Source organism: Pseudomonadota bacterium (assembly GCA_018823135.1).
In the GTDB taxonomy this organism is placed as follows: Bacteria; Desulfobacterota; Desulfobulbia; order Desulfobulbales; family CALZHT01; genus JAHJJF01.
This window is the reverse complement of the sequence record JAHJJF010000059.1, coordinates 1-57,671: the sequence shown is the minus strand read 5'-3', so window position 1 is coordinate 57,671 and position 57,671 is coordinate 1. Positions and strand designations below refer to the sequence as shown.

48 protein-coding genes, 4 tRNA genes and 1 other RNA gene (1 of these 53 running past the window's edge) are annotated in these 57,671 nt (G+C 47.1%); 41 read left to right on the top strand and 12 right to left on the bottom strand.

What is annotated here, in order from left to right; genetic code table 11:
- Nucleotides 1-1,114: the 5' portion of a radical SAM protein gene (locus KKE17_05700; GenBank protein MBU1709481.1), read on the bottom strand. Its footprint begins 182 nt before the window's first position; 1,114 of the gene's 1,296 nt are visible here — the first part of the coding sequence; it begins with the start codon at nt 1,112-1,114; its stop codon lies beyond the left edge, outside the window.
- 202 nt (nt 1,115-1,316) lie between these two features.
- Between KKE17_05700 and speA the strand changes: the two genes are divergently transcribed.
- The gene (speA, locus tag KKE17_05695) at nt 1,317-3,233 is read left to right on the top strand and encodes a biosynthetic arginine decarboxylase (protein ID MBU1709480.1); all 1,917 of its coding nucleotides are present in this window, start codon (nt 1,317-1,319) and stop codon (nt 3,231-3,233) included.
- A 118-nt stretch (nt 3,234-3,351) separates the two neighbouring features.
- On the opposite strand, the gene KKE17_05690 is transcribed toward speA, so the two are convergent.
- The gene (locus KKE17_05690; GenBank protein MBU1709479.1) at nt 3,352-3,777 is read right to left on the bottom strand and encodes a hypothetical protein; all 426 of its coding nucleotides are present in this window, start codon (nt 3,775-3,777) and stop codon (nt 3,352-3,354) included.
- 172 nt (nt 3,778-3,949) lie between these two features.
- Between KKE17_05690 and KKE17_05685 the strand changes: the two genes are divergently transcribed.
- A complete protein-coding gene (locus KKE17_05685; protein ID MBU1709478.1) occupies nt 3,950-4,573 on the top strand; it encodes a nitrite reductase in 624 nt (207 codons plus the stop codon).
- A gap of 59 nt (nt 4,574-4,632) precedes the next feature.
- On the opposite strand, the gene KKE17_05680 is transcribed toward KKE17_05685, so the two are convergent.
- Together KKE17_05680 and KKE17_05675 are read right to left on the bottom strand one after the other, a co-directional pair.
- Nucleotides 4,633-5,130 carry a thioredoxin family protein gene (locus tag KKE17_05680; protein ID MBU1709477.1) on the bottom strand — a complete coding sequence of 166 codons (498 nt, stop codon included), beginning with the start codon at nt 5,128-5,130 and terminating at the stop codon, nt 4,633-4,635.
- Between the two features lie 263 nt (nt 5,131-5,393).
- Entirely contained in the window at nt 5,394-8,636 is a 3,243-nt protein-coding gene (locus KKE17_05675; protein MBU1709476.1) for a UvrD-helicase domain-containing protein, read from the bottom strand.
- Between the two features lie 255 nt (nt 8,637-8,891).
- On the opposite strand from KKE17_05675, the gene KKE17_05670 reads away from it, so the two are divergent.
- From KKE17_05670 to KKE17_05575, 20 genes are all read left to right on the top strand, one after another.
- The gene (locus KKE17_05670) at nt 8,892-10,553 is read left to right on the top strand and encodes an SUMF1/EgtB/PvdO family nonheme iron enzyme (protein ID MBU1709475.1); all 1,662 of its coding nucleotides are present in this window, start codon (nt 8,892-8,894) and stop codon (nt 10,551-10,553) included.
- Nucleotides 10,554-10,910: 357 nt separating this feature from the next.
- On the top strand, nt 10,911-11,831 hold the full coding sequence (locus tag KKE17_05665) for an FAD-dependent oxidoreductase (protein MBU1709474.1): 921 nt from the start codon (nt 10,911-10,913) through the stop codon (nt 11,829-11,831).
- Nucleotides 11,832-11,907: 76 nt separating this feature from the next.
- On the top strand, nt 11,908-12,363 hold the full coding sequence (gene tadA / locus KKE17_05660) for a tRNA adenosine(34) deaminase TadA (protein ID MBU1709473.1): 456 nt from the start codon (nt 11,908-11,910) through the stop codon (nt 12,361-12,363).
- A 31-nt stretch (nt 12,364-12,394) separates the two neighbouring features.
- A tRNA-Ser gene (locus KKE17_05655) sits at nt 12,395-12,487 on the top strand.
- A gap of 127 nt (nt 12,488-12,614) precedes the next feature.
- Nucleotides 12,615-12,702, top strand: a tRNA-Ser gene (locus KKE17_05650).
- 247 nt (nt 12,703-12,949) lie between these two features.
- Nucleotides 12,950-13,048: signal recognition particle sRNA small type (gene ffs / locus KKE17_05645), an RNA gene on the top strand.
- 228 nt (nt 13,049-13,276) lie between these two features.
- Nucleotides 13,277-15,052: a DNA polymerase III subunit gamma/tau gene (gene dnaX, locus KKE17_05640; protein MBU1709472.1), complete on the top strand. Its 1,776-nt coding sequence runs from the start codon at nt 13,277-13,279 to the stop codon at nt 15,050-15,052.
- 228 nt (nt 15,053-15,280) lie between these two features.
- Entirely contained in the window at nt 15,281-15,589 is a 309-nt protein-coding gene (locus tag KKE17_05635) for a YbaB/EbfC family nucleoid-associated protein (GenBank protein MBU1709471.1), read from the top strand.
- 22 nt (nt 15,590-15,611) lie between these two features.
- A complete protein-coding gene (recR, locus tag KKE17_05630; protein ID MBU1709470.1) occupies nt 15,612-16,217 on the top strand; it encodes a recombination mediator RecR in 606 nt (201 codons plus the stop codon).
- Nucleotides 16,218-16,342: 125 nt separating this feature from the next.
- A tRNA-Val gene (locus KKE17_05625) sits at nt 16,343-16,419 on the top strand.
- Nucleotides 16,420-16,526: 107 nt separating this feature from the next.
- Nucleotides 16,527-18,446 (top strand): threonine--tRNA ligase, encoded by a 1,920-nt coding sequence (gene thrS / locus KKE17_05620; GenBank protein MBU1709469.1) that lies wholly within the window; start codon nt 16,527-16,529, stop codon nt 18,444-18,446.
- 207 nt (nt 18,447-18,653) lie between these two features.
- Nucleotides 18,654-19,196, top strand: coding sequence for a translation initiation factor IF-3 (infC, locus tag KKE17_05615; protein ID MBU1709468.1), 543 nt, complete (start codon nt 18,654-18,656; stop codon nt 19,194-19,196).
- Nucleotides 19,197-19,394: 198 nt separating this feature from the next.
- The gene (gene rpmI, locus KKE17_05610; GenBank protein ID MBU1709467.1) at nt 19,395-19,592 is read left to right on the top strand and encodes a 50S ribosomal protein L35; all 198 of its coding nucleotides are present in this window, start codon (nt 19,395-19,397) and stop codon (nt 19,590-19,592) included.
- 54 nt (nt 19,593-19,646) lie between these two features.
- Nucleotides 19,647-19,994 (top strand): 50S ribosomal protein L20, encoded by a 348-nt coding sequence (gene rplT / locus KKE17_05605; protein MBU1709466.1) that lies wholly within the window; start codon nt 19,647-19,649, stop codon nt 19,992-19,994.
- A 258-nt stretch (nt 19,995-20,252) separates the two neighbouring features.
- Entirely contained in the window at nt 20,253-21,278 is a 1,026-nt protein-coding gene (gene pheS / locus KKE17_05600; protein ID MBU1709465.1) for a phenylalanine--tRNA ligase subunit alpha, read from the top strand.
- A 53-nt stretch (nt 21,279-21,331) separates the two neighbouring features.
- Nucleotides 21,332-23,752: a phenylalanine--tRNA ligase subunit beta gene (pheT, locus tag KKE17_05595; GenBank protein ID MBU1709464.1), complete on the top strand. Its 2,421-nt coding sequence runs from the start codon at nt 21,332-21,334 to the stop codon at nt 23,750-23,752.
- Nucleotides 23,753-23,759: 7 nt separating this feature from the next.
- Nucleotides 23,760-24,062 carry an integration host factor subunit alpha gene (locus KKE17_05590; protein MBU1709463.1) on the top strand — a complete coding sequence of 101 codons (303 nt, stop codon included), beginning with the start codon at nt 23,760-23,762 and terminating at the stop codon, nt 24,060-24,062.
- Nucleotides 24,063-24,309: 247 nt separating this feature from the next.
- Nucleotides 24,310-24,687 (top strand): MerR family transcriptional regulator, encoded by a 378-nt coding sequence (locus KKE17_05585; protein MBU1709462.1) that lies wholly within the window; start codon nt 24,310-24,312, stop codon nt 24,685-24,687.
- 126 nt (nt 24,688-24,813) lie between these two features.
- A tRNA-Pro gene (locus KKE17_05580) sits at nt 24,814-24,890 on the top strand.
- Between the two features lie 159 nt (nt 24,891-25,049).
- Nucleotides 25,050-26,063, top strand: a complete 1,014-nt coding sequence (locus KKE17_05575; protein MBU1709461.1) for a hypothetical protein — start codon at nt 25,050-25,052, stop codon at nt 26,061-26,063.
- A gap of 265 nt (nt 26,064-26,328) precedes the next feature.
- Here the strand turns inward: KKE17_05575 and KKE17_05570 are convergent, their stop codons facing one another.
- From KKE17_05570 to KKE17_05560, 3 genes are read right to left on the bottom strand one after another with little or no spacing between them, the layout of a single operon-like run.
- On the bottom strand, nt 26,329-27,414 hold the full coding sequence (locus KKE17_05570) for a hypothetical protein (GenBank protein MBU1709460.1): 1,086 nt from the start codon (nt 27,412-27,414) through the stop codon (nt 26,329-26,331).
- A complete protein-coding gene (locus tag KKE17_05565; protein MBU1709459.1) occupies nt 27,350-27,520 on the bottom strand; it encodes a hypothetical protein in 171 nt (56 codons plus the stop codon). Before KKE17_05565 ends, KKE17_05570 begins: the two co-directional genes overlap by 65 nt.
- A gap of 44 nt (nt 27,521-27,564) precedes the next feature.
- Entirely contained in the window at nt 27,565-28,773 is a 1,209-nt protein-coding gene (locus KKE17_05560) for a hypothetical protein (GenBank protein MBU1709458.1), read from the bottom strand.
- A 198-nt stretch (nt 28,774-28,971) separates the two neighbouring features.
- Between KKE17_05560 and KKE17_05555 the strand changes: the two genes are divergently transcribed.
- The 5 genes from KKE17_05555 (at nt 28,972) to KKE17_05535 (ending at nt 34,997) form a co-directional block, all read left to right on the top strand.
- The gene (locus tag KKE17_05555) at nt 28,972-29,370 is read left to right on the top strand and encodes a helix-turn-helix domain-containing protein (GenBank protein ID MBU1709457.1); all 399 of its coding nucleotides are present in this window, start codon (nt 28,972-28,974) and stop codon (nt 29,368-29,370) included.
- Nucleotides 29,371-29,957: 587 nt separating this feature from the next.
- Nucleotides 29,958-31,403 carry an RES family NAD+ phosphorylase gene (locus KKE17_05550; GenBank protein ID MBU1709456.1) on the top strand — a complete coding sequence of 482 codons (1,446 nt, stop codon included), beginning with the start codon at nt 29,958-29,960 and terminating at the stop codon, nt 31,401-31,403.
- 204 nt (nt 31,404-31,607) lie between these two features.
- Nucleotides 31,608-32,273, top strand: a complete 666-nt coding sequence (locus tag KKE17_05545; protein ID MBU1709455.1) for a hypothetical protein — start codon at nt 31,608-31,610, stop codon at nt 32,271-32,273.
- A gap of 101 nt (nt 32,274-32,374) precedes the next feature.
- The gene (locus KKE17_05540) at nt 32,375-34,210 is read left to right on the top strand and encodes a tetratricopeptide repeat protein (GenBank protein ID MBU1709454.1); all 1,836 of its coding nucleotides are present in this window, start codon (nt 32,375-32,377) and stop codon (nt 34,208-34,210) included.
- Nucleotides 34,211-34,367: 157 nt separating this feature from the next.
- Nucleotides 34,368-34,997: a hypothetical protein gene (locus KKE17_05535; protein ID MBU1709453.1), complete on the top strand. Its 630-nt coding sequence runs from the start codon at nt 34,368-34,370 to the stop codon at nt 34,995-34,997.
- Between the two features lie 565 nt (nt 34,998-35,562).
- On the opposite strand, the gene KKE17_05530 is transcribed toward KKE17_05535, so the two are convergent.
- Both KKE17_05530 and KKE17_05525 read right to left on the bottom strand, forming a co-directional pair.
- Complete coding sequence (locus KKE17_05530) at nt 35,563-35,937, bottom strand: type II toxin-antitoxin system VapC family toxin (protein MBU1709452.1); 375 nt, start codon at nt 35,935-35,937, stop codon at nt 35,563-35,565.
- Nucleotides 35,934-36,140, bottom strand: coding sequence for an AbrB/MazE/SpoVT family DNA-binding domain-containing protein (locus tag KKE17_05525; protein ID MBU1709451.1), 207 nt, complete (start codon nt 36,138-36,140; stop codon nt 35,934-35,936). Before KKE17_05525 ends, KKE17_05530 begins: the two co-directional genes overlap by 4 nt.
- Nucleotides 36,141-36,743: 603 nt before the next feature.
- Between KKE17_05525 and KKE17_05520 the strand changes: the two genes are divergently transcribed.
- The 8 genes from KKE17_05520 to KKE17_05485 all read left to right on the top strand — a co-directional run bounded on the left by KKE17_05520 (nt 36,744) and on the right by KKE17_05485 (nt 44,880).
- The gene (locus tag KKE17_05520) at nt 36,744-39,074 is read left to right on the top strand and encodes a TonB-dependent receptor (protein MBU1709450.1); all 2,331 of its coding nucleotides are present in this window, start codon (nt 36,744-36,746) and stop codon (nt 39,072-39,074) included.
- A gap of 57 nt (nt 39,075-39,131) precedes the next feature.
- The gene (locus KKE17_05515; protein ID MBU1709449.1) at nt 39,132-39,734 is read left to right on the top strand and encodes a MotA/TolQ/ExbB proton channel family protein; all 603 of its coding nucleotides are present in this window, start codon (nt 39,132-39,134) and stop codon (nt 39,732-39,734) included.
- A 56-nt stretch (nt 39,735-39,790) separates the two neighbouring features.
- The gene (locus KKE17_05510) at nt 39,791-40,159 is read left to right on the top strand and encodes a biopolymer transporter ExbD (GenBank protein ID MBU1709448.1); all 369 of its coding nucleotides are present in this window, start codon (nt 39,791-39,793) and stop codon (nt 40,157-40,159) included.
- Nucleotides 40,137-40,844 carry a TonB family protein gene (locus KKE17_05505; protein ID MBU1709447.1) on the top strand — a complete coding sequence of 236 codons (708 nt, stop codon included), beginning with the start codon at nt 40,137-40,139 and terminating at the stop codon, nt 40,842-40,844. The genes KKE17_05510 and KKE17_05505 overlap by 23 nt, the downstream gene beginning before the upstream one ends.
- Before the next feature lie 290 nt (nt 40,845-41,134).
- Nucleotides 41,135-41,992, top strand: coding sequence for a TRAP transporter TatT component family protein (locus KKE17_05500; GenBank protein ID MBU1709446.1), 858 nt, complete (start codon nt 41,135-41,137; stop codon nt 41,990-41,992).
- 9 nt (nt 41,993-42,001) lie between these two features.
- Nucleotides 42,002-43,021 (top strand): TRAP transporter substrate-binding protein DctP, encoded by a 1,020-nt coding sequence (gene dctP, locus KKE17_05495; GenBank protein MBU1709445.1) that lies wholly within the window; start codon nt 42,002-42,004, stop codon nt 43,019-43,021.
- 49 nt (nt 43,022-43,070) lie between these two features.
- The gene (locus KKE17_05490) at nt 43,071-43,604 is read left to right on the top strand and encodes a TRAP transporter small permease subunit (GenBank protein MBU1709444.1); all 534 of its coding nucleotides are present in this window, start codon (nt 43,071-43,073) and stop codon (nt 43,602-43,604) included.
- 10 nt (nt 43,605-43,614) lie between these two features.
- Nucleotides 43,615-44,880 carry a TRAP transporter large permease subunit gene (locus KKE17_05485; GenBank protein ID MBU1709443.1) on the top strand — a complete coding sequence of 422 codons (1,266 nt, stop codon included), beginning with the start codon at nt 43,615-43,617 and terminating at the stop codon, nt 44,878-44,880.
- Between the two features lie 76 nt (nt 44,881-44,956).
- On the opposite strand, the gene KKE17_05480 is transcribed toward KKE17_05485, so the two are convergent.
- Complete coding sequence (locus KKE17_05480; GenBank protein MBU1709442.1) at nt 44,957-45,493, bottom strand: TPM domain-containing protein; 537 nt, start codon at nt 45,491-45,493, stop codon at nt 44,957-44,959.
- A gap of 268 nt (nt 45,494-45,761) precedes the next feature.
- Entirely contained in the window at nt 45,762-47,036 is a 1,275-nt protein-coding gene (locus KKE17_05475; protein ID MBU1709441.1) for a cytochrome C, read from the bottom strand.
- Nucleotides 47,037-47,320: 284 nt separating this feature from the next.
- On the opposite strand from KKE17_05475, the gene KKE17_05470 reads away from it, so the two are divergent.
- The 6 genes from KKE17_05470 to KKE17_05445 all read left to right on the top strand — a co-directional run bounded on the left by KKE17_05470 (nt 47,321) and on the right by KKE17_05445 (nt 56,654).
- Nucleotides 47,321-47,641 (top strand): hypothetical protein, encoded by a 321-nt coding sequence (locus tag KKE17_05470; GenBank protein MBU1709440.1) that lies wholly within the window; start codon nt 47,321-47,323, stop codon nt 47,639-47,641.
- Between the two features lie 423 nt (nt 47,642-48,064).
- Nucleotides 48,065-49,828, top strand: coding sequence for a protein kinase (locus tag KKE17_05465; GenBank protein MBU1709439.1), 1,764 nt, complete (start codon nt 48,065-48,067; stop codon nt 49,826-49,828).
- A 151-nt stretch (nt 49,829-49,979) separates the two neighbouring features.
- Nucleotides 49,980-51,920 carry an adenylate/guanylate cyclase domain-containing protein gene (locus tag KKE17_05460; protein MBU1709438.1) on the top strand — a complete coding sequence of 647 codons (1,941 nt, stop codon included), beginning with the start codon at nt 49,980-49,982 and terminating at the stop codon, nt 51,918-51,920.
- A gap of 177 nt (nt 51,921-52,097) precedes the next feature.
- On the top strand, nt 52,098-53,402 hold the full coding sequence (locus KKE17_05455) for a tetratricopeptide repeat protein (GenBank protein ID MBU1709437.1): 1,305 nt from the start codon (nt 52,098-52,100) through the stop codon (nt 53,400-53,402).
- A complete protein-coding gene (locus KKE17_05450) occupies nt 53,399-54,256 on the top strand; it encodes a FecR family protein (GenBank protein MBU1709436.1) in 858 nt (285 codons plus the stop codon). Before KKE17_05455 ends, KKE17_05450 begins: the two co-directional genes overlap by 4 nt.
- Nucleotides 54,257-54,278: 22 nt before the next feature.
- Complete coding sequence (locus KKE17_05445; GenBank protein MBU1709435.1) at nt 54,279-56,654, top strand: Ig-like domain-containing protein; 2,376 nt, start codon at nt 54,279-54,281, stop codon at nt 56,652-56,654.
- Between the two features lie 72 nt (nt 56,655-56,726).
- Here the strand turns inward: KKE17_05445 and KKE17_05440 are convergent.
- Nucleotides 56,727-57,671: hypothetical protein (locus KKE17_05440; protein MBU1709434.1), on the bottom strand; the 945-nt coding region annotated here is incomplete at its 5' end.

Below are 57,671 nucleotides of genomic sequence, written 5' to 3'. Positions count from 1 at the left end.
GAAGATCGCACAGGGCCTTGAATTCATCTGGATCATCGGTAAATCCGGGCAGGATGAAATAATTGAGGGAAACGAATTTATTGTTGTCCTTCATGACTCGAATGGATTCTCTGACATCATCGAAACTGAATCCACTGGGCCTGTAATATTTCTGATGCATTTCCTTACGGGCGCTGTTTATACTCACCCGTAAGCTGTCAAGGCCACAATGAATTAAATGCGCGACGGCTTCCGGCAGACTTGAATTGCTGTTTATATTGATTGTTCCGGCGTCTGTCTGTTTGCGGATCAGCGATATCGCGCGGCCGATGGTTTTCCATTGCAGTAACGGTTCGCCTTCGCATCCCTGTCCGAAACTGACCACTGCTTTCTTGACTTTGCTGATATGGGACAGGGCAAGTTCAGCTATTTCTCCGGGAGTCGGCACAAAGGTTATTCGGTCTTGAGTTGACGGGCAGCATTCCGAGGGTTGCAGGGAAATGCAGCCGATGCAATTGGCGTTGCATACAGGGGAAGTGGGCAGCGGCGCTTCAAAGCGTTCCAGGAAGAAATTTTTTGCAGCCGGGCAACTGTATGTCAGACAGCATTTGCCCAGATGCTGGACAAGGCGGTTGTTTTTATATGTGTTAAGCTTCCGGTTGGTTTTTTTGCGGATTTTCCGATAGTCAAATCCTTCTGCTTCCTGGCGGATATCCGGGTCACTCCTGAAAGCGCTGACCCAGAACCGGCCCTTGTGCCAGCCGATGGCGGTATAGGCAAAAAGCGGCAGAGGCGGGACATCCGGGTTGTTTTTCTCGTAGGCTGTGGAGTGGAACGCCGTGTGCGCAGGGGCCATGAATGCTGCCACCGCCTGAATAGCTTCATGGGGGGCATCAGGGTTTGCATCGAATAACGTTGCCTCGCCGGTGTGTTTATCGATGCCTATGGGTTTGCGCCCGGGAAGGACAAAAAATTCGCTGCCCTCAGGCAGGGGTATCAGGTCTTCGAGGTCCGGCCGGGACAGAAAGCGACCGCTTCTCCCTGCCATGTATAGGTCCGGGAAATCCTGTATTTGACCTTTACTGTTCGCAAAGACCAGGGTAGGAGGGGAATCGGGGTGTTCGTTTTGTTCCATTGCAGGATAATACCAAGGAGGTGGTTTTTTCCAAATATTTAATCGAAATAGAGGAAGTTAATTTTCTGGAAGAAAAGTGAAGGCTTCCCTTATAATGATATTCATTGTAAAGAAGCAACGGTTTTTGTAAGGTAGCGGGACTTTATAGGCAGTTGCAAGCGACGCGCACCAGTAGGTGCTATTTAAGTGAGGATGATACGCGATGAGCTGGACCATTGATGACGCCCGAGATCTTTATGGGATATCCAGATGGGGTTTACGATATTTCGATATTAACTCCATGGGAAAAGTGACCGCTTCTCCTTTGAAGGAATGTGGCGCAAGTATCTGCATACTTGATGTTATCGACGAAGCCCTTGGACAGGGACTTCATTTCCCGCTGTTGATCAGGTTTCAGGATTTATTGAGAAACAGGGTGGAAAGGATAAACCACGCCTTTGAAAATGCGATCAGCGAACACGGCTATAAGTCGGTTTATCGCGGTGTGTATCCGATAAAAGTTAATCAGCTCCGGGAGGTTGTAGAGGAAATAGTTGATGCGGGAAAACCGTTTCATTACGGGCTGGAAGTCGGTTCCAAACCGGAACTCTTTGCGGCGCTCGCCTTTCATCAGGATCCGGAAAGTTTGATTATCTGTAACGGTTATAAGGACCATCAATATATCCGCATGGCGCTTCTTGGCGTCAAGCTTGGAAAGCGCATCATTCTGGTTGTGGAAAAAGTCGATGAAGTTGAAAAAATCATCAATCTGTCTACTGAGATGAAAGTGGAACCCATAGTCGGAATCAGGTTGCGTCTTGCGGTGGCGGGGCAGGGGAAATGGGAAAAAAGCGGTGGCGAAGATGCGAAATTCGGCCTCAGTACCGGGGAGATTCTCACGGCTTCTGATTCTTTGAAAAAAGCCGGCATGGGGCATTGCCTCAAACTTGTCCATTTTCATATCGGCTCGCAGATACCGGATATTCATGCCGTGAAACGGGCGGTCAGAGAAGGGGCGATGTTTTATGCCAAGCTTCAACAAAGCGGCCATGATCTTGAGTATATTGATGTCGGCGGCGGCCTCGGCGTCGATTATGACGGCAGCAGAACGACATTCCATTCTTCGGTGAACTATTCATTAAACGAATATGCCAGGGATATTGTTTATAATGTCATGGATATCTGCGATGCGGAAAAGGTCGCGCATCCGATACTCATCAGTGAAAGCGGTCGGGCCATTGTGGCGCATCATTCGGTTCTGGTTATTGAAATATTCAGCAGCATCAAAAAAGGATCGCCGGAACTGCCTGTTGAAAAACCGACGATTGACCACAAACTGGTCAACGATGCATGGGACATCTACAAGAGTATCTCTTCAGGCAATCTTCTGGAGGTGTATCACGATGCCCAGCATCTTTTCCAGGAAATCCAGACGCATTTCGGCCTGGGACTCATTGATCTGCCGATCAAGGCCGAGGTGGAAAAACTTTTCTGGCAGATAAGCAGCGAGGTGCTTCGCAGATTTCAAGGAGAGGAATACATCCCCGACGAAATTACCGAACTTGAAAGCCGTTTCAGTGATCAGTATCTCTGTAATTTCAGTGTGTTTCAGTCCTTGCTGGACCATTGGGGATTCGGGCAATTGTTCCCGATAATGCCGCTTCACAGGCTTGACGAAAAACCGCTGCGAAAAGGCAAACTGGCGGATATTACCTGTGATTCCGATGGGCAGATCTCAAGATTCATCAATCTTTACGAAGAGGGTGTCGACACCCTGCCGCTGCATAATTTCACCGGCGAGCCTTATTTTCTCGGGATATTTCTCACCGGTGCCTACCAGGATATCATGGGTGATCTTCATAACCTTTTCGGCCGGGTCAATGAGGCGCATGTGTTTCTCGATGAGGATGAGGATGAAGGCTACTATATTGAAGAAATCATTGCAGGAACAACGATGGGTAAGGTTCTGGGGCTTGTACAGTATTCGGAAAGTGACCTTACCCGGCGCATGAAAAAACAGATTGACCGGGCGATCAAGGAAGACCGGCTGCGGCCAAACGAGGGCATGCGCCTCTTGAATATGTATCAGAAGGGTTTGAAAGGCTATACGTATCTTGATCTGAAAAAAGAAAGCGAGTAACTGAACAGGAACAGCCAGTTTTTATCTCCCCAAAGACTGAAATCAATGCCCTTTTGGGATGCTTCGGCGTCGCTCGAAGTCTTGCGCTTATCTGCCTGTGGGGAGCTGAAATGAGTATTTATTCTGGTCTTGTGAGGCTCATTACTGAATCCACTGCATTATAAATATCCAGATCATCCCCGAAAATATCCTGGATTTTGTCGTGATTGATCAGGTCTTCAATGATATATTGGGTGAGATACAAGCTGAGTAGATTCGGGTCATTTACCAGGGTCCGGAGCGGAGCAATTTTAAAATTCATTTCAAATTCCTCCATGTCGGATAATTTCTTCAGTAATTTCGTGAACAATTCCCTGATTGCACTGTCTGATGTCGTTTCAATGATGTTCTTGTCAAGGAGCCTTTGAACGAGCTTGGTGGAAAGTTCTTCAGCATTCTTAAAGGCAATCTGCAGCATTACTTCCCGTTCTCTTTCGCGTTTGCGGTCGATTGCTCTGCTTGCCCTGTCGTCTGCACCGTATGGATTGTGAGCATGATGGCCCATGAAATGTCTCCTGGAAAATCTCCCGGCCTGCGGGAGGAGTTTAGATTGTGTTTGTGATTATATTCAGGATACATACATGAATTTTTTTTAAAGGGAAAGATAAAAAATAATAAACTTTTCATGGAATAAAACAGGTTCGACCAGGAGTAATAAAAGGATGACCACTACGGATATGAAAAAGAACAGTAAAAGCATTACCATAGCATTAACGGCCGGGCGACTGCCTTTGAATCAGCTTGAATTGATATTTGAACTTGCGCGGCAACATGGTCTCGGTATTTATCTTACTACCCTGCAGAATGTCAGGCTGACCGGCATCAGCGAGGAAAGTTTTGATGCTATCAAGGCGCGGCTTGTTGCACTGGGCGCTGTCGTAAAACGGCCGGGTCTCTTCCCTGTGCCACGGGTCTGTGTCGGAAGCCCGCATTGCAAGCTTGCGCTCATTGATACCGAGGTAATTTCGCAAAGGATCCTTGATTATTTTTCCAGTATGGATGCTGTTAAGCCGAAATTGAAAATCGCGGTTTCAGCATGTCCCGCCTCGTGTTCAGGAACGGTTTTGTCAGATATCGGCATCATGGCCACCAGAAGCGGCTATGATGTATATGCCGGAGGCATGGGCGGACCGATGCCGAGAAACGGTCGCCGTGTTTTGCGAAGAGCCGATGAGGCCGGGATGCTTGCGGCGGTCCAAAAGCTCATTGATTTCCATCAGGCGAGCCCTGGTAAGAAAAAGAGAATGCGGAAACTGATTGATGCTCCGGATTTTCCTTTTAAAGTGGAAAGTGACAAGTGACAAGTGTTGATTGGTGTTTGTTTTTAACTCGTAACTCGTCACTATTTACGATTCACTATTCACTCTAACGCTTCTTTGATCCAGTCCTCAACTTCCACCGGCATGGGCAGTCTTCCGGCGCTTTTGAGTTGATTGTTGATAATCAGCGCCGGGGTTGTGGTGACCCCGTAGCGCCAGATCTCATCCAGTTCGTGGATGTTTTCAACATCAGCGGCAATGTTCAGTTTCTGCAGGGCTTCAATGACCATGATGCCGATCTTGTTGCAGCTGACGCATGCCGGGCCGAGTATCCGGATGACCATGGTGCTGTCAGGGCTTGCTGTTTGGTTTTTATGGCGCAGATATTCTTTTCTGAGCGCCTCTCTGTAGGCAGCTTCCGAGCCTGCCGGGATATAATTTTTTCCCCGGATTGCATCATAAAGAAAGGATGCGGCGTCTTGTTCTGATATATCCTTTGTCAGGACAGTATTAATGGCAATGTCAAGGCCGATGAGGCCGACACTGGCGGAGCCTATTTTTATTTTCTGTTGAATCGGTTGGTCATCTATTGTTTTCATATCATTTCTAGTCCGCATTTCTCACAAGTCGAGACAGTTGCAGGTCCGCAGGGCAGGGAGTTTGGCAATATATGAATATGCCGAACTTCCTGCGCTAAAGGAGATGCGGCGGTATCGGCTTGCCTTTGGCGAACTTTTCAGCAGTTTATTTAATTGAGATATCTTTTACACGCTGTTCATAGCAATTACCTGCCTACTTTCTTGTAACCCATTATTTTCAGGCCATTTACAGTTAATGCTGAAATGTTCCTGAGAAATGCGGATTAGAACAGTTTCATCTGTGGATTTTCTTTTGCCTTTTTCGGCCTTGTATCTGTTTTCAGAACAGTCAACAATGAAGACGGAATTTCTCCGATAAATCGCGATGGGGCTTCAATCATGTTTTTGCCGAACAGCATTCTGGTTGCTGAAGATGTCAGTATCAGCCCGTTTTTTGCCCGGGTGCAGCCGACGTAAAAAAGGCGGCGCTCCTCTTCAATATCACAGATCCGGTCCCCATAATTATACGGCAGGAGTCCTTCTTCGAGCCCGGCAATAAAGACGTACGGGAATTCAAGGCCTTTAGCGGCGTGAGTGGTCATGAGTGCCACCGCTTCAGCGCGTTCATCATAAACAGTTGCCCGGGCATTCTGTTCGAGATGCCTTGCCAGAGCGTGCAGGTCTTTGCCGAAGACGCCGGCAAGTTCCAGGAGTCTTTTTGTTTCATGGCTGCCCGCAGGGATTTCAAGATAGTGTAATGCATTTATTAATGCTTCCGGCATTGACATGCCTGAGGTCTTTAATTGTTTCAAAGCGGACTCAAGGCACAGGAAAAGGGCTTTGGCTTCCCGGGGGATATCAAGAGACGCGGCTTCGGCAAAAAAATCATCACAGCGCAGCGGCAGTTTTTCCAGTTCTTTTATTGTGACATTGCCGACCCCTTTTCGGGATTTAAGAAGGGCGGTAAAGTCCGCAGAAAAAGCCGATCCCGCGGCTGCCTGGATGAAATAATACAATGGCCTGATTTCCGGTTTCATGAAAAACGGCGTGCCGCCGATGAGCTGGAAAGGGATTCCCCGACGTTCAAGGGCTTCTGCCAGATCATCGGCGAGCCTGGTGAGCCGGTAAAGGACCGCGATATCGCCGAAACTTGTTTCAGGCGTCTTGCCATCGCCGCCGCGTCCCGACTCCATGGAGAAATGGCTGATTCCTCCCATGAGTTGTTCGATTCTTTTGACTACGAATTCCGCTTCCGCCCTGGCGGTGGGGGCTTGAAAATATTCTATAAATCCCTGGTCGCAGCTTTCGGGGTGCAGCCTGGAATCTTCCTTGCGGGTATTATGGCTGATGAGTGTTGATGCCGCTTCAATCAGGCCGGCAGCGGACCGGTAATTACGGCATAGTTTCAGTTTCTCCGTTTCAGGAAGGTTCGAAAACCGGAAGAAGAATTCAAGGTCACTGCCGCGGAATCCGTAGATTGCCTGGTCCGGATCCCCAATGACAAAAACTTCTGCATGGCCAGCCAGGAGCAGCACGAGTTCGTATTGGGTTTTATTCATATCCTGGAATTCATCCACATACAGATTGCCGACGCATTCGCTCACCGCTGTCCGCAACGCCGGATTACTCTTCAGGCGGTTGACAAAGAACGGAATTACTGCATCAAGGTCGATTGCCCCCTGGCGCTCAAGTTCGTCAAGATAACAAATGATCGCCGCTTCTGCTTTTGGTGCGGCATTTTCCGTTGCGGTAAAGTCCTCAAAAAAGGTCTGCAATGTACTGATAAATTCCGTTTGGCGCTGTTTGTTCCAATCAGGAAAGATTCGTCGGATAAAAAGGTTCCGGGTCTCATCTCCGACGATGGTCAGCTCAGGAGAATCTTTCCGGAGATGGTCAAGGCAGAATCGGTGAAAGGTGCCGATAAATATTTTTTGACAATCCGTGCCGATCTCTTTTTCGAGACGTTCTTTCATCTCGCTGGCGGCGCGGTTTGTAAAGGTGATGGCGCAGGTTTTATGGATTGAAGACGGCCTGTCTGCGATCTGTTTTTTTATCCGCTCAACCAGGGTGAAGGTTTTGCCGGTCCCAGGTCCAGCGGTAACCACAATCTTTCTTGATTTGCTGGTGATCGCCTTGCGTTGCTCAGGATTGATCGATTTTTCCAGATCTTTGGCAGCGCAGTTTTTTTTGAGTGCTGGAAGCGGGGTGGTTTTAGTTTTACCGGAGGTTTTTTGAGCGGGCTTTTTCCCGGTAAAAAGGGCGATCTGCCCGGCCAGGGAATCAAGCTCGCCTTCCTCAAAAACCTTGATCACCCCGAATTCCCCGTCAAATCCCGGTTTTCTGATCACCTTGTTTTCCCTGATTCGCTGGATCGCCTCGGCCAGCACCGGCGTGAATTGTTTCAGGTCTTCCACCGGGGTTTTGAAGAAGATATTGAATTCGGATCCGAAGCGCGATATCACCTTGGCATACTGGGTCATCACCCCCTTGGTCGCCGGGCCGCAGCCCAGTATTTCACCCAGCACCTCGGCAAGGGGAATGAGGCTCTTGAACCCGGGAGTATCCGGTGCGTAATAGGGTTTGTCCCGATCAGCGAGCTCCATGACCCGGTGGGCAACCCCCACGGTAAGCGGTTTGCCGCACACCGGGCAGACGGCATTTATTTTTCTGGTTTCAAGAGGCTCCAGGCAGACCTGGCATTTCCGGTGCCCATCCATATGGTATTTGCCTTCTTCAGGATAGAACTCTATTGTTTCCTTAAAGCCTTTTTGGGGATCTTTGAGTGCCTCGCGCATGTGGAAAAAATCAAAGGAGGTGGTGAATATATTTGCCTCGCGGCCAAGTTTGGAAGGCGAATGGCAGTCGGAATTTGAGATCAATGAAAACCGGTCAAGGGCCGAGATCATCCGGTTCATGTCCGGATCAGAGGAAAGTCCGGTTTCAAGGGCAAAGATATGCCCGGTGAGATCGCCGAAACAATCTTCAATTGCGTCAAACCCGGATTTTGATCCGAAAAGGGAAAACCACGGCGTCCAGATATGGGCCGGAACCAGAAAGCCTTCCGGTGCTTTTTCAAGGACAATTTCAAGGAGATTTCGCGAATCAAGCCCGAGGATCGGCCGGCCGTCGGATTCGATATTGCCGATGGAGGCAAGTTTTGCATTGATCCGTTCCGCCGACTCAAGATCCGGTGCAAAGATGATATTATGGACCTTTCGCACCTTGTCATGCCTCTTGTAAATACTGCTTATCTCAGCTGAAAGCACGAAGCGCACCGGGATCGGTTCAGGAGCGGTTCCGGGAATCGCCTGCGGGACGTTTTCGTCTTTGAGTTTGAAGAATCCGGGTTCTGCCGGCTCGAGAAGATCCTTGATGCGGCTGAACCAGCCCGGATGGGTGAAGTCGCCGGTACCGATAAGATTGATGCCTTTTATCTGCGCCCAGGAATACAGCCCCGGCAGGTCGCTCAGTTTACTGGTGGCGCGCGAGAAGGGAGAGTGGATATGAAGATCGGCGATGTATTCCATTGTTTCCCAAATCAGGTTCAAACAGCTAAAAGCGTTCAAATGGTTTACGGAAACAGTATAGTAAAAGGTTTGAGGCGGTCTGTCCACGGCATATTTCAGGAAGTTCTTTGGGGGATATTACCTGAGAAAACAGAGGCACATGTTGTGATTATTCCATAAATTTTGTAAAATGAATGAAGTGTGATTATCTTTTCCCTGTTGCCGTTTCGACTCATCAAGAAATACGGCGCTGTTCATCTATAACGAGGAGTATGTATGATGCGAGCATTCAATCTCAAATCCTTTTCCGCTTGTATTCTGATTGTCCTGACGACGTTTTTTCTCTATGCCTGCAGTGGCGGTGGAGATGATCCGGCACCGGTTGTAGCCGTTCCATCGACGCCCACCGGTCTGCAGATCACCTGGGTCGACGACCAGATCACCGTCAGCTGGGATGCAGTCACCGGCGCGACTTCGTATAATCTGTATCAGGCCACGACAACCGGGGTCACCAAGGATAATTATGCATCAAAAGCCGGAGGCACAAAGGTCTCCGGGGTAACGAGTCCCATTGCCAGAACTGGACTCGTCGCCGGAACTACCTATTACTTTGTTGTCACCGCAGTTAACAGCGGCGGTGAAAGCCTAAGCTCAAGCGAGGTTTTAACGACCCCTTTAGCTGTGCCGTCAAATGTGCAGATATCCTGGGCTGACGGCCAGGTCACCGTCAGTTGGAATGCGGTTTCCGGTGCCACCTCGTATAATCTGTACCAGGCCACCGAAGCCGGGGTCACCAGGGATAATTTTGCATCAAAGGCCAGTGGTACTATGGTTTCCGGGGTAACGAGTCCGACTACAAGGACTGGACTTACCAACGGGACCCCCTATTATTTTGTTGTTACCGCAGTTAACAGCGGTGGTGAAAGTCTCAGTTCAAGCCAAGTGTCCGCCGCTCCTCTTTCCGCGCCCACCGGATTTACCCGGGCGGCCGGTAATTTCCAGGTTGCTCTTCTATGGACTGCGGTGACCGGCGCTACTTCATATAATGTTTATTACGACACAACTGCCGGCGTCTCCAAATCCACACTTAACTCAGTTAACGTTGTGACAAGTCCGTATATATTGAGCAGTCTGACTAATGGCACGCCTTATTATCTCGTGGTGACCGCGGTTAACTCTGCCGGTGAAAGCGATGAGTCAACTGAGATTGTTGCCATCCCTAATCCGTATGGTTTCGAGTTTGTACTGGTCCCCGCAGGAGTCTATACCATGGGTAGTCCTGTTGGTGAGCTTGGACATGATTCTTTTGATGAGTATGAGCATCAGGTGACTTTGACCACACCATTTTTTATTACAGCCACAGAGGTGACACAAAAACAATGGCAGGATATAGCGATGACGGCCCCTTCACTTGATAATGCGGGGGATGGTTTTCCTGTGGAAAATATTACATGGGATGAGGCTGCCGGTTTATTGACAACATTAAATATACAAGGTTGGGGGATATTCAGGTTGCCTACGGAAGCTGAGTGGGAGTATGCAGCCCGTGCTGGTTCAACTACTGCATTTGCCAATGGTGAGATTACAGTCACAGGGTCTGGTGCCCCTGATCCTGTTTTGGTTCAAATTGGTTGGTACGGTTACAATTCCGGCAATGTGAAAAAAACTGTTGCAAGCGCAGGTGTTTCCAATGCATGGGGTATCTACGACATGCATGGAAACCTTGCTGAATTAACTAATGACTGGTTTGTGTCTAATCTCGGAACAGATCCGGTTCTTAACCCGACCGGTCCTGGCTCTGGATCTTTCAAGGCTATACGGGGTGGCAATTTTGGAGATGAATCACAGGAATGTCGTTCAGCACACAGGGGAGGGATAGTTGCCCCATCCACAACCAAGAATGGCGCGACCGGTTTCCGGATCGTTCGTGATTTATAATGATCATTACTTGATTTTCTGAATTCATAGAACTATTTTGAAAAGAACGGTTTGGTGGAAGCGCCAGCCGTTCTTTTTTATTTTCAGACATAATTATACAGAGCGTCATAAAAAATTGTGCTTAGACTTATTTTCAATATCGAATATCGAATAAGGAACCGCAGAATTATGAAGGTGTTACTTCGACATTCGACATTGTCCTCAAACAAGACATCGGACGATTGACACCTTGTTCGATATGCTGCGGTTCGCCAACGATTGGCAAACTTATGTCGTTGTGTATAACTATTAATCAGTTGCTAATGAAACCATATCTGGTGGACTCCACCATAACTATTCCCTATACGAGAACAAACCATGACTAATGAAATTATCGACGTCGTAATAGTCGGTGCAGGTCCTGCCGGGCTCCAGGCAGCGCTGCACTCCACCCGCAAAAAAGCAGCCACTATCGTCCTCGGCAAACCACAGAAAAGCAGTATCTATCGGGCGCATGTGGAAAATTACCTCTGTGTCGACGGGGTCACCGAAGGCAGTGAAATGCTCCGGGTCGGCAGAGAACAGGCCCTGCGGTTCGGCGCTGAAACCGTTGAAGAGGACGTGCTGCATATCGTCCAGAAAGATTCTCTGTTTCATATAACCATTGAAAGTGGCCGCGAAATTACCGCAAGAACGATTATTATCGCCACCGGAACTGCCAGGAAAACATTGAAGGTGAAAGGCGAAAAAGAATTGCTTGGCCGGGGTGTGAGTTATTGTGTTGATTGTGACGCCAACTTTTTCCGGAACGCCAAAGTCGCGGTGGTGGGTAACGAGAGCGCCGCTGCAGACGGGGCCCTGACCCTTACCAAGTATGCCTCCGCGGTGACCCTGGTTGCCAAGAGTCTGAACGTATCCGAGGAACTTGCAAAGAAGCTTGCGGAAAGCAGTGTAATTATCCAGCAAGGAACCTGGGTAAAAGAAATTCTTGGTGAAAATGCTGTGCAAGGCCTGCTTCTTGCCGATGACACGACCCTTGAGGTGGAAGGGGTGTTCATCGAACTCGGTGCCAAGGGCGCTGTTGAACTTGCCAATAATCTCGGGGTGCTCCTCGATACCGAGACCTTCACTCACATTCAAACCAACAAGCAGCAGGAAACCAACCTCCCGGGTATTTATGCCGCCGGTGATATCACCGGACATCCCTACCAGATGGCAAAGGCGGTTGGCGAAGGCTGTGTTGCCGGGATGGAGGCTGCGAAATTTGCCAATAAACAGAAAAGGGGAGCGGAAGAATAAAGAAGTTTGTTGTGGGTTCGGGGCGGGATGTTAAACGATTGTCAGGCTCATTGAATGGATTTCCTTGGTTGCCATCATGGATTCAGATTCTAAATATATGGAGATGGCCCTGGAGGAGGCGGCAATGGCTGCGGAACGGGGCGAGGTGCCGGTGGGGGCGGTCATTGTCGATCAGGACGGAGTAATCCTGGCTCAGGACGGCAACCGGAGTATTGAGCTGAGTGACCCCGCAGGTCACGCCGAGATACTGGTCATGCGCGCGGCAGGGGAAAAAACAGGCAATTACCGTCTCGCCGGGCTAAGTCTCTATGTTACGCTTGAACCATGCGTAATGTGTGCCGGGGCTATGGTGCACGCCCGCATCAGCCGACTTATATATGGCGCAAGCGATCCCAAGGCCGGGGCGGTTGAATCGTTATATGGCATTGGCCGTGACGGCAAACTGAATCATGCTCTGGAGGTTACCGGAGGGGTTTGGGCTGATCAGGCATCGAGCATGCTGAAGGATTTTTTTAAGAAACGGCGAGGATGATTCCTGTTTATCGGGTGATTATCCTCAATGGGGAGAGGTGCCGGAGTGGTCATAACGGGGTCGACTCGAAATCGTCTGTCCTGGGAGACCGGGACCGTGGGTTCGAATCCCACCCTCTCCGCCAGGAATTTTTTAATGTTTTTTGGAATATCCTTTGAATTTTCTGGTTAATCGTTTAGAATCCCGGATTCTTATTATCAGGACAGTAATTTTTTTGATGCTGCCCGGTTTTTAATAAGATTGCAGTAAAAGGAGAGGTGACCGAGAGGCCGAAGGTGCACGATTGGAAATCGTGTGTGCGGCAACGTACCGTGGGTTCGAATCCCACCTTCTCCGCCATGAAATACCTGAGTTGGGCGATTTTTGTGTTTGCCGAAGATGCGCGAAAGAATACATGCTGCTATAGTAAACTATGCGGGATGTATTCTGACAGGAAAGCGTAGACTCCGAAGTAGATTCGGTAAAAACGTAAATCCCGGTAGGGTTTTAAATTTTGAAAACTGAAAAGAGATTCTTACCTTTCAACAATAAATTGGTTTTCAAAATTTAAAACGCACACTTCAGTAAATTGGATTACGGTTATGATAGCCGGGTCCTGCGCAACAAAGGCTCGCAAACTCCGCCAGGTCCGGGAGGAAGCAACGGTAGCGAACCCCTTTGTGTGTTGCAGGGGTGCCTGGCTATCATTTTTTTGAATACCGGCAGATGTTATCAATCTGCCTTGTCCTCGCTATTTCAGCGGATTTAACTACAGCTGAAAAAAGTTCTTCCGTGCATCATTATCAACCTCTGCTCGTATTCAGGATTAACGTGTGGTAATTTATTCTTGCCAATTACCGGCGGATAGGTTGGAATAATAATCAGGCCAGCTGTAGTTTAGCTTCGAGTAAAAAAAATCACTTAGGTTGAAGATGTGTCCTATTTAGTTCTTGCCAGGAAATGGCGCCCCCAGATTTTTGAAGATGTAGTCGGGCAGACCCCTGTTGTCAGGACGCTCAAAAATGCCCTTGCCCGAAACCGGGTGGCCCATGCGATGATTTTCAGTGGCGTCAGGGGGGTAGGGAAAACCACCCTTGCGCGGATCATGGCCAAGGCGATGAATTGCACCGGAGAGGGGCCCCCGCCATGCAATAGCTGTGAATCCTGCCTGGAAATTACCAGGGGCTCGGCAATTGACCTGCATGAGATCGACGGCGCATCCAACCGCGGCATTCAGGAAATTCGCGAACTTAAAGAGAATATCCGTTTTTTTCCGGTCAAGGGCCGCTATAAAATCATCATTATTGATGAAGTGCATATGCTCACAGCCGAAGCCTTCAATGCTCTGCTCAAGACCTTGGAGGAGCCTCCTGAACATGTTTTTTTCATGTTTGCCACAACCGAACTCCATAAAATTCCCATCACGATTCTTTCGCGCTGTCAGCGCTACGAACTGAAGCGCATCCCCTTTGTTGAACTTGTTTCGTTTTTTGAAAAAATCTCTGAGCAGGAGAAGGTGAAGATCTCGCAGACCGCTCTTGAGATGATTGCAAAAGAGGCGGAAGGGAGTGTGCGAGACGGCTTGAGTCTCCTTGACCAGGTTTTTTCATTCGGCGGCAATGAAGTAAAGGATGAAGATGTGACTCAGGTTCTGGGGCTTGTTGACCGCAGCATCTTTGGAGCTATCGCCAGGGCCATTCTTGAAAGCGATCTCGGCACGGCGCTTAAATTCCTTGATGACAGCTTTACGGCAGGGATTGATCTCAAACGCTTTATGAATGATTTGCTGCTTTATTTCCGGGCGTTGCTGATCATCAAGACCAGTGCCAATCCTGAAGAACTGCTTGATCTGGCCGATTTGGAGTTCAGGGCGATGAAGGATCTGGCCGCAAACCACGAAGCTGAAACCCTGTACCAGCATTTTTATCTGCTCTTGAAAGGGGTTGAGGAAATGCATTATTCGCAGCATCCTAGAATGGTGCTCGAAATGACATTTATCAAAGCAACCAGGGCGGGGCAGATTGTGCCGGTTTCCACATTGCTCGAAAAAGTGGATGCACTGCTCTCTGGACGCGGTATCAGCGCTGAGGAACCCGAAGCGGCCGCGGCCCCGGTACCTGAAAAAAAAACAGCAGTGATCCAGTCAGAGCGGCAAGGGTCTCCTCCTGAACCGATAGTCGAGCCGCTGAAAACAATTGTAAGCCATGAAGATGTCAGCCTCAGCCCTGATGATGTTCCTGAAGAAAATTCTGAAGACGAAGACGACCTGCAGGAATTTGAAGAGATAACGCCTGAACAAATCACTCCTGTGGCAGTTCATGTTCAGAAAAAGGATATTCGAGCGAATTGGGACGGGTTCATTGATTATGTCATGGATCGGAAAAAATGGATGGCGCATGTCCTCAGGCTGTGTTCTAGCGCCCGGGAAGAAGGATCTGACCTTATCCTGAAATATGATGAGAGAACCGACTGCAAGGTCCTTCAGGAACCGGAAAATTTTAAATTGCTCACGGAGTTTGCTCAGGATTTTTTTCAAAATGAGTTTTCCGTGAAAATAAATGTCCGCGGCAATAGTCTTGATGCCGAAAAGGAAACCGACGGCCCTCAGGAAGGCAGACGCGCCCTTGCCAATGACCCCATGGTTCAGATGACCACGGAAATATTCGGCGGCCAGGTTGTGGGCATTCGCACCGGACCCCGCAGCAGATAGTAAACGGTCCCATGGCGGCGCATTTGCAGTGTCATCAACCTGTTTGCATACTGAAATGTATAGCAAACAGGTCTCTTCCTTGCAACTACACCACCCTGTGACCGTTTACAGCATAGGATCCAAGCGTGTTTGTGGTGGTTTCACTCCGTGAGCTGTTGCTGGAAAATAAGTTTTTGCTAACAGTCTACAGTCTAAACAGCTTACCAACCTAATTAAAAGGTGTAACTTATGGATATGAGTCAGATAATGAAGCAGGCCCAGGAATTCCAGAAAAATCTGGCAAAATCCCAGGAGGAGCTTGCGGGCAAGAAGGTTTCTTCCTCAGTGGGTGGCGGCATGGTCACCGCAACAGTAAATGGCAGGCACGAGCTGATTTCCCTGGTCATCGAAAAAGAGGTCATTGACCCGTCTGACCCGGTGATGTTGCAGGATCTGGTGATGTCAGCAGTAAACGATGCAATGCGAAAAGCGGGAGAGCTTGCTAAATCCGAATTGGGCAAACTGACCGGCGGAATGAATATCCCCGGTCTGTTTTAATGCGTTCACCGATCCTGCTATGATGAATATTCTTCCTGCAGCCCTGGACAGACTTATTGCCGATCTCAGTCGTCTTCCCGGAATCGGTAAAAAATCCGCGACACGCCTGGCGCTTTACATTCTCAGGAGGCCCGCCGATGAAGCCCGGAATCTGGCCCGGGACCTGGCCGAGCTCCATGAAACTATCCGGTTATGCGCCAATTGTTTTGCCTTCTCGGAATCGGAACCATGTGCTATCTGCAGTGATACCCGGCGCGATTCGAAAATCGTCTGCGTCGTGGAGGAATCTGCCGATCTTATTGCCATAGAAAAAACCGGCGCCTTCCGCGGGCAATATCATATTCTGCACGGCGCGCTTTCGCCAATGGATGGAATCGGCCCTGAAGAGATAAAAATCAATGCGTTGCTTGCAAGGGTCAGACGTCATAAAATAGAGGAGGTGCTGATCGCAACCAGTTCCACTGTGCCCGGTGAGGCGACTGCCGCCTATCTTGTGCACAGACTTTCAGCGGTTCCGGTGAAAATTACCAGGCTGGCCTTTGGGATTCCCATGGGAATGGATATTAAATATGCCGACGAACTTACCCTCTCAAAGGCAATAGAAAGCAGGAAGGCAGCTGAAATATAACCGAAGGATCTTGCATCGTAAAATTCCGGAATTCCCTTGACATGGCATGCAATAGTTGGTATTTGAATTCCCTTTGGTTAGCTTGATTGTTACGTTGAAGCATCTCTTTGAAGAAGACGATATATAGGCGCGTAGCTCAGTTGGTTAGAGCGCTTGCTCGACACGCAAGAGGTCGGCGGTTCGAATCCGCCCGCGCCTACCATTTTTTTATGTAAGTCTGGAGCTTCGCAATGGTAAGACCACTGCGAAGTTTCCTGTTTCAGGATAGGGGTTTTTGTTGAACCCGAATAAAGAAAACAGGTGTTGTGCATGAGTGAGATTACACTCTCGATACCGGATGGAGATTCAAGGACTTTTCCGGCAGGAATTACCGCTGAAGAAGCTCTAAGGGATTTGCTTTCCAAAAAGCAGCGCAAGAAGACCGTTGCCGTTAAAATCAACCAAGAAATCTGCGATCTTTCCCGGGCTTTGAGTGCCGATACAGAACTTGTGCCGGTTTTTGATGACACCGATGAGGGTCTTGCGATCATTCGGCACAGCGCTGCCCATGTCATGGCCCAGGCGGTTATCGATTTGTATGGATCGGATGTAAAGGTTGCAATCGGTCCTTCGATTTCGGACGGCTTTTATTACGATTTTGATAACGTCACCTTTACCCCGGACGATTTTGAAAAGATCGAAGAAAGAATGCTGTCGATCATCGGCTCGGCCAATGCATTTGTGCGGAAAGAAATTTCCTTAGCCGATGCAATACAGATGTTTGAGCAGGCGGGTCAGGGCTTTAAGGTGGAACTCCTTAAAGAGATGGAACTGGAGACGGTTTCCACTTATCAGCAGGGTGGATTTGTCGATCTCTGCCGCGGCCCCCATGTGCCGCATACCGGCTGGATAAAGGCCTTCAAGCTGATCAAGGTTGCCGGCGCTTACTGGCGCGGCGATGAAAAGAATCAGATGCTGCAGCGTTTATACGGAACAGCCTTTGCTGATCCAAAGGCATTAAAGAAATATCTCGATAATCTTGAGGAAGCCAAAAACCGCGATCACCGGAAACTCGGCCGCGAGCTTGAGCTTTTCACCATTCAGGACCAGATTGGACCGGGCCTGATCCTCTGGATGCCAAAAGGGGCGATGCTCAGGAAAATTATCGAAGACTTCTGGAAGGACGAGCATTATCGCAACGGCTATGAATTACTCTATACACCGCATATAGCCAAGCGCGACCTCTGGCAGACCAGCGGCCATCTTGATTTCTACGGTGAAAACATGTACGCGGCCATGGATATTGATGGAGTGAGCTATCAGATCAAGCCGATGAACTGTCCTTTTCATATAGCAATTTATAAGGCGGCCAAAAGAAGTTATCGGGAATTCCCGATCCGCTGGTGTGAACTGGGCACCGTGTATCGTTACGAGCGCACCGGAACTCTGCATGGTTTGATGCGGGTCAGGGGATTTACCCAGGACGACGCCCATATTTTCTGCAGGGTGGATCAGCTTGAAGGGGAGATTTTCAACATTCTTGATCTGAACTTGAGCGTCCTCAAGACCTTTGGTTTTGATCAGTACGATATTTATCTCTCCACGCGGCCTGAAAAATATGTCGGAAACGATGAGCATTGGGAGAAAGCCACTGAGGCGCTCAAGCTTGCCCTTGAAAAAAAGGGCCTGGCGTATGAGATAGATCCCGGCGAGGGTGTTTTTTACGGACCCAAGATTGATATCAAAATCAAGGATGTTCTGGGGCGTTCCTGGCAGTGCTCGACAATTCAGGTTGATTTTAATCTTCCTGAACGTTTTGAAATCGGTTATACCGGCGAGGATGGCAAAGAACATCAGCCGATCATGATTCATCGGGCTTTGATGGGTTCGCTGGAACGTTTTTTTGGCGTGATGATCGAGCATTATGCCGGCGCATTTCCAGTATGGATGGCTCCTGCTCAGGCGAGGGTTCTTAATATTACTGATTCTCAGCTGGGATATGTTGACGAGGTCTATAATGAACTCCGTCAAGCAGGGGTTCGGGTTGAAAAGGATATCCGAAACGAGAAGTTGAATTATAAAATTCGAGAGGCGCAGCTTAAAAAAATACCCTTCATGTTGATTGTCGGCGACAAGGAAATGGAGTCCCGCACTGTTACGGTCCGTTTACGGGATGGCAAGAATCTTCCGGCAATGACAATTGATGAGTTTGCAGGGATGATTCGTCAAGAGGTTTCGGGTAAGATTTAAGTTACCTGTTGCGAAATAAATGAAATCAAGCTAAATTATTGCGTTTTAATTTTTATTGTTTTATTTGCGGACCAAAAAAATGATTGTCGGAAGTATAAAAAACTCGATTCTGACAAATATTACGCCTGTAAAATAATTGATTTTATTTGGTCCTGTTGATACCTTCGGGACTTTGTAGGAATGTAACAATTATTGGGAGGTAGGAGTATTAAAGGCAAAAAAAAGAGTAGTAGCAAGGGCCGGGAAATCCGTGCCCGGGTTGGTAATCTGATCCGATGTGATGCGGTCAGGCTCATTGATGAAGAAGGCGGTCAGCTTGGTGTTGTTTCCGTTCCAGATGCATTGGCAAAAGCGGAACTGGCGGGATTGGACCTTGTGGAGGTGTCCCCAACTGCGGATCCTCCTGTCTGCCGGATAATGGATTACGGTAAGTTCCGTTACGAGCAGAGTAAAAAACAGCAGGAAGCAAAAAAGAAGCAGGCGGTTGTCGAAGTCAAAGAAATAAAACTTCGACCGAAAACGGAAAAACATGATCTTGATTTCAAGGTCAGGAACATTAAAAAATTCCTGGCGCAGAAAAACAAGGTAAAGGTGACCCTCCGTTTCCGGGGCCGTGAAATAGTTTACGCAGACAGTCTCGGCTTGGACGTACTAAAGAAAATAGCCGAAGATCTGGGAGAAGATGCGGTTATTCTACAGGAGCCGAGAATGGAAGGCAGACAGATGGTCATGTATGTCGGGCCCAAGTGATTTTTTTTTGCTCCTGTCTGATTTATATATAATTTGTAATTTGTCGGTCTTGCAAAATTACTATGCGAGTTTAAATCGTCGGCTGAGGTGGTAGCCGATACCGACGTTGTTTATGCCGTAGCTAATTGAAATTATTAGGTGGCATTTGAAACTAATTATTTTTTAACGAAAGCTTTTGTAATTTGAATGGAGAATGTCATGCCGAAGATGAAAACCAACAGAGCGGCGGCAAAACGTTTTAAAGCCAGCGGCACCGGGAAGATCGTCCGCAATAAGGCTTATGCCAGCCATATCCTTACCAAGAAATCAACCAAACGAAAGAGAAATTTACGCAAGTCCGGCATCGTTGACCCGACCAATGTCAAGGCTGTTAAGAGAATGCTGCCATACCTGTAAAATGAACAGGGTATGTGCCGGAAGTGATTTAATGACATATAAAGGAGAAGTCTAATGCCCAGGGTAACACGCGGCTTTAAAGCACGCCACAGAAGAAACAAAATATTGAAAATGGCCAAAGGCTATATCGGTGCCAGGCATCGTCTTTTTAAGACAGCCACTGAGGCGGTTGACCGCGCGCTGGTTTACGCCTATCGTGATCGTCGTACCAAAAAACGTGATTTCCGTAGATTATGGATTGTAAGAATCGGCGCTGCTGCACGCTTGAACGGTATTTCGTACAGCACTTTGATCTGCGGGTTGAAAAAAGCTAATATTGAGTTGGACCGCAAAGTTCTATCCAATATGGCTATTTTGGATCCCAAGGCATTTTCACAGGTTACTAAACTGGCGACCGCATAATCCACCAGGCACTGTTTGGGTTCTTTGTTGAAATTATCTGCACAGGTTGGCTAAAAGACCCCACGCGCAGAAGGCTGAAGCTGATTTGGTTTTGATTCTAAAAGAGTCTTATGCTTGAAGGGTAGAGTGAAAACTTACCGGCTTTGCCGGATTATAACAGCCCCCCTGTTGTTGATTTAAAGACAAGCCGGAAACTTTTTTTCGTTTCTGGCTCGTATTTTTTTAAGCCACAATACATACTTGCTAATACCATCCGCTATGGAAGAAGAACTCCTTCGCCTGAAAACCGAAGCCCTTGACAGCCTTGCCGCCTGCACCGATGCAGGGGAGCTGGAGCCCTTCAGGGTTCAATATCTCGGCCGTAAGGGCGGCGCCATAACCCTTTTGATGCGAAAGCTGGGGGAAGTGTCCGCTGAAGACAGACCCAGGCTTGGTCAGCTGGCAAATGCGATCAAGAAAGAAATTGAGAGCAGATTAGCCGAAACCGCCACAGCTCTTGAGGTCGGCACTGCAGCCGTAAAAGGCGTCAATGTCGCGCTTCTGGCGGATATGTCTCTGCCGGGCAGGTCTCATGCCTTCGGCAAGCTGCATCCGGTTACGCAGATAATGGAGGAAGTCTGCGGTATCTTTGAAGGGCTTGGTTTTTCCGTAGTTGAAGGGCCGGATGTTGAGACGGATTTCTATAATTTCGAAGCGCTCAATATTCCCCAACATCATCCGGCCCGCGACATGCACGACACTTTTTATATCAGTGAGTCCATCCTGCTGCGCACCCATACCTCGCCCATGCAGATTCGGGCCATGGAAACCCAGAAGCCGCCGCTTAAAATAATTGCTCCAGGCAAAGTCTATCGCTGCGATTCCGATATCACTCATACTCCAATGTTTCATCAAGTTGAGGGTTTTCTGGTGGATAAAAAAGTTTCTTTTGCGGACTTGAAGGGTGTGCTCTCGGTATTTATTGCCAGGATGTTTGATAAGCAGACCGCCATTCGTTTCAGGCCGAGCTTTTTCCCCTTTACCGAACCCAGCGCTGAAGTTGATATCGCCTGTGTGATCTGTAAAGGCAAGGGTTGCCGGGTCTGTAAGCAAACCGGTTGGCTGGAGATTCTTGGAGCAGGGCTTATAGATCCGGAAGTCTTTCGGATGGTGGGCTATGATCCGGAAGAATATTCGGGATTCGCCTTCGGACTCGGTATCGAACGGATCGCCATGTTGAAATACGGGATTAATGATATCCGGCTGTATTATGAAAACGATCTACGTTTTCTGTCGCAGTTTTAACGCGGTACCATGGACTTTTTAAGAGTAAACTTAAGACCGACGACTGTCTGCCCATGAAATTTACCACAGAATGGCTTTCGCAATATATTGACTCCGGCCTGACCGCAGCTGCATTGTCCCACCGGCTTACCATGGCCGGTCTTGAGGTTGATTCGGTGTGCGAACTTTTCCGGGATTTGGGCGATACGGTCAAGGTTGCAAAAATTCTTTCCGCTGAAAAACATCCTGATGCCGACAAATTAACGGTTTGTACTATTCAGGTGGGCGCTGAGAACAGGAGAGTTGTCTGCGGTGCTCCCAATGCCCGTGCAGGTATGCTTACCGCCATTGCTCTGCCAGGGGCGGTTCTGCAAAATGGACTCATCATAAAGAAAAGTAAGATCCGTGGCGAGATTTCCGAAGGTATGCTCTGTTCGGAAAAAGATTTAGGTGTCAGCGAAGATCATTCCGGGATCATGGAAATTCCCGGGGATTTCGAAAGCGGCGTATCCCTGGTTGATGTGCTGGGCCTTGCTGATACCGCCATTGAAGTCGATCTGACTCCCAACCGCCCGGATTGTGCCAGCGTTATCGGTATTGCCCGTGAGGTCGGCGGCTTTGTGAACAAAAAAATAAATCATCCGGTCCAGGGTCCTCTGCCGGAATTGACCGGGGAAAATATCCCTTTTTCCGTTGATGTCTTGGACCAGGAAGCCTGCCCACGCTATGCGGCCCGGATGCTCAAGGGTGTAACCATCGGCCCTTCACCCTGGTGGCTGAAAAAACGGCTTCTTGCCGTGGGGCAGCGGCCGATCAATAACATTGTTGATGTTACTAATTTTGTGATGCTTGAATTAGGGCAACCGCTTCATGCCTTTGACTTTGATATGTTGCACGGTGGAAAGATTATTGTCCGCAACGCCAAACCCGATGAGAAAATTATATCCCTTGACGGCACAGAGCGTCAGCTCGACTCCGAGATGCTGATGATCTGCGATGCGGAAAAACCTGTGGCAATAGCCGGAGTCATGGGTGGCAAAGGATCACAGGTAACAGATGACACCATAAATATCCTTCTTGAAAGCGCTTATTTCTCGCCGATCAGCATCAGGCGGACGGTGCGCAGCTTGAATATGGGCACGGATTCCTCCTATCGTTTTGAGCGGGGCGTTGATCCCGAAGGTATCCCTGTTGCACTGGAGCGGGCTATCCGGCTCATGCAGGAAATTGCCGGCGGTGAAATTGTCGTAAACGGTGTTGACTGCTGCGGCGCAATACCAGCTCAGCCAAAACTTTCACTTCGCGTGCAGCGGGTCTGCGATATGCTTGGCATGGAGATTTCCGCCGATGTTATTTCAGAGCTTCTGCAAAGTATCGAGTTTGATGTAGTAAAAACCAACGGAAAGGTTCTGACGATAGAGCCTCCGAGTTTCAGGGTTGATATCGAGCGTGAAATAGATTTGATCGAAGAGGTGGCGCGGCTTGTAGGCTACAATAATATCCCGATATCCCTTCCGGTGTCGCCCATGAGTTTTCCTGAAACCGGCACCGGCCGCCGGCTCCGGAAGAAGGTTGCTGATATCATGACCGCCCTGGGATTTTATGAGGCGATCAATTACAGTTTCGTTTCTGAGAATCATTTTGATATGCTGGGCCTTGATAAAAATGACTCCGGCAGGGACTGCGTCCGATTGATGAATCCACTTGCCGAGGACCAGAGCGTCATGCGCAGGAGTCTTGTGCCAGGCCTTCTAGAAAACGTCAAACGCAATATCAATCATCAGAATGTCGATGTCCAGCTGTTTGAGCTGGGAAAAGTTTTTATACCAACAAAAGATCCGCAACCACTTGAGGAACAACGCCTCACAGCGATGATCAGCGGCAGGCGCAACCAGGGTTTTCCTCTGCTTTATGCCGGGACGGAAAAAGCAGATCTTTATGATTTGAAAGGTGTAATCCAATCGCTGTTGCATGCATTACGTTTAGATACTGTTTCTTTTGCGGCTGATGAGCAAAAACTGCCGTATGCCAAGGATGGAAACTGTTTATATCTTAAGGCTGCCAAGGTAATTATCGGTTGCTTCGGATATATTGCCAAGGATGTTCTTAAGGAGTTCGGAATCAAACAGGATGTGCTGTTTATGGATCTGAGCCTTACGCGGATTTCCGAACTCAAAGCCCGGTCCAAGGCATTTGAGCCCCTCCCAAGGTTCCCGGCGGTAAAATGGGACATTGCCGTCGTTGTTCCCGAAGCTGTGGGCGGCGGTGAATTGCTGCAAACAATTTCCGACTTTGATAATCCTTTGGTTGAGAAAGCGGAAATTTTTGATATCTTCAGAGGTAAGTCCGTTGAACACGGATATAAAAGTGTCGCGGTATCCATAACCTATCGATCCAGGGAGCAAACTCTGGAGGATGACATGGTTGCCGCGGTTCATAAAAATATTACTAATTTACTTGTATCCCGTTTTCAGGGTAAGTTACGTGAGGTATAGTGGATTTATGAAACGATCAAATCTGACCCGTAAGGAACTGGCAAAAGCAATTCATGAGACCATGGGTTTTTCTCAGCGTGGTGCCGGCGAACTTGTTGATTCTGTTTTTTCTAAATTAAAGCAGAAACTCCTTAATGAAGAATCCGTAAAGCTTGTACATTTCGGTACATTTAATGTCAGAAACAAGTCATCTCGGACCGGGAGAAATCCCCGTACCGGAGAGGCTATGGAAATAACCAAGAGAAGTATGGTGACTTTCAAGCCTTGCAAGGGATTGCGGAAAAAGATTAATAACGAAAAAAAGCCGTAGGCATTTTCTTAGTTTCGCGTCAATCTTTACACCGTCTTCAGACGGTCAGCTTTCAGCCAGTAGTATGTTCGTTGTCCAGGCACAAAGGGGCAAAGGGGCAAAGGGGCAAAGGCACAAAGTTGTTGCAGGTGTTCTCGTTGAGGTGAATTTTTAATGAAATCGTAGATAGCGAATGTAATGAGACTTCGAAAAGACCGATTTCATCGACGAGCCTGGTAACATGTTTTTTTTCTTGGGGGTGTAAAGGTTGGGAACCGAGACCTCGCAGAGCATTCCGGAGAAGAATTATTTTAAAATCAGTGAAGTCTGCCGGCTCACCGGAGTCAAGCAGCATGTACTTCGCTATTGGGAATCGGAATTCGCCATCATCAAACCTCAGCGGGCGTCTTCCAAGCAGCGCCTGTACCGAAAGGTTGATGTAGAAAATATTCTGCGGATTAAAAGACTGCTCAAGGTGGAAGGCTTTACGATCCCCGGTGCCAGGAAATTTCTGGCGGAAAATCTCGAGCCGCAACCCAAAATCCAGTCCGGAAACCAGATCGAATCCAAAAAGCAGCTCTTTAGGGAAATAAAGACAGAGCTTGCGGATTTAAAAAGTTTGCTTGAGAAATCAAAGGAAGATTGACAGAGTTCAAGCCGCCTGTTAAGTAAGGCGTTCTTTGAGTGCTGAGTGCTGAGTGCTGAGTGCTGAGTGTTGAAGATACTGTACTCATTTCTCATCACTCATTACTCATAACTATTTTTTTACAATCGGGATGTAGCGCAGTCTGGTAGCGCACTTGAATGGGGTTCAAGGGGCCGGAAGTTCGAATCTTCTCATCCCGACCAGTATTAGCAAGGGGTTACGGTTTTCCGTAATCCCTTTTTTTGTGGTTTTCCGAAAAAAAATCCGAAAAAAATCTGTGCGTTGACTTGATTGAAACTTTATTGTAAGATCCTGTCACATAAATGACCTAAGCGTTTTTCAAATTTTACTTCTATATTCAAATGGCTAATAAACATAAAAAGAATAAACACCAAAAAAGCAAAAACAAAAGCGTTAATCTTGGTTTAGGGACGAGTGAGCAGGGAAATGTTCCAGTCAAAAAAGATGAATCTGCGAATGAGGATGTTGATGGAGAAAAGTTGACTGGTTTATGCCATAAAACTTTAAGCCCCCCCTTTTATACTCTCAGAAATTTCTTAGATGCGGAATACGGTGTGATTTTAGGCTATGGCTTTTATCACCTAGCAGAACAATTGGTATTACTTAAAAATATTTTTAGAACTTCACATTTAAAATTTCCTGAAAAATTTTTCCTTGCCCTAGATGATTTGATATTAAATCATGAATTTTGGACTGAGATTGGCTCCTTGGTTTTTATGATTACTCTTTTTGTTATTTTGGTAGATGATTATGCGCGAGGTAGACTGATCAATTATTTAGCTCCTTGCAGGACTATTGGTAGATTTGGTTTAGATGTAATTATACCTTTCTTCTTTGGTTTAGGCTTTCTGCTCATTAGTGAGAAAAGCTCATTTATGTTTTTTTCAATAGGGATTGCCTTTTTCGTTGGCGCATTGTGGTCTAACCGAGTTATAGAGGAATCTTATGAGTGGCAAGAAATATTTGATCAATGTATTTTACCGACTAGGTCATCGTCAAATGAGAAAAATCATTTAAGTGCAGCGAGAATTGAAGATGAGTCGGGGTGGCTACTATATAGAAATCGTTTGAAATATATTATTCGGAGCCACCTTTGTTATGGGTTTTTATTGCTTGCTTCTACTTTTTATATACTTATAGTTGATATACATAAAGAGCATTGGCTATTTTATTCCGTGGCCTTATTGCTGTCATATTGGTTGTTTGAAACCCTTCGTTTTAAAGCCGAAGTTGGTTTTGTCCTGGAAGTTGATGAAAAAACAACAGAGAAGTATCCAGCTGTCATGAAAACTATTGTATGGATTCCACGAATTTGTCATATTTTGATTTTAGATAAAATTTTTAAAAAAAAATAATATATTGACATCGTATACTTGTTCAATATGCTATAATAAATATAAATGGAGAGAACTGGATGAAAGATTTATTTATTATATTAGCTATATTAAATTCTATTGGGGCTATAATAACCGGGTATATGACATGTAAATTTGGTTTTTATGATCACCCTAAAGAAATTAAGAGACAAAGGGAAAATCTTGAGCACCTATTTTAGTCGATACACAGATCCTACCTTATTAAATTATAGCAGTTGCTCTTTATTTGCTTTAATTCCTGGAACTACCTCGTAGCATTCACATTTTTAGGTTTACGGTCATACACTTCGACCATGGCGGCGGTTTTATGCCCTGAGGCGAGTTGTTTATCTCCTTCGAAGTCTGACACGCCTTTTGCTTTCAGATCATGGAAGGTGAAACGTTCTTCAAGCCCTTTTTCCAAACATCGATGGATAAGGCGTTGCCATGCCGATTTAAAGGCATGCTCTTTGATCCTAAGTCCATGTTTGTTGTGAAGTATGTATTTCCTCCAAGAAACGCCTTTAAGCTTCTGGGCGGCCTTAATAGCAGCCTTCAATCTTGGCGACCAAGTAATGATTTGAGTTTTACTTTTCTTGGATCGTTGCAGAAGCAATCCATCTTCAAGAAGGTTTGTGTCTTGAAGGTCGAGAATTTCTCCAAGACGGGCTCGACATAAAAAGGCAATTTCCATTCCTATAGGGATATAGGGTGGGGCGGTCTTAATCGCTAACTTGTAAACAAGTTTATATTCATCGTCTGTTACGTATCTATCTCGTGGTGTTTCTTGTATTTTACGGACACCAAGACAAGGATTTTCTCCGCAGATGTCTCTTTCTCTGGCCCAAGACCAAGCCATAGAGATAAGGGCAATTTCCCTGTTTCCCATAATTGGGGCTGTTTTTGCCCGTTTATCTAAATATTTTCGAATAAGACCAGGGGATATTAGTTTTAAAGGTAAAGTCCCAAAATTTCTGCCATCCCTTAATTGTGTGGAGCAGATAATATTTTTTTGATATTCCATCACCTTTCTTGTTGAGGACGCTAATTTTCCATATTGATCAGAGATTGTATATTCATTGAGTAACCACCGTAGGGTATTTCTTTCTTGTCCTGTGATGGTTTCATATGCTGACCAGATTTCAGCGAAACTGGCTTTTTCATTACAAAGTCTGATTTCTTTACCGAGCTTTCCATCTTCATAAGGTCTCCATATGTAGCGACCCTTAGCAAGATAGACATAAGGTGGTAATTTCTCGAATTCCTTTTTTCGTTTCCTTCCCATATCACATAAACTCCAATTCAGAATTTTGAGTTGGATCTTGCAATCCCAAGGATTGATTGACTGCATCCATAGTTGTCCAGATTTGTCCCTTATTCCCGATATGGAAACTGATTTTCAGATTCCGCAGACATCTTTCCAGGGCAGCACGTTTTTTGTAACCCGTTGCCTGCATTAAATCTTTTTCTGTAACTATGGATACAGTCATGGTCGGTGGAATTAAGTTTGATTCTCTTGCCCGCTTTCAGGGGTGAGTATCTTTTCGTCAATAAATTGAATTTTGTTATCATTGATTTTGCGCTGCATGTTTTGGATAAACTCAGAAGGATTTTCTGAAAATTGTTCACGGATATCGTTTTCAATAATTCCCTGGGTTGTATTAATGATTTTTTCAATGTCATCAGGTTTGCATTCGTAAAGAACTGATATAGACTTCCCCACGCCGGCAAACAATTTTCTTAGCCTTAGTTCATCTTTTAAGCTGTAAACCTTCGATCTTTTCACAATAGTGTCACCATCCCATTCAAGACTCTGGATGAACTCCCATAGAGGATGAATTACAGCTCTTGACTGGTTATGGTTTCTATCGACTGGGTTGAGTGTGAGTTGGCTCCACTCTAAAGAGAGATATTGCCAGAGAGATGTAAGGGTGTTTTCAAGATTCTCAAGAGTATTTATTGAGGGTTTAAACTCTCGAAGAACAGGTCTTCTGACTTGGAATTCGATTCTTGTTACAGCCGCGTTTTCTAAAGATTTAAGGCGCCAAATATCTTTAAACGCCTTTTGTTTATTATTTTGATTTTGCAGCTCCATGATTTTGTCATAAATTCGAAGCATCAGGTTGCCTTTACCCTGGGTGATGCCAGTGAATTTCTTATGGTCATAATTTGAAGTGAATTTATGCGCCCTTGATATCCAGTGATCTTGATCTGATATTGGGAGGGAATTGATGTCAACATTGAGCAGATCGACTGCCAGGTGAACTTCAGAGACAATTTCTTTAACGATTGAGCCGCTAAAGATAGAAAGTATCTTTTTAAGATCTGAATACAGTTTTTTGTAACCAGGGCTCCAACAAGAAATTGAGCCGATTTCAATTCTTACATTGGGGGTTCTGTCATTGTGTTTGCGGCGATTAAGAAGGACGGAGATATCTCCGGATATTAACCGATAGGTATACCTACTGGTTCCTGTCCGCATACAATTAAAATTGAAACCTTCAATTTCAACGGGGATTGAATCGTTTTCACCTTCTTGAGCTTTTTGTTTAATAACTTCCAAACGATCTAAAAAAGCTGGATTTCGCCAGAAAACATTAAGTCCTACCTTTAACTTATCAAAGCACATGACTACTCTGGGGGCACATGTTATTCGGGTTTGTGCCTCTTCTGAATTTACCTGGGTCAATTTATTAACTGAATACGCCATTTCCGTCCTCCTTGTTAACTGATGATTTTTCTTGTTTTATTTGATTATTTTGCTAAACACTAATTAGAAGCATGCAATAATTTATTTATACGCGCCTTTTTTGGCGTATGCAACTAAAAAATACGCCTATTGTGGCGGTAATTGGCGGGGCGTTGAATTTTTTCCTGAAAAATCAAATTGTTAGAGGGTAATTTAAAAATGAAATTTTTTGACAAACTTATAGAAATCAGAAGAACTGCGAAGAAGAGCCAAAAGGAAATGGCAGAGGATTTGGGAATCGGCTACAGGACTCTTCAAAGGTATGAAGAGGGTAAGAATATCCCTAAAGGTCTAGGCTTCTTTCTTGAACTTATTAATATGGGGTATAGCCTTGATTGGTTATTCACTGGTGATGGTGAAAAACATAGATTTGTTAATCCTGAATTTGCACCAATCTTAAGAGAAATCAACTTATGGCTTGATGTGATATCTAAAAAGGATGAGGGCTATAACGATTGGTTTAGAATAGAATTTTGCAAACGTTTTCCAGAATTTGTGGAATGGACGGAGAATGATGGCTCAGAAAAGATTAATAGTATCAGAAGACATTATCTTTAATACCTTGAAATTAGTTCGGTTTGTATCAGGTGGACTGTGAAAATAAAAGAAATGGATTTTCGGGAAGTCAACAGATTGGATTTTTCATATTGTTTTAACTAAATTAAAATTGATGTATTTCAATTGCACACAAAAGGGGGGAGGGGCACCAGCTTGAAGCTGGTAAACCCTCCCCCCTTTTGTGTGCTTGGCTATGATCGTAAGCCGTGACAATAAATTTTAAAATTGCTGGGCCAAAGACTGCGGAAAAGGGCAGCAGGATTTTCTAGTGTTTCAGTTATGGAATGAGATTTCTGATGGGTTTATTCATTTGATTGTTATTGACAAGCCCTATCAATCTGTTACTTTTTTTGTGAGTATGAAATCAATGATCTATAAAGGCATATTTTGAGAATAAAGCTGTTTTGGAAATATGATGACTGAACCGAAGAGGAAAATAATTAAGTATGGTGTCCCTGTAATTGCACAAGTTGCTGCTGGATACGATTTTTAGTGATATGGAAGGGGCGGGTGCACTGAGGTCGCAATTATAGGGAGCTGGTGGATTATTATAATTATTGCGAAGTGATTTATAGGAGAGCATATAGATGTCCACAGATGTCGATATCGAGGAGCTCAGGGAACAAAAAATTTGTTGTGATTGTGTGGGGGAAGATTTTCTTGGTGATCAAATCTCCAACACCGGAAAGAATGCGACATGCTCTTATTGTGCTGAAAAGGAGAAATGTATCAGCGTTGAAGAGCTATCCGAGCGTATCGAAACCGCCTTTGATCAGCACTACTATCGAACCTCAGATCAACCAACGCCTTTACAATACTCAATGTTGTCGGACAGGGAATCCAACTATGAATGGTATCGTGAAGGTCAAGAGGTTGTCATGGCAATCATGGATGCGGCAAGTATCCCAGAGAAAGCCGCTTCCGATATCCAGAAAATACTTGAAGAAAAATACGATGACTTTGACTCTGCCGCCATGGGCGAAGAAACGGAATTTTCTCCCGACTCACATTACGAAGAAAGTGGAGTGGATGGTGGGCGTTGGTGGGCTGATTGGGAGGAATTCCAGCGTTCACTGAAAACAGAGTCCCGTTTTTTCAACAGATCCGCTTCCAGTCTCTTAGAGGAAGTATTTAACGGAATAGACTCGATGCGGACTCAGGGTGGGCGTGCCCTTATAGTTGATGCCGGACCTGACACAGAATTCACTGAAGTATACCGTGCCAGGAGCTTTCAGTTGAATGAAAGGCTTGTTGAGTCTCTTGGGAGACCAGACATGCATCTCGGGTCTCCACCGTCTACTGAAGCCCGTGCTGGACGTATGAACGCAGACGGAATTTCTGTCTTCTACGGATCAAATAATCCGGAGACAGCACTCGCAGAAATTCGGCCGCCGGTAGGTTGCCAAGTGGCTGTTGCACGCTTCAGTTTTATTCAACAGATCCGGCTTCTTGACTTGACTGCGTTGAGCAATGTCACAACGACCGGTAGTATTTTTGACCCTACTTATATTGATCTACTCGAGCAAACAATGTTCCTACGGAATCTCAGCAGCTTAATCACTATCCCGGTGATGCCAGACCATGAGACGCTTGAATATCTTGCAACCCAAGCGATCGCCGATTTCCTTGCAACGGAAAATGCCCCTCTTTTAGATGGGATTCTCTTCCCTTCAGTTCAAACACCAGATGAAGGGTTAAATTTCGTTTTGTTCCATAAGGCAGCCCGCGTTGAGACAATCGAACTGCCTCCAGGAACGAGGGTCGACGTTGACCTTGGCCAGATATATGAGGAAGGATGGGAGCGTGAATATAGTGTGAGCGAGGCTGTGCCGCCCCAAAAAGATGAGCCTAAAAAAGGCGGCTTCTTAGACTTTGACGACGAGGATTTTTCACTACAAAGCGATCTACGTCCTCCGACTCTTAAAATTGACTTGGGTTCTGTTCACATCCATTTAGTCAAATCGGTAAATTATGAAACTAAGAAATATCCGGTTACTCGACACCGGTGGGAGACGGGAAATACGGATTTCTAACTTTTTGGAAATATCTTGACTGAGGGAAATTAAGAACACTGGCATGCAAGAGCCAAGCAAAGACCCCTCTGTCCTAACTGCATCGCCGGATTTTAAAAAATAAATGAATTACACCGCCGCAAGCAGCGGGGTATCCTTAAAAGCAATGATCGCCCCAAGGGGCGGGGTATTAAACCCAGGCTACGCAATAAAGGAGAATGGCGAATGGGTTTGTTCAAAAAGATAACTTCTCTATTGGGAAGAGCTCAAGTAGATAATAACGAAGCATCTAATCTTCTAGATTTAGGGTCTGCTCTTCATGTCGGAGCGACGGAACCGATGTCTACACTAACAAGTGTGATGACCACTTATTTTGAATCAAAGGGAAAAGAAACGGTTACTCCAGATGAGCTGTTCAACGAAATCCAAATCATCTATAACGAAGCTCTCATTCTCTCACGCCAAAATAGAGACACGAGCTTGGAATGCAGCATTCTCTTCAACCTTGGTCGCCTTTACCAGGATCCGCCGAAGAAACACATTTTTCTAAAGAATCCAATGAACGCTATGAAAGCGCATCTTGATCAGATCGAACAAGAACTAAAGACTGGTCATTCTACAAGACCCGTTTTCGATTCCGACGCGACGAACGCGCGCCAACTTTTAGCGATTTCATACTATGAAGAAGCGCTTAAGCAGGCAAAGGAGGTAATCGACACGACCGTAGAGGTGTGTTGCTTACTTAATATTGCCACAGTCTATCGTTTTCTTCGCAATGTGCAACAACATCAGCGCTACATAAAGCAGGCAACTGATCGAGTGGAATATGTGACCGATCACACGATGAAGGCCAAGCTCATTCAAGCAATAAGACTAGAACCGACTCTTTAGTTAATTCGTGGTTTGTAGCTGGCTACATAAAGCTCTTTTGGTATGATGTTCGATTCTGGAATCGCCGTAAATTCCCAGGAGGAGAGGATCGCTGATCGAAAATGAACGCTATACCAGACATAGATCTCAATGCTTTGAACCCTCATGAATTTGCGTTGTTTTGCGGTGCCGGGATTTCTTGGAATTCAGGGCTACCTCTTGCCAATGATCTTGTATACGAGATACTCGGTCTCCTGAACCTGACCAGCAAAGACATTGAGCTTTTCAAGAATGCCGGATATCCTTTTGAAGCCTTCATGGAAATTTTATCAAAGAATTCCGATTTATCTTCTATTCTCGATGTATTTCGACTAGGCGTTCCTAATACAAACCACAGGTTAATCGCAAAACTCGCTAAACTAGGATATGTAAAAGTCGTATTCACGACAAATTTCGATTTATTGATCGAAAGAGCCTTTCAGGAGGAAGGTTTGCGCGAACATGTACATTACGAGCGCTTCTGCGAGGAATCGGATTTTCAGCAGAAAGCTACGTCGAATATCCGCCTCTATAAGATTCATGGGAGCGTAGATAAAAGCGAGACGATCAGAACTGTGATCCAGCAAGTTGCACGTCATACGTTGTCCGAAAAGAGAGGGAAAGCCCTTTCGTATCTATTCTCGTCCGGAGAACATAAAAGGGTGATGGTCCTTGGGTATAGCTGTAGCGACTTCTTTGACATCATACCAGAGATTATTCGCATTAAGACTAATCTTAAGGACGTCCTTTTTATTCAACAGGATGCCAACAAGATGGCGCGAAATCAGTGGACGACGACAGAACATATAAGTCCCTTTGTTGTTTTTCCAGGCACGGGACTTCTCTGCAATACGGATCGATTTGTCGAGTACATATGGCGTTGCGTGTATAAATCCGACTCGAGAATCGGCGAGTACGTGTTTTCAAGTTCTGCGGAGAATTGGAAGGATCATGTCTTTGCCTGGACGCGAACGATATCTTCGTCGAAAGAGTTCGTTGCAGGGCATCTTTTCAGTCAAGTAAGTCTTTTCGATGCCTCGCAATCTTTTTGGGAGAATGCGATAAAGGTTGCTATGGAGCAGAATGATCTTGAGACTCAAGCAAAATGTCTTCTCAACATCGGTAATGACCGCAATAAAAGTAGTGATATACTAGAAGCCATAAGTAACCACAAGGAAGCAGTAGAGCTCTTTAAGAAATTAAATGACGAACAGCATACGGCTATGAGTTACGAGTCGCTTGGCAACGATTACGCGCGATTAGGAAAATACAAAGACTCCACAAACTACTTCCTCGAATCTTATCGAACGGCCTTAAGATTGGGCAATCGAGAGATGCAATCCAATTGCCTTGTGAATGTAGCGAATTCATATATCCATGTCGGAGAATACGAAAAATGTAAGACGTGCCTAGACGACGCTTGCGCAATTGCTAAAGATCTTGGCCTGCTATCTTTGGAGTCCGACTGCTACGCGAATTTCGGAAACGTCAGCATGCGTCTGCGTGAATATGAGAGAGCCGTCCGATACTTCGAGGAATCGTTGCGAATTGATAAAATCCTCGGAAATCACTTGGGCCAAGCGGAGTGTCAAGGAAACATTGGCGTTGCTTTTGAGGAGCTTGGTAATGACGCCAAGGCCATAGAACATTTTGAGGTTTCTTTGTATATAAACCTTGAAATTGGCAACAAATCGGTTGCCGGGACCGCTCACTTGCATCTTGGCGTGATTTGGGCAAGAAAGCAGAATCTACAATTGGCGCTTGCTCACTTTCTTAGAGCCGAGCAGTGCTATACAGCCATACACCATACCTCGAATCTGCGCTACGTATATGAATTTATAAGCGAAGTATACCGTCGGATGGGAGATTTGCTACGATACAAGATATACGCTGAGAAGCTGATGGATCTAGATACTTAAATGTTTCTGTTTCGAAGAACTTGAAAAAGAAAAAGTGAAAAAAAGGGGGGCATCCATTACATTTTATACTTCCAGGAGACTTACAATTCAAGACCATGGGAATTGGAACATCATTCCACCCGTACACTGCCAATGTTTGTAAAACAGGATCGTTTCCATGACTGATGTACTCAAATCACTTGTCGAATATCTGTGGGGTAACTGGCCCGAGTTGTTGTGGATCGCGGTAGCGACTGGTGTCGCCTCGTACTTGGTCGCCCAACGGGCACGGACTCGCTGGCGTAAACGCGAATTCCTCGACCGATTGAATGTATCATTAACCAGAATCGAAGATGGCGTATTACAGATTCGCACCATCCTGGAGACGGATTGCGACGGAGTATTCCTCAATTCGTCTGCTGTAAAAACAATCTTGGATCTCGCTAAGAAGACGACTGCCGCCGATCCAATATTACCCATACCGAAAGACGACTGCTGGTTGTATCTGAACGCAGTGCTCAATGTAATCAGCGAGCGATTCGCCATTGGACAGGTCAAGCGCGACCTTGGGATGTCTGTGGAGCGTGGAGAATATCTGTTGTGCCTCACTTGCGAACGGGCTGGTCCTGTTCGCACGCAGAAAATCAGAGCAATGCTACTACGTAAGTCCATGCTAACTGCGATCCCAATGAAAGAACCCTTATACGAGAGTCCGTCACACGCAACGCGATGGAATACGCTTCAGCAACTTGCGGAGCAATACAGAGCAAACCCACATCGCTTCATCGAAATTGATATCTGTCTGTAGAATTATTACGTCGCCTATATAGGAGCGAGGGGTCTTTGCTTGGCTCATTGGTGAATTCAAATTGCATGTGGGGGTTTTGATTTTTTTTAAATGTTCAACTTCTTTCAATTGACGGTCTTGGTACTTGACTGGGTCTTTTCCCTTTCGATGTCAACCGAAAGCTAAAAGTCACACTATCTCCCTAAATCACGTGAATATTTAGTCCGAAAAAGTCTAATTCGGCAACGTAGAATCAAGGGATTGTGGAGAGGGGAGTCCGAAAAAGGAATTTGATAACCAGTTAGAATAAAAAAGATATTGTTGAGAATGGGGTTCAAGGGGCCGGAAGTTCGAATCTTCTCATCCCGACCAGTTCCATAAGGGAATCATGGTGAAAACCATGGTTCCCTTTTTTGTGGAAAGAGTGGGGTCAATTACTTTGGAACAATAACCCAATACCTCCGGTGTTCCATGAAATTCAAGGGGCCGGAGTCGTGTCAATCATCAGCCGTTTTGTTGGCTGATAATCCTCTCATCCCGACCAGTTGTATAAGGGAATCACGGCAGATACCATGATTCTCTTTTTTTATGTTTTGGGGAAGTAATTCACATCAGGGATATCAATGAAGTCTGTATCCTGCGTCCAGATGGTTGCATTATATTGCCTGCCAGTTGCAAGAATAATGCTGTCAGCCATAGGCAGTTTATGCAGCAAACTTAGTTTTGACGCATTAATAGCTAATGTTGTTGTAAGATCAATGACGGTTCCTTTTTGCATTGCCGCGATAGCTTGTAATGCATCATTTTCACTTGATTCGCGCAAGGCTACCTTAAAGACTTCATATATGGTAATAACCGGCACAATAAGCGAGGCTGTATCCTGAATAGGATCGTGGAAGTTTTTTGCTGAAGGCTCATCTGCGAAATATGATAACCAACCTGAGGAATCGATAATATTCATACTCTATCTTTCTCCCTCTTGAAGTCAGTGTTTATGCCTTTAAGGAATCCTCGGAGTTCTGAAATATCACGATCAAGAATGAGTTCGATTCTTCCATCAAATTCTACAACATGTATTTTCTGACCTGGACGAAGCTGTAAGGATTCTCTTACGTCGCGAGGAATAACTACTTGAAATTTAGGCGAGACTGTGACTGTTTGCATGACGAGTCCTCCATCGATAAGCTTTTGGTCTTATGATATCAGTATCGATTGTGATTTGCAAGGTAGTCATTGAACAAAAAAGGCGAAACAAAAAAAACGAAGGGGCCGGAGTCGTGTCAATCATCAGCCGTTTTGTGGGCTGATAATCCTCTCATCCCGACCAGTATTACCAAGGGGTTACGGTTTTCCGTAACCCCTTTTTTTGTGCTTTTCCGAAAAAAATCTGATTTTTCTATTTATTCTGGGAATCAAAAGGCCCGGTGAGAGCCAGGGCGTTTAATGGCATTATTGATTTTACTTCGTAGCATCGACATTCTTTAGTTTTCTGTCATAGGTTTTGACCATAGCAGCGGTTTTAGGACCGGAGGCAACATCATGAATATATCATCCAATATCAAACCGGGGGACGCTTTTCCGTAACCCCATTTTTTTTAGGACTACGATCTTAGTCCTTGACAGGAGAGAATGCTCAGTATTTAATGTGAGCGTGATCATAAAATTGCAGTTATGATAAAACCCATGAATTAAGTTTGAAAATAATGTGGGTATTTGTTATGAGGAACGGATTCATTATATTGTTAGCTGCGGAGAATAAAACCTTCAATGAAAACGATTCTTAACACTTCTTGTGCCTTCATGGTTTACAGCATTTTTGGCACCCTGCTGTTGTTGTTACTCCCGGTCCAGCAGGCCTCCGGCGCCGATTTCACCATCAAGGTTCTGGAGAAAGGCAGTGGGGTGCCCATAGAAGGGGCAAGTGTTGTGCTGGATGAAAGTGAAATCTATGAAACCAGCAATGAAAATGGTGATGTAACATTTACAGGTGCTGACTGGCCGAAGAAGGTCAAGGTGCTGGCTGCCGGCTACGAAGTCCTGATTCAGGAGTTACCTGCAGAGCGCGATTTTACTGAGGTTTATCTTGTGCCGATCATAGTTGAAGGTGAAGGCCTTGAGGTTGTGGCTGAGCGCATTATTGAGAAGGCGTCCAAACTCAGTCTGGAAAAAGAAGAATTACTCCTGGCCCCGGGGAGCGGCGGCGACCCGTTGAAGACAATATTCTCTTTACCCGGTGTGGTTATGGCTCAGGATGGTACCGGTGGGGTGTATATGCGGGGCAGCGGCGCTGCTGACAATATCATCTGGGTTGACCGGGTCCCGATCGGCTATCTCTATCACTGGAGTGGGGAGCAATCAACCATTCATCCGGCGATTATTGAGGACATGAATATTTTTCTTGGCGGTTATCCCGTTGAGTACGGGGATTCACTGGGCGGGGTCATTGACGTCAGACTGCGGACCCCGGAGAATGATCGTATGCATTACAATCTGGATATCTCGACCCTGGCCTCATCAATACTCCTTGAAGGCCCGGTCGGCAGTGCCGATGGCAACGGCAGTTTCTTCCTTGCCGGCCGCCGCAGTTATATTGATCTGCTCTTTTCTCCCACCGAGTTCAATGACCTGTTTGAGGATACGGATGATGAGAATCCGGATCAGATAACCAAGGTGCCTGAATTTTATGATTACCAGGGGATTTATAATCATAAGCTGACGGAAGGCAACCTGGAATTCTACATCTTCGGGGCAGGCGACACCATGGCCATGGAACTCAATGATTCCGCCAAATCAGATCCGCATCTTCAGGGTGAATTATCTTCAACCATTTCTTATCTGACCATAGGACTGAACTGGAAACAGAAATGGTCGGCCAACCTTGATCAGACGATAGCCCTGGCATACGCCGGAATCGAAGAAGATGTGGAGTTGGGCCGTGACGATAGCGGTGCGCCATTTTTCATCAAAGACGAGATCAACCATTACATGCTGCAGCCTGAATGGTGCTGGAAGTTGAATAACGACCACAGGATTTTTACAGGACTATCCTTGAATTACTATGATATCCCGGTGGATATTTACATTTCCCGGGCACCCACCGAGGATGACATTGATTTTGACTTTACTTCCCTTGAAAAGCGCCATTTTAATGAAACCCTCTATGGCACAGGGGTAGCTCCATATGTTAAACAACGCCTGCAGTGGACCGACAGGATGGCAACTATTCTGGGCCTGCGTTATTCAGATGTCAGAGTCTCAGGAGGTTTTCGTTCCCAGGATTTTTCTCCCCGCGGAACTGTCGAGTATGCCCTCACTCAGGATACCTTGCTCACCGCAACCCTGGGGCGATATGTCCAGATGCCCGAGGGCGGCGTTATCCTGGAGAATTTCGGCAATCCCGGCATGGACATTACCAAGGCTGAGCATCGGATTCTGGGAATAGAGCATCAGCTCACCCCCCTTTACAGCATTAAGACAGAGGTCTACCACAAGGAGATGACCGACCTGGTAATTCCTCTGGATCAGAATGATCCGCCGGATAATTTTGCCAATGAGGGAGAAGGAGAGGCTTGGGGGCTTGATGTATTTTTTAAAAGAAAACAGCAGGACCGCAAGATGGGCTGGATGAGTTTTTCATACAGCAAGTCGGAGCGAACCAATAATATCACCGGTATAACCCGGGATTTCTCTGGTGACCGGCCGTTTTCACTCACCCTTGTCTGGGGGCAGCCGTTCCCGGGCATAGGATACAAATGGCTGTGGAGTTTTCGTTTCACCACTCATTCCGGCACCCCGTATACCAGTGTCACCGGCCGTCACCGGGAGGACCCGGCTGATCCAACCAGCCGCTGGATACCGGAATATGGAGAGCATAACGGTGAACGCACATCGACTTATTATAAACTTGATCTGCGTTTTGACCGGGAATTCATGTTTAATGAATGGAAGATGAAATTCTATATCGACCTGCAGAACGCCACTTTCCAGGAAAATATTATCGGCTATGATTATGGTCCCGAGTATGAGGATGTTAATAATCCGACGCCGATTACCGATATGTTGTTCTTCCCGTTTTTCGGGGTTGAGAGCAAATTTTAATAAGGAAGTACTATGCCTTTTACATTCATGTCTTTAATGGAGCGCGGAGGTCCCTTGATGTGGGTGATCTTTGTCACAGCCTGTGTGGCGATGATCATGCTGGTGGAGCGGACTATCTCTCTGACCAGACAAATTCGTCATGCCAGATGTGTCTTTGATAAGCTTAACAGGCGAGAGGTCGATCTTGTTCAATTTATCAAGCAGAAGGGGCACAGTCCTGTTTCAAGGTTGCTTAAAAAGCTGGAATGGCCCAGGATACATTCAAAAGAGGGACTTATAAAAGAGATTAATGTGCAGCTGGCCGGAACCATGTCGGGCCTGGAAGGTTTTCTGCCCACCATCGCCACCCTGGGTTCACTGTTGCCCATGTTGGGACTGCTGGGGACGGTTACCGGGATGATCAATGTTTTTGAAGTCGTGGCGCTTCATGGCACAGGAGATTCAGAGGCAATGGCCCAGGGAATTTCTCAGGCCTTATTGACCACGGCAAGCGGCCTGGCTATTGCCATCCCGGTTATTTTTTTCCATCATGTCCTGGTGCAGCGTCTGGGGCTTTTGATGACGATTACTGAGCAGAGTCTGCATGTGTTGTTAAGTAGAGATATTGATGTCCTTATATCCCAGAAGGGTACAGAAAATTCCGGGCAGAGTGACAATTGATGGATCCAGCCATTTTGAATATACCGAAGCCACGCGGTGGAAAGCCTGAAATTGTTATGGCACCATTGATCGATATCGTATTTCTGCTGCTGATTTTTTTCATGGTTACCACCGTATTTCCGGAACAGTCCGGCCTGCAGATTGAAAAACCTGAATCAGAACATTCCGCTCAACTCACAAACAATCATTTTGTGGTCACTGTGGATCAAAGGGGGGAAGTTTTTTTCAAGGAAAAGCGGATTACTATGGAGGATTTGAAAAGATTGTTAAAGGAAACCCTGCAATTCCATCCGGATAATATGGTGCTGATTAAGGCGGATCGCAGGTCCACCACTGAAGCATTGATCCGGGTGATGGATGCCGGGAAGAGCTGCGGCGCAAAAAAAATAGGGATCGCCACCGATGACAAGGCAACTGAACGCTGAGGTCTTTGATTCGTGTATTGCGGTGCTTGTCGGGGTATCTCTTACTTATTCTCTGTTTGCGATGATCCCGCTACTCTCATCAGGTGCGTGGCATGATCGACTTAAGAATTCTCTACTGATCGTCGAACTGGTGGAACTGAAACCTCCCGTCCCGCCGGTGAGAAAGCAGGTTGAAAAAATACAACCGGTTGTAAAAAAAATCCCCATACCGCAAAAAAAGATCGTTGTAAAACCGCAAGAAAAATTGGCGCAACCTGTTGAGGAAAAGATTGTTGAGCCGGTAGAGACCCGCAAGGAAGTGCAGGTCCAGGAGCAGGAGACTGTTGAAACTGCCGGGGTGTTTGAATCTACCGAGCCGGAACCGGAGGGAATACCTGTTCAGGAGCCATTGCCGGTCCCTGTGCCGTTTTTCAAGTTGACCGCAACACCTCGTTTTCTGCATCGGGAGACTCCAGTTTTTCCGGAAAGCATGAAGCTGCTCGGCCGGTCTGCTTCGGTCAAGGTGGAAGCACTCATCGATGATACGGGGATGGTCCGGAAGGTTACAATCCTGAAATCTGCGGGTGAGATTTTTGACCAGGCAGCGATTGAGGCCTTTCTCAAATCAACATTTATCCCCGGAAAGGTTGACGGAAATAACGTTGCAGTCCTTTACCGGACGCACGTTAATTTTCGGTTGAAGTGATCAGCAAGAGGGCTAACCCAATGTCGTGAATAGTTTTGAGAAATTTCCGGGTTAGTTAATTTATACCTCAGCTATATGAAGCAGCCGCTTTCAGCGAAAGAGATATGTGCCGCTCAGCGCAACCTGAAAAAAATAATATACAATTTGAAAAATTAATCCCTTTTTAACTTTTTTATATTAGATTCTTTTGAATAAAATAAACATGATCAAAGATGGAATCTGATCAGATTAACTTTTCTGCTAACGGAGATTCCCCTCCCCCTGAGGCGGACTGCGGGAAGCAAAATCATATGTCCAAACCAATAAGACGAACAGTCTTTGCCCTTATATTGCTTGTATTGTTCAGTGGTTGTACCACCGTGGTGGTGAACTATGTTATTGATCCTACCTTTGAGAATCTCCAGCAGCAGACAGATCTGAATCTTGTCTGTGAAGGGGCGCCTTCTTTTCTTCTGATTATTGACAGCCTTATCGTTTCCAACCCTCAAAGCCTGAAGATGCTCATGGCCGGCACCCAGGCTTATGCATCTTATACGGCGGTTCTTGCCGAATGCAACCGGGATGAGCGGATGGGCCAGTTGAGCCTCAAGGCCAAAAAATACGGTCTTACCCTTCTTGGCCTTTTTCCGAAATTCAGGGAAAATGTGGAAAAACCGGTGACTGAGTTCGAGAATGCCATTTCCGGCTTTAACAAGAATGATGTGGACGCCCTTTTCTGGGGCGGTTACGGTTGGGCCACCAACATTATGCATCAGGATGGCTCGCCTGCGGCCCTGGCGGATCTTTTAAAAATAGAGCAGATCATGCTTAAGGTCGTTGAGTTGGAGGATACGTATTACAACGGTGCCGCGCATCTTTTCCTCGGGGTTTATTATGGATCCCGGCCCTCTATGTATGGAGGCCAACCGGAAAAAAGCCGGCAGCACTTCGAAAAGGCCCTGGCCATCAGCAACCACCAGTTTCTGGCGGTCCAGGTGGCTTTTGCGGAAAACTACGCACGCATGACCTTTGACCGCGACCTGTATGGAAAACTCTTGCAGGAAGTAGTCGATTTTCCCCTTGAAAGCCGACCTGAATTATCCCTGACCAACCAGGTTGCCAAGAGAAAGGCCCGCCGGCTTCTCGATCAAATAGACGATTTTTTTTAAGGAGTTTTCATGACCCGATTGAATAAATCTCTGCTTATCATTTTTTTGACTGTAGCTGTTATCTGTATATGTGTTACCGCCCAGGCCAGGTCGAAATATCTTTTTAAGATCGCTTCCCTTGCCCCGGTGGGGAGCGTATGGGCCAGGCAGTTTGATGAATTTACCAATGAAGTTCAGCAGAAAACCAACGGTGAGGTGGCCTTCAAGGTATATCCCGGCGGGGTCATGGGCAATGAGCAGGCGGTCTACAGAAAAATGCAGGTCGGACAGCTCCATGGCGGCGGCTTTACGATGACTGGAATCAGCGAGGTTGTCCCGGATTTCCGGGTCATGGGGGTACCTTTTATTTTCGACTCTTATGAAGAAGTCGACTGGGTGAAGATAAAGCTTATGCCCCATTTTAAAAAGGCTTTTGAGGATAAAGGGCTGGCTCTCATCGCCATGTCGGAAGTAGGTTTTGTTTATGCCATGTCAACCACGCCCCTGGCAACCCTTGAAGATATGAGAAAAAACAAAACCTGGCTGCCTGAGGGTGATAAAGTGAATCCACCCTATCTGGAAACAGCCGGAGTTAAAGGAACTGTTTTATCCATCCCCGATGTCCTTACTTCCCTGCAGACCGGCCTGGTTGATACTGTTTTTAATTCGTATTACGGCGCTATAGTCATGCAGTGGTTCACCAGGGCACGCTATATTTCCGATATCCCCTTCAGCTATGCATACGGTGCTTTTCTTTTAGACGGCAAGCAATTTTCCCTGCTGCCGGCTGAGTATAGAAATATAATCGAAGTCACTGCGCAGAAATACTTTGGCATACTCCTTGCCGAAACCAGAAAAAGTAATGATGAGGCCCTTGAAGTGCTCAAGAAAAACGGGGTCAAGTTGGTTGCCGTGGATGATGAATCCCGGAAACAGTTGAAATCGTATCGGACTCCGAGTGTCAATCAGATTATCGGCAGAGCCTTTTCTGAAACTATCTATACCGAAACACTCAATCAGCTGGAATTGTATCGTGCGCAGGCCAAATAGCTGAGTGCCGGCCTTTTGACATCCTATTGCTCCGGCACGGAAGATACCAATGCTCAAACAACTGCAAAGCTCGTTCAGGTTTATGGGGTTCTGGTTTTTACGGCTGGAAGAGTTGTTCCTCTGCCTGCTGCTTGCGGCAATGATCATTGTCGCATGCCTGCAGATTTTTCTGCGTTTTGGTTCTACCGGCGGCTATCTCTGGATCGACCCGCTTCTGCGGTATATGGTGATCTGGGCCGGCTTGTTCGGTGCGGCAGCCGTAACCAGCCGCGGCAAGCATATCGCCCTTGATATCATATCGTACCTGCTTCCCGAAAAATATCAGCCCTGGCTGCGGATGGTTATCAATCTTTTTTCAGCCTCTGTCTGTGGAATCCTCACCTGGGCGGCAATTATTTTCATCCGCAACGAAGCGGAATTCGGCAACCGGGTGCTGCTCTCCGTTCCCTCATGGATCTGGAACCTGGTTTTTCCCATTGCTTTTGCTCTGATCTCTTTACGTTTTCTCATCGCAAGCATTACTGAACTTCCTTGTTTTGCAGAGAAAAATCCCCTGCCGAAATCATTTGTTCAAGTGAAATAAAACTCAGCGCATGAATATACTTAAATTTATCACTCTGCTCACTGCGCTTCTCGGTGCTCCGTTATTTGTGATCATCGCCGGCCTTGCCCTGTTTTCCTTTTATGGGGCGGATATTGATATTTCAGTAGTAATTATCGAAATGTCACGTCTTTCAGATACGCCGATGCTGCTTTCTCTCCCCCTGTTCATCTTTGCCGGCACCCTGCTTTCCGAGAGCGGTGCGCCGCATCGCATGCTCAATCTTTCCAATGTTCTGCTCAGCTGGATGCCGGGAGGGCTTGCGGTGATTGCCCTTGGTGTCTGCGCCATATTTACCGCTTTCACCGGTGCTTCGGGAGTCACGATATTTGCTTTGGGGGGCCTGCTCTTTCCCGCCCTGGTCAAAGATGGTTATTCAGAAAAATTTTCCTTGGGGCTGATTACATCGTCAGGAAGTCTTGGTCTGCTTTTCCCGCCCAGTCTGCCATTGATCCTTTACGGGGTTATTTCAGAATCCAGAATTGATCAATTGTTTCTTGCCGGGGTTCTTCCTGGTCTGCTGATGCTTGCCCTGCTGGTTGCCTACAGTGTGAGCAAGAGTCCGAAAGATCGTGCTTTTCGCAAAAAAATTACCAGACTTGATATTTTCACCGCCCTCAGGCAGGCGGTATGGGAAATACCCCTGCCGATTATCATTCTTGGAGGCATTTACGGCGGCTTTTTTGTGGTTGGCGAAGCTGCGGCGGTGACCGCCCTCTATGTGCTTATCGTTGAGGTTCTGATCTACCGGGATATCAGCATCAAGAAATTGCCCGGCATTATGGTGCAGAGTATGATGCTCTTCGGTGGGATCCTGGTTGTGCTTGCCGCATCCATGGCATCAACCAATTACCTGGTGGATCAGGAAGTCCCGGCGCGGCTCTTTGAATTGATCAGGCAGTATATCTCAAGCAAGTATACTTTTCTGCTTGTCCTGAATATTTTTCTGCTGATTGTCGGGTCCATGCTGGATATCTTTTCAGCCCTGGTCCTGGTTGTTCCATTGATTATTCCACTGGCGCAGGGATACGGCGTTGACCAGGTCCACCTGGGAATCATTTTTCTCACAAACCTGCAGATCGGCTACTGCACCCCGCCGGTGGGACTGAACCTGTTTCTGGCCAGTTACAAATTCGATAAACCGGTCACCGAACTCTACCGGGCAACCCTGCCATTCCTCGCACTACTGCTGTTGACCCTTGCCCTGATTACTTATTTCCCGTTCCTGAGCCTCTGGCTGGTCGGCCTCTGGGGTTGATTCGCCATCTGAATGCTGAAAACTCGCCGAGGGAAGTGTCGGATCAGCAAGTTGCCGGGTTGACTGAGAAACAGAGTTATTGGCCGAGGCAGATGGAAGGCCGGTGATTGTCCGGATAACTCACCAGGCGCGCCGCCTTCTTAATGGCACTTATGCCTTTATTCACCCCTTCGGTCATTCGGCCCTGACGAAAACTTGGAAGTATTTCCTCATCAAGAATCTGTTTGCCGACCTCATCCTTGGCTATGAATTCAAGACCGGTGCCTGCTTCGATACGCACTGATTTTTCTTCCATTGCAAGGGTAAGCAGAATTCCGTTATCCAGCATTTCCTGGCCAATGTCCCAGTCGTTTGCTGTACGAGATGAAAAGCTTGCAATTGATTCGCCGGAAAGCGAGGGGACGGTCAAGACAATTATTTGATGGCAGGTTTCCTTTTCATAAGCGGCAAGATCGGCAGCCATGGCATCAGTCTCTTCCGGTGAGAACACTGAGGCATAGTCGTTTACCAGACCGAGGCGAACCGGCACCGGATTTTCTTTTGCTTTATTGCACCCTGCCGTAAGAAGCAGGAAGCAAAGGAAAGCAATGAACAGGGAATGTCGATATTTCATAAAGGAAGCTCCGAATTTACTGAATTTGTAGATTTTCTGGAAAGGCCAAGGTTCTAACCTTCACGCAGCACCTTACAATGTCAGCTCGGGCGACAGGTAAAGGGCAGCGAGGACCACAGTATATTAAATCTCTTTTGGAATGTCTCGGCTTTCTTTCCAGCGACAGTGGATTAAGAATTTTGGGGATTGCATGTATAATTAGACACGGGCTGCTAAAAGAAGGATTCTCTCAGCAGCCCTTGTGTTATTCGTTTATATATTCTTCTGCTTATTTGTGGGTTGCCCTCATGGTCTGGGCAAGTTCCTGTATTTTGCCCAGTTCCTTGGTCATCATCGCCCAGCCATACCAGTATGCATAATCCGGATTTATATGGAAGAAAGCCTGGTAAGTGCGCATCCGGTGTTTCATATACATTTCAAAAAGCGCCTGGTCGATATGGGACATGTGATTAATGTCCGAGCCGCTGGTACGCATGAAATAGAGTAAATCCGGATAGGCAAAGGCATAATCTTTGGGCTTTTTGATGATGCCGTCTTTGTAGAGGCCGGCTACGATCTCTATGGCATCGGCCATTAAACGATCAGCCTTCTGCATAATGCTGTCACCCATTGCCAGCTGTTCTCGGGCGTAGGTTTCGGAGTGACACTGGGTGCAGACTTTGATCATTTTGTTTCGTTCCGTGGACCATGCCTCCTCAGTCAGGCGGGCCAGGTCAACTGCTTTTACCGCATCAAGGCGCGCCGTGGGCTCGCCTGTTTCCGGGTTCAGGACCCCGAGTGCCTTTAAAATAACCACACGATCTGCAGCCCATTGTTTATCCTCCGGAAGCGGCAGGCGGACCCCGAGGAACCCCCATGCCGTCCTGTTTTCGTGGTTGCCGTTTTGCATATGACAATCCTGGCATTTGGGAGCTGCCGCGGTTTCAGGCAAGTCGCCGACTTCTTTGGAAAGATAACGGGTGCCGTGTTTGGAACTGCTCCACATCTCCCATTGCGGGTGGTCATACCCCATATGGCATTGCTGGCATGCTCTTGGATTTAAGGCTTCTTTTTTAGAAAAGCTGTGGCGGGTGTGGCATTCGTCGCAAGAATTGTTCTGGTAGTGATAGCCTTTTTCCAGTTGTTCTTTTTTCTGGGCCTCGGATTTGATTCCCATGTTGTGGCAGCCGCCGCAACCCCGACCGCCTTCCATTAATTCATCAGGTTCCACATGGGTGACCGGCATGGCATTCAGCGAAGTCCAGCCGAAATTATGTTTCCCTTTGCTGAACTGGTTGAACTGGTCTTCATGGCATCCGGCGCAGACGGCTTCGTCGGGCATTGCCGCCATTTTAGCGTCTGACGCATCGTTGTGTTTGTCGCCATGACAGGTGGAACAGGTTACATCCTCTTTGCTGTGTTTGCTTGCTTCCCAATCCATCACTTGTCCGGGCGAAATATCTTTGTGGCAGGATATGCATTTTTCAGCCGAGGCAAAGACATGAGAGGTGTTTAGTAAAAGCAATACCGCACAGACCAACATGATACCTAATTCTTTTCGCATGATTTCCTCCTTTTTATGGACTGGTTGATATTTGAAAGTTCGTTATCTTGTAAATTATTACTTGCATGAGAGATGAAATGATGATGGAACTTGATGGGAATAGATGTCAAGAAAATATGCGGAAAAAATTTTTGGGTTATTTTAAAAAACCAGGCAGGTACGATATCGGCGAGGTGCCGTTACCTGCTTTTGAATGCATGTTTTGTGATGCCTCTTGAAAAGCTTGTAAAGTTTGGCTACGGTAAAAAGTCTAATATCGATATAAAATAAATGAGGTGAAAATCGTGACTGATCAGGAAATCAACAGTTCGTCGCAGAGTATACAAAAAGGTGGGGTGGACAAGCAGGATGAAAGGCATCTCTCTCAAGAGATGAATTCTCCTGACGATGAAACGGTTATTATTCATCCTGCAGATGAACAGGAATACAGTGAGGCGGATTCCTACCGCAGCGCCAGTTATTTTGTTTTGTTTGTCGCTACGGTATTCATCATCAATGCCATGGAGACCGGCAGTTACAGAATTACCTGGCCGGTTGCAATCGGCACACTTGTCGTGGGTCTGGGGCTATTGGGTTTTTCTGTCATCAAGAAGTCTAAGGAGTAAGACGCCCGTCTCGAATTGATTTGTTATGCCTTTTGGGTATAGACTGATTGGGGTGCAGAAAAGCAAAGTAAATTCAACGATTTGATCGTTTTTTTGACCCCCGGCTACAAAAAGGAATCTACTGCGCAGGATTCGCGATCTTTTACGAATGCGTTAACGTCGCCGGCCATTGTTTCCCCTGCCATGCCAGGCATCTGCGACAGATTTTTATACGTTTTTGACCTTGTCGCACAGCAAAAAGAGCGACGCGACAGTGTATTTATTATAACCGCAGTGCATCCCGCCAGGAATATATAGCGCATCGGTAAGGTTTGCTTTTCATCTTTATGCCGGTGAAAGGCTGTTTCACGCTGTTTCTAGGGCCGAGGCAAGTTGTGAATGATCGGTTAACGACGAAGCAACACGAAAGATCGGGGGGATGGGATGATGAAGACTGGAAAAGAAAGGCGTCGATGGGAAAGGCAGCAGATATCAGAACCTGAAATTGCCATGGTTTACGGACAGGGGAGGACGTGGCGTAAAAATCTTCCATCATATGAAGATATCACCTATTTCTTTGTGGCAGTCATCAATGCCAGCAAGGGCGGATTTCTGATTGAGACCGAATATTCCTTTGAACAGGGAGAAGAAATCTTTTTTCTGTTGCGCGATTCGCGTAAACAAAAATGGTCAAAATATAGCGCCGGGATTTCCTGGGTCGGGAAGGGTTCTTCAGGCGGCGGGCAGCTTGCCGGTCTAGAGTTGAAGAAAAACAGGAAGCCCGGCAGGCAATCCGCAATCAAGGAAGAGGCGCTTGCATCCCTTGTCGCTGATATGGATTTTCTCATGCAAACCGGCATGTTCGAATGCCTGCCTGCCAATGCCGTCTGGTTGTTGTTGAACCGTCTGCAGAAAGTTGAAATATTGTCCGGTATAAATATTATATCCCAGGGTGAAAAAGGCGATTGTCTGTATCTCGTTCAGTCCGGCACCTGTCAGATCCTGGTTTTAAAGGATGACCAGCCACACAGGGTTGCACAATTGGGGCCGGGGGAAATAGTCGGCGAAATGGCGGTTCTGACCGGGGAGTTGCGGTGTGCCGATGTTACGGCATTATCCGACATGCAGATATGGCGTCTGCCCAAAAAACAGATGGACGCGATTGCTGCAAAGTGTGAGGACGTGCGGTTATTTCTCACTGAACTGGTCACTGATCGCCTGGAAAATTCTCCGATAATTGCCGACCGGACCGTGGGCAAATACCTGGTCAAAATGAAAATTGATCATGGCGGTTGGGGCATTGTCTACCAGGGATTCCATACGCAGCTTAAAATGCCGGTAGCGATCAAGATGCTCAAGCATCAGATGGCCATGGATACGATGTTTAAGAATCAGTTCATGAAGGAGGCAACGATCATTGCCAAGCTCAACCATCGAAATATCGTTCAGGTGCACGATATCGAAGAACAGTACCAGACGATTTTCATTATTATGGAATACCTGGAAGGTGGAACAGTAGAAGCCTTGCTGGACAGGCTCGGCACCCTGGACGTCACAACAACCCTGGACATTCTCAAGCAGGCATGCGCCGGACTTGAATATGCCCACAGAAAAGGGATTGTGCATCATGATGTGAAGCCGGCCAATATTTTTGTTCAGAATGACGGCCAGGTAAAGATGCTCGATTTCGGTCTGGCGTTTTCATCCGGCACTGATCACGCGACCCTTAAAGGGACCATTCATTATGCCGCACCGGAACAGATCAGGAATGATGAGATTGATTTCCGGGTTGATATTTACACACTGGGGCTTACGGCGTATGAAATGTTGACCGGCAGACGCCCTCATCAGGATGACGATATCGGTAATTTTATTAATAAACGATTACGCGAAGAAATTCCCGATCCTAAAGAAGAGCGACCCGACATCCCTGAAGCCCTGAGGAATTTTATATTGCGCGCCTGTAGGAATAACCCGGATGAGCGATATCAGACCATGGGTGAGGCCATGAAAGAGCTGGAATCTTTATATAAGAAAATGGTTCCGGGTGAAGGCCGGGAGCGGGAAAGTGAAAGGCGCATGTCGTCTTTGCATTTATTCTATTTTGAAGAATCACAAACTGAGGTGAATTCTTTACTGGAAGGCATGGCATCCCGTGCCAACGCCATGGGGATCAGGTACAAGGTTTCAGAGTTCAAGGACGTATAAGCTGAATAATCATGAATTATTTGAAGGAGAAAGGTTATTTGTGTAAAGAAACAATATGTTTATTAAAAAAACTTTCTGATAATCAAGGTATGCTGTCGTGAGTTTATAGCTGTCCATATGATTGGTACTGCTCTGCTCAAGAAGGCTGTTCATGAAGAAAACCTGGAAAATTAACTTCATCACCCTGGCTGGACTCGCAATCACCGCGCTGTTTTTTCTGCTCAATATATCGTCGCCCCGGATTGTCAACGAAACCATTGAGGCGATGTTTCTCGATTACAGGTTTCAGCTGAGAAATATCATCAGCCCGCCACCGCCCCCCGAAAATATCTTAATCATTGCCGTAGATGAAAAAAGTCTGGATATTTTCGGCCGCTGGCCTTGGGCCAGAGACCTTCAGTCAGAGCTTATTGATACAATAATCACCGGCGATCCCAGGATCTTGGTGGTGGATATTTTCTATCCGGAACCCGAGAATCCGCAAAGAGACGCCGCCCTGGGAAGTGTTTTTGAGAAGTATTATGGAAGAATCGCCCTTGCCGCCGGTTTCGACCCCAATGCCCCGCCCAATGATGATGAAGTCCCTGATTATTTACTTGATAACGCCATTCTCAAGATAAAGCGTTCTTCGCAGCTGGAGGGGGCGCTTGAGGTGCACAAGTCAAAGGTCTTGTCCGTGCCGGTGATCTATGCCAATGCGATTCTCGGGCATGTGGTAAGCCCGCCGGACGGCGACGGCAAGCTCAGGCGCGAGCATCTTTATATCAAGTTTAAGGATGAGTTTTTCCCGTCACTGTCACTCGTTGCCGCCGCACTTGCCAGGAATATGGGGACAGATGATCTTGTGGTCCAGGGTCACAGCGGCATCGATCTCGGAGACACCTTTATCCCGACGGATATCCGCGGCCGGATGCGGGTTAACTATCTCGGGCCGGAAGGAACATTTCATTATGTGTCTGCAGCCGATGTGCTGGACGGCACTTTTGATATTTCCCTGCTCAGAGAAAAAATTGTCTTTCTCGGAACATCGGCCATTTCAACCTATGATTTCATGGTGACGCCGTTTTCGGCGCGTATCCCGGCGGTTGAAAAAAACGCCACGGTTGTTGAAAATATTCTGAACAAGCATTTCATCCTCAACACGCCGGTCTCAGTGATTTCCTGTATAATTCTTTTTAGCGGTGTGCTGTTGTCTTTTTTGCTGCCCAAGGTAAGAGCGTTTTCGGCGCTGCTTGCTTCCTTGCTGCTCATATCATTATACGTGGCGTTAAACCAGTATCTCTTCACGATTCACAGTTATTATCTGAATTTTGTCTATCCCTTCGGTAACATGGTTGTCATAACCATACTCTTCGGCGCGTACAAATATTTTGTCGAAGAACGCAAAGCCAAGCGCCTACGCTCGATGTTTTCCAGTTATGTGTCTCCCAAAGTGGTTAACGAATTGATTAATAATCCGGAAATGGCAAGGCTCGGCGGCTATCGCCAGGAGGTGACCATCCTTTTTTCCGATATCGCCGGATTCACCTCGTTTTCAGAAAAAAGAGAGCCAGAGGAAGTGGTTGCAATGCTCAATGAATACTTTGGGGTAATGACCGACATCATCTTCCACTGGGACGGGACCCTTGATAAGTTTGTCGGCGATGAGATCATGGCATTCTGGGGCGCGCCCGTTGCGCAAGCGGATCATGCCGAACGCGCCATGCGGTGCGCATTTCATATGTCGGATCAACTTGATCGCCTGCGGGAAAAGTGGCAGTCGGAAGGCAAACAGGCCATTGATATCGGCATTGGCCTCAATACCGGTGTGGTACTGATTGGCAATATCGGCGCTGCAGGCAAGAAGATGGATTTTACTGCCATCGGCGATCATGTAAATCTGGGCGCCAGGGTTGAAGCACTGACCAGGCAATACAAAACGCGTATTTTGATAACCGAATTTACCCTGGCGAAACTACAGCCTCTGGTTGATAATCATCGGTTCGGTCATATTGATCTTCAGGAAGCCGACACCGTCAAGGTTAAGGGGAAAGATCTGCCGGTGAAGGTGTTTTCAGTCAGGCCGATTCCCCATCCGGACAAGGAGGCCTGATAGTTGTGAGTCAAGGCTGCGATCAGTCAAAAATAACCTTACAACTGTAAGTTGCACGTTGCAGAGAATTGATTAATCAGTTAGATTCTGTTGTCTAACATATGTTTTGCACGGCCTGCTTCAAAGCTGCTGTGGATAAAACATTCATTATTTTAACAGATTACAAGGGTTGTTTTCATGAAACAGAAATGGCTCGTAACTTTCCGGGTGTCGGTTTTTCTGGGGTTAATCCTTTGTTCCGGTATGGCGCTTGCTTCAGAGAAGGAATTTGAGATCGCCATGACCAAGGGTTCTCTGGCCGTTGAAAGTGCCTCCTTTGAGGAGGCCAGGACCCATCTGCAAAAGGCCCTGGACGTAAAGCCCGATGACACCGAGGCCATGCTGCTTATGGGCATTGCCTGGTCCCGAAACGAGAAATACTCCGAAGCCAAAGGCTATTTTGTCAAGCTCCTCAGGAAGAATCCGGATTCGTGGCGGGCGAAATTCGAGCTCGGCGTTGTCCTCTATCATCTGGATGCCTGGGAGGATGCGGGGGATCTTTTCAGCGAGGTTGTCGGCAGCGAGGCTGACGACCATTCAAAGACCGTGGCAGGAAAGTATCTTGCAAAAATTTCCGCTGCGGCCAGGGCAAGGGACAAGACCTATACCCTGAATCTACTCATCGGCGGCCAGTGGGATGACAATGTTATCCTCGAGCCGGAAGATCCTCTGACCCAGACCGATGAGGCGGACTGGCGCTGGCTTGCGGTAATCAGCGGCAACTGGGCCTTTTTTGAAAAGAACAGTTTCAAGGCCAGTGCCGGATATATGTTTTATCAGAGTCTCCACGATACCCTGCATGCGTATGACGTTCACCAGCATAATCTTACCTTTTCAGGGGAGTACGATCCCAGGGGACCGATCCGCACCGCCCTTGAATATGATTTGAACTATTCCCTGGTGGGGCGTGAAAAGTACAGCACCATCAATACAATCAAGCCGGTATTTTCCTATAGCCATTCGCCGAAACTGCACACCGAGCTGTACTATGCTCATGAGTTTCAGGACTTTGACAACTCTGATCAGTTCACCACCAATTCATCAAGGAACGGCGATAGCGATACAATAGGCGTCACCGAAAAGATCCTTCTTGCGAAAAATCTCGGATTGTCCGTGGGCTATGCCTATGATATCAAGGGCGCCGATATGGGTTACTGGCAATATGACGGGCACAAGGCATCAGTAAAGCTGAGTTCGGCAATTGACAAAATCCAGTTATTTGTCGACGGCTCCTATTATGACAAAAAATACGATGACACCTGGCCTGGGGAATCCACCAGCCGCAAGGACAAGGTTCAGGAGTATTCCCTGGTTGTGGTCTGGAATCCCCTTAAATGGCTGACGTTGAGTTTGACTGAAAATTATGTGATCAATGATTCCAATATCGCGAAAACGGATTTTACGCGAAATATTACCGGATTTGTTGTGGGGATAGGCATATGAGAAAAATCGTCTTGTTGATTCTGGTTGCTGTTATTCTTTCGGGATGGCAGACGGGTATTTTTGCCGCAGACAAGGCCGGAGATGTGGTTTCGGTGCGCGGCACGGCCTTTGTCGAAAGGCTGGAAAAGGAAATCAAGGCTGAGAAGCGCCTGGCGCTCCTTGAAAAGGACAATATTTCAACCCGGGAAAACTCCAGGGTGAAAATGCTTTTCAGGGACGACAGCATCCTCACTCTCGGCCCCATGAGTCGTCTGGCCGTGAGCCAATATATCTACAGTCCTGAGGATAAGCGGGTCGAGTCGATTTACGAGCTTCTGGACGGCAAACTCCGGGCGGTGGTGGGCAATGCCGATTTCAGCGTCAAGACGCCGACGGCTTTTGCCGCAGCCCGCGGCACCATTTTTTTGATCTGGTACGACCCGGCTACCAATTCCACGGGGATCGCGGTCCTTGAAGGAAAAGTTCTGGTCAAAAACAGCGATTCTTCCGTTGCGGGAGAGCAGGAACTCTCCGCAGGTGAAATGACCACCGTGACCGGCAGCAGCCCGCCGTCCTTTCCGGAGGCATTCCAGATTACCAACCAGACTGGCTCGACAACCGGTACGGATATCGGTCCCATTGTCTATGAGGTGACGGTTGAGGGCGTGCCGGAGATAGATTTTACCGACACCAGAAAAGGGGCACCGCCGCCGCTGTCGCCAAAGGTTCAACTGGCGGATGACGATGAGGCTGATTTGCGGAATTTTTTTGATGTCTGGCCGAGAATTATAGGTGGCGATACTTATCGTCCGGCGCCCCAGGGAACGGTTGGCGATTCGACGACTCCGGTAAGCATTGTGCTTGAGTTTCAGTAATAATTATTGGTGGTGAATTGCTATGAAACGGATATTTTTTCTTTTTGGTCTGGTTTTTTCCCTGTCCCTGCTTGTTTCCTGCTCAGGTAATGATGGTGGGGCAGGCTTTGGTGACGGTTCCACCGGTGTCAACCTGAGTCTGCATTTCCCCGGGGGTTCTTCCGACAGCGGCAGTAACCTTTCATCAGCGGTTATCAACGATCTGACGGTGGCCACGGTGCGGGTAACCGTTTGTGGTGCGGGTATGGCTGATATTGTCGAGGTGGTTGGTGTCTCGCCGCCAGACGTGGTCACCATTACCCTTGATGTGCCCAACGGCAGCAACCGCCATTTTGTCATCGAGTGCATGGATGCGGGCGGTGTTGTGACCTGGGTGGGTGATTATTATTACGATGTGGGGGCCTCCTCCGGCTCGGTCACCCTGGATGTGAATATGGATGCTTATTCAGGCAGTCCGTCTGTTTCATCTACAACACCGACCGCAGACGCCACAGGCGTGGCAGTGAACACCACGATCAGCGCCACCTTTGCCGGACCCGTTGATTCGGCAACCCTCACCACAACCACTTTTACAGTGAACAATGGGTCAACCGATATAGCAGGTACAGTATCTTACGATTGGTCCACAAAGGTTGTGACCTTTACCCCGTCTGCAAATCTCTCATACACCGCAACATATGACGCCACTCTCTCAACCGCTGTGAAAGATGTACTGGGTGTGCCTTTTTCAACTGATTATACTTGGGCTTTTACTACCGCAGACGGCACAGCGCCTCTGGTGAGTTCTACAATCCCTGCAAATGGCGCCACTGAAGTGGCTCTTGCCAGTACGGTCGCAGCAACTTTTAATGAAACTATGACAACTGCAACCGTAAATACCACGACCTTTACGGTAAACGACGGGGCGAGCAATATTGCCGGGGCAGTTGGCCCCCCCAGCACCAACACCTTTACCTTTACACCTTCGGCCAATCTTGAACCTAATACCGTTTATACCGCGACTATTACCGCCGGTGCCCTGGATCTTGCCGGCAATCCGCTGGCAGCAAATGCAAATAACCCGTGGAGTTTCACCACCCAGACTACTTTTTCTAAAATTCTCATGGGTGGGGTTAATTACAGCAATGGAGTGTTTTACGACGGCCAGCAGACCGCTGACGGCGGCTTTGTTGCTGCGGGATCTATTTATGTGTTGGATGTGGCGGGTAACTACACTCAGGCAGTCCTTGCAAAATTTGCCGCAGACGGCACCCTGAGTTGGGCCAATCACTATGGAAGCACTATTACTAGTGAAATCTTTCGTGCTGTCAAGCAGACTGCTGACGGAGGGTATATCGTAGCCGGAGATACAAATCTTGGCATCGCCGGCACCGATGATTTCTGGGTCGTAAAAACCGATTCATCCGGGAACATTACCTGGAACAAGGCCTATGGCACGACTGGTCATGATAACATAGAATCCATTGATGTAGTGACCGGTGTTTCAGGAATAGAATATGTTGTTACCGGCACCACCTATGGCCTTGGCCCTGCCGGGGCGGAGATCTGGGCTCTGGCCCTTGATGGCGGCGGCGATGTGGTTTGGACCTTTGCTTATGGAGAGTTAAGCAATGACTCTGCGAGTAAGATTTATCAGGCCTCCGATCAGTCCGGTTTTCTGGTTGCAGGCTCTACCAGTTCCTTTGGCGGGGCTGATACTGATTATTCCTTGATGAAGCTTGACAATACAGGCGTTGTTGTCTGGCAGTATACCTATGTGCGGGGACTTGGCACAATCTGGGACTATCTTTATTCCGCGAGTGAGACCAGTGACGGTCATGTTCTTGCAGGTCAAACCTATAATGGAAGTGACAATGATATGTGGGTGGTGAAGGTAAGCAGTGATGGAAGCACAATTACCTGGCAGAAATTGTATGGTGTTGCAGGTAATGAAGAACGCGCGAATGATCTAAGGGAAACCGGCGCAGGTGCGGTTATTGTTGCCGGCACGACTCGAGGGGTTAATGAATCCCCATGGATTGTCAGCCTTGACAGCAGCGGTAACGTCCAGTGGGAAAAACAATACAACGGCACCTATGACAGACGCCCGTTGGCTTTAGGGCAGAATTCAGACGGGGGCTATTTTGCTGTTGGTGATACGTATGATGATGCATCAATTGACCCGGAATCCCCATTCATGATGAGGCTTACTGGTGACGGAACTCTTGGATGCTCTCTGGACAGCCCGACAACCGCGACCGTGATAAATACCACGGCTGTGGCGCAATTCAATAATTCGGGAAGTACCGGAGATATAGTGACGTATCCGGCTGTTGAGAATACGAATTATTGGGTTAATTCACCAGTGGTCACACCAACCGCTATTGCACCACAGACGGTTATTTCTGATTGCCCCTGATTATTTTTGATTAAGATAATGATTCGAAAAAACGGCCCTGCGATTCGGGGCTGTTTTTTTGCCTGGATTCATTTAGAACTGGTAGTAGATAAACTGCTCTGCCGTGTCCACGGCGCCGAAGAGGATCAGATATATTAGGAAGGCATAGCCTGCGCCCCGCAACATGGGATTCCAGGTATCGATATGTTTCTGCATGTCGGATTTTGAGCGGAGATAATGAAATATCCAGAAAGATATGATAATCCCCAACCCCAGAAGTATCGAGGGTTTGTTAAAGCCTGCCAGGTCAGGTTGAATGAGGATGCGGTAAAGAAAGATTTTAAGTCTGCTGAAATCCGGGGCAAAGAAACAAACTCCAATAAGTACCCGTGTAGCAATATTGAAACACCATGATCCAAATCGCCAGGGCAGACTCATGAAAAAAACATGTTTGCGATATTTTCGCAGTATCTTCAGCCGGATGATCTGATAGATGATCAGATAGAGTCCATGCCCCAATCCCCAGAAAATAAAATTCCATGCCGCACCGTGCCAGAGTCCCACAAGACCCATGGTGATAAGAGTGATTCTGGTATGCCGCCAGAAATGGCGTGGATGAAAGCCACCCAGGGGGACAAACAGATAATCATGCACCCAGGATGACATGGTCATGTGCCAGCGCCGCCAGTAATCAGCCGCATTGGTGGCGGTATGCGGGAAATTGAAGTTAATGCTTAAACGGATGCCGAAAAGACGGGCAACGCCGCGGGCGATCTCGGAATAGGCGGAAAAATCAAGATACAGGGCAACCAGCATACCGCTTGCAGAAAAAACGAGTTCCCCGGTTGTAAAACTGCCGGGATCAAGAAATGCCGGATAGGCGGCATGAATCAACCTGTCGGCCACAACGATTTTTTTCAGCAATCCCCAGAGAATGAGTCGTATGCCTTGCTCGAGATTTTCAAATGTAAAGGGCTGCCTTTGCAGGAGTTGCGGCATGAGTTTTTTGGCGCGTTCGATTGGACCTGCCACCAGTTG

Bases quoted from the DNA above. Each gene is read 5' to 3' on its own strand.
- KKE17_05510 (MBU1709448.1), top strand. From the start codon at position 39,791: ATGGCACCATTGATCGATATCGTATTTCTGCTGCTGATTTTTTTCATG.
- KKE17_05455 (MBU1709437.1), top strand. From the start codon at position 52,098: ATGAAACAGAAATGGCTCGTAACTTTCCGGGTGTCGGTTTTTCTGGGG.
- rpmI (MBU1709467.1), top strand. From the start codon at position 19,395: ATGCCGAAGATGAAAACCAACAGAGCGGCGGCAAAACGTTTTAAAGCC.
- KKE17_05680 (MBU1709477.1), bottom strand. From the start codon at position 5,130: ATGAAAACAATAGATGACCAACCGATTCAACAGAAAATAAAAATAGGC.
- rplT (MBU1709466.1), top strand. From the start codon at position 19,647: ATGCCCAGGGTAACACGCGGCTTTAAAGCACGCCACAGAAGAAACAAA.
- KKE17_05570 (MBU1709460.1), bottom strand. From the start codon at position 27,414: ATGCAGTCAATCAATCCTTGGGATTGCAAGATCCAACTCAAAATTCTG.
- KKE17_05550 (MBU1709456.1), top strand. From the start codon at position 29,958: ATGTCCACAGATGTCGATATCGAGGAGCTCAGGGAACAAAAAATTTGT.
- KKE17_05480 (MBU1709442.1), bottom strand. From the start codon at position 45,493: ATGAAATATCGACATTCCCTGTTCATTGCTTTCCTTTGCTTCCTGCTT.
- KKE17_05475 (MBU1709441.1), bottom strand. From the start codon at position 47,036: ATGCGAAAAGAATTAGGTATCATGTTGGTCTGTGCGGTATTGCTTTTA.
- KKE17_05575 (MBU1709461.1), top strand. From the start codon at position 25,050: ATGGCTAATAAACATAAAAAGAATAAACACCAAAAAAGCAAAAACAAA.
- KKE17_05545 (MBU1709455.1), top strand. From the start codon at position 31,608: ATGGGTTTGTTCAAAAAGATAACTTCTCTATTGGGAAGAGCTCAAGTA.
- KKE17_05560 (MBU1709458.1), bottom strand. From the start codon at position 28,773: ATGGCGTATTCAGTTAATAAATTGACCCAGGTAAATTCAGAAGAGGCA.
- KKE17_05565 (MBU1709459.1), bottom strand. From the start codon at position 27,520: ATGCAGGCAACGGGTTACAAAAAACGTGCTGCCCTGGAAAGATGTCTG.
- KKE17_05530 (MBU1709452.1), bottom strand. From the start codon at position 35,937: ATGAATATTATCGATTCCTCAGGTTGGTTATCATATTTCGCAGATGAG.
- KKE17_05515 (MBU1709449.1), top strand. From the start codon at position 39,132: ATGTGGGTGATCTTTGTCACAGCCTGTGTGGCGATGATCATGCTGGTG.
- KKE17_05465 (MBU1709439.1), top strand. From the start codon at position 48,065: ATGATGAAGACTGGAAAAGAAAGGCGTCGATGGGAAAGGCAGCAGATA.
- KKE17_05670 (MBU1709475.1), top strand. From the start codon at position 8,892: ATGATGCGAGCATTCAATCTCAAATCCTTTTCCGCTTGTATTCTGATT.
- KKE17_05485 (MBU1709443.1), top strand. From the start codon at position 43,615: ATGAATATACTTAAATTTATCACTCTGCTCACTGCGCTTCTCGGTGCT.
- thrS (MBU1709469.1), top strand. From the start codon at position 16,527: ATGAGTGAGATTACACTCTCGATACCGGATGGAGATTCAAGGACTTTT.
- KKE17_05590 (MBU1709463.1), top strand. From the start codon at position 23,760: ATGAAACGATCAAATCTGACCCGTAAGGAACTGGCAAAAGCAATTCAT.
- speA (MBU1709480.1), top strand. From the start codon at position 1,317: ATGAGCTGGACCATTGATGACGCCCGAGATCTTTATGGGATATCCAGA.
- KKE17_05665 (MBU1709474.1), top strand. From the start codon at position 10,911: ATGACTAATGAAATTATCGACGTCGTAATAGTCGGTGCAGGTCCTGCC.
- recR (MBU1709470.1), top strand. From the start codon at position 15,612: ATGAATATTCTTCCTGCAGCCCTGGACAGACTTATTGCCGATCTCAGT.
- KKE17_05690 (MBU1709479.1), bottom strand. From the start codon at position 3,777: ATGGGCCATCATGCTCACAATCCATACGGTGCAGACGACAGGGCAAGC.
- KKE17_05490 (MBU1709444.1), top strand. From the start codon at position 43,071: ATGCTCAAACAACTGCAAAGCTCGTTCAGGTTTATGGGGTTCTGGTTT.
- KKE17_05500 (MBU1709446.1), top strand. From the start codon at position 41,135: ATGTCCAAACCAATAAGACGAACAGTCTTTGCCCTTATATTGCTTGTA.
- KKE17_05505 (MBU1709447.1), top strand. From the start codon at position 40,137: ATGACAAGGCAACTGAACGCTGAGGTCTTTGATTCGTGTATTGCGGTG.
- KKE17_05525 (MBU1709451.1), bottom strand. From the start codon at position 36,140: ATGCAAACAGTCACAGTCTCGCCTAAATTTCAAGTAGTTATTCCTCGC.
- KKE17_05635 (MBU1709471.1), top strand. From the start codon at position 15,281: ATGGATATGAGTCAGATAATGAAGCAGGCCCAGGAATTCCAGAAAAAT.
- KKE17_05555 (MBU1709457.1), top strand. From the start codon at position 28,972: ATGAAATTTTTTGACAAACTTATAGAAATCAGAAGAACTGCGAAGAAG.
- pheS (MBU1709465.1), top strand. From the start codon at position 20,253: ATGGAAGAAGAACTCCTTCGCCTGAAAACCGAAGCCCTTGACAGCCTT.
- KKE17_05685 (MBU1709478.1), top strand. From the start codon at position 3,950: ATGAAAAAGAACAGTAAAAGCATTACCATAGCATTAACGGCCGGGCGA.
- tadA (MBU1709473.1), top strand. From the start codon at position 11,908: ATGGATTCAGATTCTAAATATATGGAGATGGCCCTGGAGGAGGCGGCA.
- pheT (MBU1709464.1), top strand. From the start codon at position 21,332: ATGAAATTTACCACAGAATGGCTTTCGCAATATATTGACTCCGGCCTG.
- KKE17_05535 (MBU1709453.1), top strand. From the start codon at position 34,368: ATGACTGATGTACTCAAATCACTTGTCGAATATCTGTGGGGTAACTGG.
- KKE17_05450 (MBU1709436.1), top strand. From the start codon at position 53,399: ATGAGAAAAATCGTCTTGTTGATTCTGGTTGCTGTTATTCTTTCGGGA.
- dctP (MBU1709445.1), top strand. From the start codon at position 42,002: ATGACCCGATTGAATAAATCTCTGCTTATCATTTTTTTGACTGTAGCT.
- KKE17_05675 (MBU1709476.1), bottom strand. From the start codon at position 8,636: ATGGAATACATCGCCGATCTTCATATCCACTCTCCCTTCTCGCGCGCC.
- KKE17_05445 (MBU1709435.1), top strand. From the start codon at position 54,279: ATGAAACGGATATTTTTTCTTTTTGGTCTGGTTTTTTCCCTGTCCCTG.
- KKE17_05540 (MBU1709454.1), top strand. From the start codon at position 32,375: ATGAACGCTATACCAGACATAGATCTCAATGCTTTGAACCCTCATGAA.
- KKE17_05520 (MBU1709450.1), top strand. From the start codon at position 36,744: ATGAAAACGATTCTTAACACTTCTTGTGCCTTCATGGTTTACAGCATT.
- KKE17_05460 (MBU1709438.1), top strand. From the start codon at position 49,980: ATGAAGAAAACCTGGAAAATTAACTTCATCACCCTGGCTGGACTCGCA.